The following is a 51,561-nucleotide window of genomic DNA, read 5'->3' on the forward strand; positions in this document are numbered from 1 at the left end:
GCATGAAACGGAGGTCGATGCCCCGCTGCGTCTCGTCGCACCGGAAGGCGACGTGCAGGATCGTGTAGCGCTTCGTCCCGAAGAGCCCGAGGTTCGCGCCCCCGAGCGCGTACGTCGCATCGTGTCCTCCGACTCGGCAGGCGCCCGGGTGGGGCTCGAGGAGCTTGGGAGGGTCGATCGATCCGCGGGCCGTCCGGACATTGAGCTCGATTGCCCGACGCGCCTTCGAATCGACGAGCAACGCGGACGCGCGCCCCTCTTGGGCCCAACGGACCCCTTCCCAGGGGATCGTGTAGTCGATGTCCATCGGCGCGCGACCCAGCCGCAAGTCCCAGTTCTCCGGGAGCCGGAGGACGAGGAAGTTCGACGGCCCGAGGACGAAGTGCGTCGCGGCAATCACGTGTTCGCGGGTCGTCGGCTTCATGCCGCGCCCGCCAACTCGGCGGCGAAGGGAGGCGTGTACGACATTAGGTCCTCCGAGACCCGGCGGACCATGTCGACGCCCGCGACTTCCGACGAATAGAGCGGGATGTACGCGCGCACGAGCGGTCCGAGGTCCCGGTACAGGACTTTCATGTACCCCGTCTGCTCATGGTACTTGTTCGCCAGGTATTCGCCCGCGCCCTCCTGGAGGGCGACCTCGGGACGGAGGACCTCGTTCACGATCACGCCGCCGATCGGGATGTTGAACTTCTGGACCATCCCGATGAACCGACGGACGACGGCGATGGGCAGCGCGAGCGGCAGGGTGACGAAGAAGAACGCGGTCCGCTCCGGGTCGACTAGGACCCCCTTCGCCTTCTCGAACCTCTCGTTCATCGAGATGAGGTCCGCCATAAGCGGGTCCTTCTTGACCTCCTCCATCACCTTCTCCTTGCGGAAGGACAGTTGGACCCGCATGCTCAGCGCCTCCTTGCGGGAGTCGATCATGCGGGTGAGCCAGAGGCCGTAAATCTTGCTCAAACCGATCAGCCGGACGGCGTTCGCGACTGCCGCGGTGTCGAAGATCACCCGGTCGAACGCCTCGCCCTCCTTGAGGATGTAATCGACCATGCGGTCGAACATCGCGCTCTCCTCGAACGCCGGGTTCGTCGTCGCGATCTCGATGAACGGCCTCGCGTCGAGGGGGATGTCCGCCCATTTCAGGAACTCCTTCACCCGACCGCGGATCGAGTTCCGGTATCGCTCGACGACTTCGGATGTCTCGACCTCCACGGCGTGTACGTTCTTCGCGCCCTTCACCTCGACGACCTTGCCGCCGGAGAGGCTCTGGCCGAAGAGGCTCGACAGGGAGTGCACGGGATTCAGGGACGCCAGGAGGACGCGGTCTCCCTGGGATGCAAGGTGGTAGGCGAGGCCCGCCGCGGCGGCGGTCTTCCCGACACCGCCCTTCCCTCCGGTGAAGATGTACCGCATCTTCGGCCGTTGTTCGAGGAGCTCCGGAAGAGTCGTCAGTGAACCACCCTAGAACGCGGGACCGAACAGGAGGTCCTGAGAGACCTTCTCAATCATGTCGAGGCCTCGGGGCTCGCGAGGATACATCGGCAGGACCGCGACGACCTTGCCGGCGAACTTCGATCGGATCTCCTCGAGGTACTTCTGCTGCATCCGTGTGCGATTCCGGAGGAACTCGACCGCCTCGCCTCCCTTCGCGTCGGCGAGTTCCGCGGGATACACCTGGTTCACAATCAGTCCTGCCATTTGCAGGCCCAGCGCATCGAACATCTCGAGCGCCCGCTCCGTGTCGAGGATCGCCATTCGCTCCGGGATGAGGACCATGAAGAAGGACGTCCGGCGTTGGTCGACCATGAGGTCCGTGAAGCGCGTGATCTTGGCCTGGATCTCCTGAAGCTCTTTCAGGACCTCGTCCTCGGAGATCTTCGCGCCCTTCAGCGTCGCCGCGACGGCCTCGTACTCCTGCGCCTTCTCCCGCGCCTCCGTAATCTTGCCGACCCACTTGCTCAGGATCTCCGCCATCGCGATCATCCGCACGCCGTGGCCGAAAGGCGGCATGTCGAACACGTACAGGTCGTGGCCGCTCGTCGACACGAGGTCGGCCATCGCGTCGTACGTGGCGGACTCGTACATCGCCGGCTCCGCGGATGTCGAGTCGATGTACTCCTCGATTTCTGGCGGGAGCTCCGAGAGGCCGTACATCGTGAGGATCTTCTGCTTGACCTCGGCCTGGTAGTCCGCAACGCGTCGGTCCGCATCGATCTCGACGACATCGAGATTCGGAATCACGCGGACCTGACCCTTGCCGAAGATGTCCCGATCGAAGATGTCGCTCAGGCTCGCCTGAGGGTCGGTCGAAAAGCAGAGGACCTTTCGCTTTCGCTTGGATGCCATGTAGTGGCTCAGGCCCGCGCTGCACGTCGTCTTGCCGAGCCCTCCCTTCCCCGCGAAGATCACGATCCCCGCCTCGCCTTTCTTCTCGAAGTACGACGCGAGGCCCATGGACTCCCTCAGAAGACCTGGTCCGTAAAGTCCCGTTCCCGGAACACGCGCTGCTTCCAACTCTTGATGTTCGGGACCGCGTACGGCAGGATTTTCAGGGAATAGTACGGCGGGATGACGGGCACGCCGAGCATGTCGCCCAGCGTGATGAACATGAAGAGGTGCTCGAGGTACATCCGCGTGCGCAAGGCGGCGGTGACGTGGCCGTGGGCCGCCATCCCGTAGAGGACGCCCTTCGCCGCGTCCTTTATCTTCCCGCCGCGCCTTTTCGGCTTCAACGAGTCCTTCGGTTCTGTCATCTCGCTACCTTTCGATAGTTCGTATGCGCGCGCCGCTGGCCGGTCACTTCTCTAACTCGCCGCCGTCCGCCGCAGCGGGCGCCCGAATTCGGCCTTCGGCCACGCTGGCCCGGTAACTGCGGAACAGCCGGATCGCCATCGAGACACCAACGGCGAACAGGACCACGCCTACGAGGACAAAGACCGCGTTGATCCCGACCGCGACGAGGATATAGGTCTTGTCCGTTTGGATTGGACCCCGGACGTTCCGGAGGACCCACGAAGAGTCGTTTTGAGTGTAGAGCCAGACCGAGTACAGGAACGTCCATGTCTGCCACACGAGTGCCGCGAGCGTCGTGACAATCATGAAGACTCCCGGGATGAGCGAATATCTCGTCGGCGCGCGGGTCCTCGCGAGGTGGATCGTGATCAGCATAATCGCGAGCCCCGCAAGGAGCTGGTTTGCGCCGCCGAAGTAGAGCCACAACGCCCACCAGCTTCCCGAGACCGCGAAGCCCCACGGAACGCCGAGGCCGACAACCGTCGACACGTGCTTGTTCCCGAACACACGGAACCGCCCCTCCGCCCACGTTTCCCCCGCCACCAGGCGGAAGAACCGAGTGACGAGCGCCTGGACGGTCAGGGCGTAGATGATGAGCACGAGCCCGAAGAAGGTCGTCAGGACCGCCGTCGTGAGATTCCCGAGGAACGGGGAGGTAAGGACGACCGCCCCGGCCACCCATGCGGCCACGTTCGTCCGACCTGCGAAGAACGACGGCGCGAGGACCATGTACGCGATCAGGGAGGCGAGGGCGAGAAGGCCCTCGGACAGCATCGCGCCGCCGCCAACCGGAAGGGCATCCGTCTCGATGTCGAGTTGTTTCGAGGAGGACGAGCTGCTCACGAGGCTGTGCCAACCCGAGATGGCCCCGCACGCGATGGCCACGAACAGAATGGGCCATATCGGTCCGAGGATCCCTTGAGGGTCGACCCAGAACGGTCCCGCGGGCATCTGGACGCTAATCGGAGCACCGGGTCCGATCACAAACGACCCGATCTGGATTGGCCAGAATGGAGTCATGAGCGCGCCGACCAGGATAAGGATGATCGCCGCGTATGCCGGGTAGAACGCCAAATAGTTGGTCGGTTGGACGAACATCGGCGTCGGCAGGACGGCGGCCGCATACAGGATGACGGCGCAAATGAAGGCCCACACCGGGAGATTCCATGCGCCCCACGGCAGGGAGACCGGGACGGCGACGCCGAGATAGATGCTGATGACGACGAGCGCAAGGCCGATTCCGGTGACCGCGAAGACGTTCACCTTGAAGCGATACAGGAGCTGGCCGCACAACACGCCGGCAAGGAGGATCCCGATCGTCGCGACGAACGTTCCGGGGAACGCGTTCCAGAAGGACGCGATCAAGGCGATGAATGTCGCCGAGATGATGATGAGGTAGAACAGCACGAACGCGAGGAGGTTCGTCCGTCCGCGGGCCCCCGTGAACTCATGGGTGATCGGCCCGAACGAGCGGCCTTCCTTGCGGACGGACAGCATCATCGCACCGTAGTCTTGCAGCCATCCGATGAAGAAGTTCCCGCCGATGATCCAGAGCAGGGCGGGCAACCAGCCGTAGGTGATGCCGATGAACGGGCCGAGGATCGGCCCGAGCGCCGCGACGCTCTTGAACTGGTAGCCCCAGAGGACGTACCGACTCGTCGGGAAGTACTCGACGCCGTCCATGTACATGTGCGCAGGCGTCGTCCGCTTCGCGTCGGACCGCCAGACGTTCCGGTCGATCCACTTCGCGTACCCCCAATACGCGATTCCATACAGGACGATCGTCGCAATGACCCACAAGAACGGAGTTGCCAGAAAGTCTACCACACAGCCCGCCTCCCGCACACCCTGGCCCTTGCCAGGACCCGCCATGGGTAAGCGTGTCAGGTCCTTAAAAAGTCACGCTTGCCGGCGGCCGGCGCCACGCGCGGCCGGAAGCAAGATAGGGTCGTTCGGCCATCTGATATTGAATTGTACAGGCCTCCGCGTGTGCAACTGCTCGGCCTCTTGCCCGCCATGCTCAAGCCGTGCGGACCCGCCTGCGCCCAGCCCTTCACGAACCGTACGGTCGAGGCACTGCGGTCGGAGGAACTCCGCGAGACACCGGCATTCATGATCGAGAATGCGGAGCGTGCGCACGAACTCGCGGAAGACTTGTTCCGCGACTTCGGAAACCGGATTCGCATCGAGGTCGTCGGATTCGATTCGCCGCGCGGCGTTTGGCTCGGGCTGCGGCACCGGATCGGCCGTGGATTCGCCGTCATCGTGGATGGCCACGAGGTGCTCCGTGACCCGACGGACTACGAACCGGTGAGAGGCGCGGTTTCTCGAGCGCTCGTGGCGCGGCCGTCGCCCGCCTAGTCCGGTCCCCCGGCGACGGCGTCCGGGGCGCCGAACGTCCGGAACACGAGCGGAAGCGACGCTAGCCACCCGATCTCGAAGATGAGGGACACGATCGACGGCAACGTCGCGGTCGGGCCGAACATCGCGAACGCGAGGACGACCGCGAGCCCGAGATTCTTGAACGACGCGAACGTCGTGAGCGAAAGCTGCGTCCCCCTGGGGGCGCGCGCCACCCTCGCCGCGAGGAACACCAAGCTGCCAACGCCGAACGTCCGAACGAACGCGAGGACCGACAGGACCCCGAGCAGGTCCGGTCGTTGGATCAAGGGATCGCGAGTCGAACCGGAGACCGCGATGACGAGGAAGAAGAACGTGACGCTCACGACGGTGATCCGGGCGTCCCGCACCCGGGGCCAGTGCGCAATCGCACGCGACCCAACGAGGGGCGCCCCGATCAGAAGGACTGTCTGCAGCAAGAGCTCCGACACCGGGACCGCCTGGCTCGTGAATGCGAGCGTGATGAGGGGCACGAGCGCGAGGCCGAGGAGATACAGAGTCGCCAACGAGACGAGCGCGCGGCGCGTGTCGCCCTTGAGGTAGGCGGTGATCGGCACAACGGCCACGGCGGGGGGCACGGCGGCCATGAGGACCCAACCGTCCCGGATCGCCACCTCGTAGCTCACGTAGGCGAACGCGAGGATGACGCCGCTCAACAGGACGTAACTCAGGGCGAACGAAACGAGGAAGCCTCGGACCTCGGCGCGGGGCGAAATTCCCTTCAAGGTGATCTCGGACAAGGAGAACGCCATCCCGACGGCCAGCGCCAGCTGGGAGATCTCTTTCGAGTAGGCCGGGAAGCCTCCCGTCGCGAATCCAACGACGAGGCCTGAGGCGACCATCGTCGGGAAGCTCCGCCACGGCCGGAACACGCGAGGGCGAGACGGACGCGCGTTGAAAAGCTTGACGCAGCGGACGTCACACGGCGGCGAGCACGGCGCCGAGGATCGCGAGTCCGACGGCGAACTCTTGCGGGAACGGGGCTCGGCGTGGGGATCGATCTTGGACCTCGCGGCGGCGGTGGGTGCGGCACTTTTATCCAACCCATCGAATATTCGGGCCCGAGACCGTGGGCGACGAAATCCGGGTCACGAAGGAATTGTACATCGCCCCGAGCGACTTGTGGGAGCTCATCCTGTCCCTCGGCGGCGTGAAGTTCTGGATCGTCGCCATGGCGCCTCTTTACATCGGCTGGGTGCTCGCGCAATCCGCCTCGGATCGCCATCTGTTCATCAACGATCTGCGGGTCGTCCTCGCCCTACTCGTCGTCGGCCCGTTCCTCGGGACCTTCACGCTGCTCTTCAACACGTACTACGACATGCGCACGACGGACCAAGTGAATCCCCGCAAGCGATACGTGAAAATCGTCGAGGAGCTCACGGATCCGGAGACGCTCCTCCTCGGCTCGATCGGATTCGCGGCGATCGGCGTGCTCTTGGCATTCTACATCTCCCAGAACCTGATCGTGTACGGCGGCGCGGCAAACCCCACGGGCCCGTACGTCTTCCTCTTGCTGACCGTCGTCCTGGTGGCCCTCTCCCTGGCGTACTCCCATCCCCGCCTCCATTGGAAGGGCGTCGCGGGCATGGACCTCGTCACGAACATGGTGGGCTTCGGGCTGATCTGCCCCGCGGCCGGCTGGTCCCTCCTGCGCCCGATCGAACAGGCGCCGTGGTGGTATTTCATCGCGATTACGCTGTTCCTCGGCGCCGTCTACGCTCCGACGACGGCCTCGGACTACGAGAGCGACCGCGCGTTCGGGATCCGGACGCTCGCGGTGCGGCTCGGGGTGGAGCGGACGCTCCTCACCGGATTCGTGTTGCAGTGCCTCGCCGTGCTCGCGCTGGCGGTCGGATGGACGCTCCGCGCGTTTCCGTTCTCGGCCGCCGAGACGGGCGCGGTCGATGCGATGGGCCGCCTCTGGCCGTTTCTCGGTCTTCAGATCGCCTTCTATCCGTTCTTCGTTCGACGTCCGACGGTCGGGAAGATCTGGGCGCTCCTCCTGTTGCTCTCGATCACGCAGGGCCTCGGCGTCCTCCTGATGCTGTTCGGGTTCACGGGCGGGATGAGCTGAGTCCGTCCGGGCGGCGGACCGCCTCGTGCCACCACGCAACCTCGGGGCACCGGGAAGCGGCCGTGTGACGGCGCTCGGACTAAAGGCATAAGCCCCCACAATCGCATTCACGTCCATCGCATGGCCCTGTTCGCAAAGGACATCGTCGAGAAGGACTTCCTCTCGATGGCGCCGGCTGCCTCGGTCCTCGAAGCCGCGAAGGCGATGGCGGCCCGCCACCACGGGTTCGTCATCGTCGAGGCGCCGATGGGGAACCCGATCGGAATCGTCACGGAATGGGATGTCCTTGCGAAGGTCGTCGCGGCGGGACGGAATCCGGCCGACGTGCACCTGGAGGCGGTCATGACGCCCGGCCCGCTCGTGTCCGTCGACGGGAAGGCGGGCATCGACCAGGTCGCGCAGACGATGGCGGAGAAAGGCACGCGGCGGGTCCTGGTCGTCGAGGCCGGCAAGGTCATCGGCGTGATCCACGTGCAAACGATCCTCGCACGGATGCGGGAGTACATCGACTCGATCAGCGCGCAGATCGCCCGCGGCCAGTCGCCGATGCTCTGACGCGGCGAACCGCCGGGCTCACCTGGGCCGCTCGATGATTGTCGCGACGCCCATGCCGAAGCCGATGCACAGGGTCGCGAGGCCCCGGCGGACGTCCTGACGGTCCATCTCGTGGAGCATCGTGATGATGAGGCGGGCGCCGCTCATCCCGAGCGGATGGCCCAGGCCAATCGCCCCGCCGTTCACGTTCAGCTTTGCGTCGTCGAAACCGATCGTGTCGCGCGTCGCGAGCGGGACGCTGGCGAACGCCTCGTTGACCTCCCAGAGGTCGATGTCGTCCGGCTTGAGATCCACGCGCGCGAGCGCCTTGCGGATCGCAGGGATCGTGCCGTCGAGCATGATCGTCGGGTTCGTGCCGGCGACGCCCGTGGAAATGAGCCGCGCGCGGGGCTCCAGCTTGAGCTCCTTCGCCGTCTCCGGATTCGTGATCAGGAGCGCGCACGCGCCGTCGTTGATGCCGCTCGAGTTGCCCGCCGTGATCCGTCCGTCCGGCTTGAAGGCGGGCGGGAGGGACGCGAGCTTCTCCAGGGACGTATTTCGTCGAGGGTGCTCGTCCGTGTCGAACATCCGCTTGTTGCCGTTCTCGTCCAGCACGGGGACGGGCTCGATCTCTTTCTTGAACCGGCCCTCGTCGATCGCGCGGATCGCCTTGCGGTGCGACCACAGGGAGAACTCGTCCATCTGCTCTCGCGTCACGTGGTACTTGTCCGCCACGAGGTCGGCCGAGATCCCCTGTTGCACGATCTCGTATTTCTCGAGGAGCTTCGGGCTCAAGGCGCCGCCGTCCGAGCCGAGCGGCACGCGGGACATCGACTCGACGCCGCCCGCGACGACGACGTCCGCCTGGCCCGTCATGACTTCCATCGACGCGAAGTTGAACGCCTGCAGTCCGGAGGCGCACATCCGGTTCACGCTCGTGCCCGGCACGGACTCCGGGAATCCGGCGATGAGCGGCGCGAGCCGTCCGATGTTCATCCCCTGCTCGTCGACCTGCGTGACGCAGCCCAGGACGACGTCCTCGACGAGCCTCGGCTCGATGCCCGCGCGGTCGATGAGGGCCCGCAGCGCGAATGCGGCCAAGTCGTCGGGCCGCCATTCTTTGAGGGAGCCGCCCCGCTTCCCGATCGGGGTGCGCACCGCCTCGACGATCACGGCCTCGGGCATTTCGTTCCTCGATCGACACCATGGACCGCGTCGGATAAGAAGATTCCCCAGTGCGCCCGAAGATTGATAGCGAGGCCGCCGGTTCCACGCCCGATGCCGGCCGCGCTCGAGGGGATCGTCGTGATCGATTTCACGCGCCTCCTCCCGGGCCCGTTCTGCACGCAGCTGCTCTGCAACCTCGGCGCCGACGTCATCAAGATCGAGGACCCGGGGCTTGGCGACTACATGAGGGCCGTCCCGCCGACGATCGACGACACGTCGTTTCCGTTCCTCATGGTGAACCGCGGGAAACGCTCGCTCGCGGTCGACCTGAAGACGCCGGAGGGACAGGAGATTCTTCGGCGACTGGCCCGCCGCGCGGACGTCGTCGTCGAGCAATTCCGGCCGGGCGTGATGACGCGGCTCGGCGTGGACTACGACGGGCTCGCGATGATGAATCCGAGGCTCGTGTACTGCTCCTTTTCGGGATACGGCCAGACGGGGCCGTACAAGGACCTCCCGGGCCACGACCTCAACTTCGAGGCGCTCGCCGGGATCCTGTCGGTGACGGGGAACCGGGACGACCGCCGCCCGGCGATCCCGGGCGTGCCGATCGCGGACCTCGCCGCGGGGTTCAACGCGGCCCTCGCGATCCTCGCCGCGCTCCGTACTCGGGACCGGACCGGGCGAGGCGAGTTCATCGACGTCGCGATCTACGACACCGCGGTCGTCCTCATGGTCCTCGGCCTCGCGCGGTACCTCGCGACGGGGGAGGAACCGGTGGCGGGGGAGACCCTCCTGACCGGCGTGTTCCCGTTCTACAATCTCTACGAGACGAGTGACGGACGATGGCTCGCCGTCGCAACGGTCGAGCCGAAGTTCTGGACCCGGATGTGCGAGCTGATCGGCGCGCCGGAGCTGTCCGATCGACAGTTCGCGGAAGGGGAGGCACGGGCCGCCGTCGCGGAGACGTTGGCGACGAAGTTCCGCGAGCGATCGCTCGAAGCGTGGGAGAGCCTCTTCGCCGAGGACCGACTGCCCATCACGGGCGTGAAGCGCGTCCCGGAGGTCGTGGTCGATCCTCAGGTGAAGGCACGCGGCCTGCTTCCCATGGTGAACGTCCCCGGATTGCGGGAGGTCCAAGTGATCGCGCATCCGGCGAAGCATGGCGCCACGACGACGCGGAATCCCGCGCGCGTCCCGAAGAAAGGCCAGGACACGGACTCGATCTTGCGATCCATCGGATACACCAGCCGCCAGATCGCGGATCTCACGAAGAAAGGCGTCATCGCGAAGTGATGGGCGCTATTCGACCCGTACGGATGGGAAGTCGTTCACTCGCCCTTGAACTTCGGTTCCCGCTTCTCCATGAACGCCTGCAGGCCTTCGTAGATGTCCTCCGTCGATGCGACCAGGCCGAACGCCATCGCCTCCATCTCCAGCGCCGCGTCAATCGGTACGTCGCCGCTGCGGTTCAGGAGCGCCTTCGCGAGGCGGATCGCGATGGGCGCCTGCTTCGCGAGCTTTTCCGCAAAGGCGCGGACCTCCGAGTCGAACGCTTCGTTCTCCACCGTCTTCGTGACGAGGCCGATGGAGGCCGCCTCCTCTGCAGCGAGTCGCGAGCCGAGGAACACCAGCTCCTTCGCTTTCGGTTGTCCGAGGATGCGGACGAGCCGTTGGCTCCCGCCGGCTCCGGGGACGAGGCCGAGGTTGACCTCCGTCTGTCCGAGCTTCGCGCGCTTCGCAGCGATCCGGAAGTCACATGCGATGGCGAGCTCAAGGCCGCCGCCGAAGCAATGGCCGTTGATCGCGGCGATTGTCGGCTTCGGGAAATTCGCCAGGCGGCTGAAGACTTCCTCGGCGCGGCGGGAGAACTGCCAGACCTTGAACGCCTTCGAGATGTCGCTGAACGAAGTCAGGTCGGCGCCGGCGCTGAATGCTCGGTCGCCGGCCCCGGTGATGACGACGCACCGCACGTCCCCATTGCGGTCGAGCTCGCGGAGCGACTGATCGAGCTCGTCGAAGACCTGCGGGCTCAGCGTGTTCAGGCGGTCGGGTCGATTCAACGTCACGGTCGCCACCATGCTCGCCGCGTCCGTCGTCACGAGGAGCGTTTCGTACTTCGTCATGGCATCATCGTCTCGATGCTCGTAGAATCCCTTGCCGGACTTCACGCCAAGGTCCCCGCGGGCCACCATGTCCGCGAGGATTTTCGCGGGCTTGGAGCGCGCGTGTCCTTTTAGCGCTGCTAGGACGACGTCGATTCCGAGATCGTCCGCAGTCGCGAGCGGGCCCTTCGGGAATGCCGTCCCGAGACGCATCGCCTCGTCGATCTCGGCCGGGCTCGCGACGTCCATCGACACGAGTTCCGCGGCCTCGTTGATCATCGGCGCGAGGATCCGGATCGGCTCGAACGTCGCCCCCATCTCGGGCGTGAGCTTCGGCCGGCCGTCGGCGTACGCGTAGAAGCCCGCTCCGGCCTTGCGGCCGACCTTCTTCGCGTCGACGAGCGCCTGCACGGCCTTCGGCATCGGCCGGTTCGCATTCACGATCAGATGGTGCAGGACGTCCACGCCGACCTGGTCCGCCAGCTCGAACGGCCCCATCGGGAACCCCGCGCGGAATCGCATCGCGGCGTCGATCGCCTCGATGGGAATGCCTTCCTGCTCGTGGATCCATGCGGCCTCCTCGAAGTACGGACCGAGGACCCTGGTCGTGATGAACCCGGGGACGTCCTTCCGCACGACGATCGGCGTCTTGCCCAGAGACTTCGTCAGCTCGACCGCCGCGGCGAGCGTCGCGTCGCTGGTCGGGTCGGCGCGGATGACCTCGATGAGCGGCATGAGCATCGGCGGGTTGAAGAAGTGCATGCCGACGACCTTCTGCGGCCGCTTCGTCGCGAGGGCCATGTTCGTGATCGGCAACGCGGACGTATTCGAGGCGAGGATCGTCTTCTCCGGAGCGGCGGCGTCGAGCTCCCGGAACACTTTCTTCTTTAGCTCGGCATCTTCGAACACCGCCTCGATCGCGACGTCGGCGTCGTGGCACGCCTCCCGAAGATCGAGCGTCGCGCGGATGCGCGCGAGGGCCGCGTCGGCATCGGCCTGGCGGATCTGGCTCTTCTCGACGAGCTTCCCCAGCGACCAACGGATCCGCTCCATCCCGCGGTCGAGGTATTCTTGCTTGATGTCCCGCATCCGGACGTCGTGGCCATGGAGGGCCGCGAGCTCCGCGATGCCGTGGCCCATCTCCCCCGCGCCGATCACCGCGATCTTCATCGAGACGCGTCCGATCCCGTGGATGGTCCGTGCGGAGTTAAAGGTGTGGCCCCGGAAGCGCGAAACCTTGTATCCGCGGGCTCCTTGTCCGCGATAAGATGGCGGATCTCCTCCAGACCGGCGGGATCGTGATTGCGACGGTCGCCGCGATCGTCGTCCCGTTCGTCGTGGTCCCGGAAATCCTCGAGCGAAGAGGGGGCTACAATCCCAGGAGCGGAATCGTCCGCGGCGTCGTGTGGGCGTCCTTCTTGGCAATCGTCCTCGTGCCCGCGATCGCGAGCGGCTTCCTTTTCTCCGTGACGAATCCCGTCGACTGGCTCATCTTCCTCCTCGCGATGGCGGTTGCGGTGCTGTACGACTACTACCGCTTGAACCCGGAAAAGGTCCCGTGGGCCCGCCCCAAGCCCGACCGTTGAGCCGCTTCGACGACGTCAGCCCGGACGAGACTCAGATGAAGCTCCAATCTCGAAGGACGTCCTCGAGGTTCGGGTGGCCGATCTCGTCGAGCTCGTATCGCACGTGGACGACGGGCTTCTTCGTCTTCAGGACGCGGCTCAGGTCGATCGGCGTGCCGCTCAGTACGAGGTCGCACGGCGTCGCGTCGATCGTCTCCTCGAGCTCCCGGATCTGCTTCGGGCCGTAGCCCATCGCGGGCAAGACCTTGCGGGAGTTCGGGTACTTCTTGTACGTCTCCTTGATCGAGCCGACCGCGTGGCCAACCGCGCTCACCACCTCCGCCGCGCCGAACCGCTCCGCCGCGATGAACGCCGCGCCGTACTCCATACCGCCGTGCGTCAGCGTGGGACCGTCCTCGATCGCGAGGACCTTCTTGCCGCGAATCGGCACGGTGTCGTCTGGGGTGATGGGAGACGCGGCCTCGACCATCACGACGTCCGGGTTGAGGGAACGGACGTTCCGCTTCACGGTCTCGACATTCTCCGGCGTCGCCGAGTCGACCTTGTTGATCACGACGACATCCGCCATGCGCACGTTCGTCTCGCCCGGATAGTAGGAGAGCTCGTGGCCCGGCCGGAGCGGGTCCGCGACGACGATGTGCAGGTCCGGCTTGAAGAACGGCGTGTCGTTGTTGCCGCCGTCCCAGAGGATGATCTCCGCCTCACGCTCGGCCTGCCGCAGGATCTTCTCGTAGTCCACGCCGGCGTAGACGACCGTCCCCTTGTCGATATGCGGCTCGTACTCCTCGCGCTCCTCGATCGTCGTCTTGTACGTGTCGAGGTCCTCGTACGTCGCGAAGCGCTCGACTGCCTGGGTCGCGAGGTCGCCGTAGGGCATCGGGTGCCGCACGACGACGACCTTCTTGCCGTGCGCCCGCAAGATGCTCGCGACGCGGCGCGTCGTCTGGCTCTTCCCGCTGCCCGTGCGGACGGCGCAGATCGCGACGACAGGCACGGCGGCCTTGAGCATCGTCGCCTGCGCCCCGAGGAGGAGGAAGTCCGCACCGTGCGCGTTCGCCAGGGCGATCCGGTGGCCGATGTACGCGTAGTCGACATCGGAGTACGAGAAGACGAGGGCCTGGGCGTGGAACCGCTCGATGAGCCGGGGCAGGTCCTCCTCCGGGAAGATCGGGACGCCGTCCGGGTACCTCGGCCCCGCGAGGGAGGCGGGGTACCTGCGAGTCTCGATGCCGGGGATTTGCGTCGCGGTGAACGCGACGACCTCATACGCCGCGTTGTCCCGGAAGTAGACGTTGAAATTGTGGAAGTCCCGGCCCGCAGCCCCGAGGATGATCACGCGGCGCGGCTCGGCCATGGGCACGAGGAGCAGACGAAGGGGCTTATCTTTTTTGGCGGACCGGAGCGGGATCCCTGCTTCCCGATTGTGGCGAGAACTCTTTGGAAAGACCTTTCCAAACGGGTACTTTCGCCCACCTCCCGCTCTTGGGTTAATGTCCCCAAACGCCGATCGTGATCGCATGCGAGGGATGCGGTCGTACTTGGTCCGGAAGCGTCTTCGCCGTTTTGCACAATCGCGGCGAGGTCAACCCTTAGAAGTCATCTCGTACGATGTCCCGGGATCCGCCAACGCCACCGCGGTCGCGATTGCTCACTTCGTCTTCGGAAGGACGGATCGTGTGCGGGTCAACGGGAACACTCGTGAGTATCGGTACGCGGGCTTTATTGAGCGAGATGGGGTCGTATGGCTGGGCCAGTCCGTCTTCCTCCTGACCCCAGCACGTTCCCGTGAGCTGCAATCATATCTCTCGGCCATGGGAGTCACATTCGAACGACTCCCCGTTCGAGTTGGATGACGCGGGTTTTGGAAAGACCTTTCCAACACGCCATGACGCGCCGCTGTCGTTCCGGTGGGCTTAATTTCCGACAATCCGGCCCGACGACCGCTCCGCGCCTTCCGGCCGAGCCGCCACCTCCCATTCGGAAAGACCTTTCCAAACGAGCCGACGAGACCACGGAGGCCGCTCACCGGTCGCACCCCGTGGCCCTACTGAACAAAGAGTTAGTCAGGCGGCCACGGGAGGGCGCCGTCCCGCTTTGGAAAGACCTTTCCAATCTTGGCTGTTGGATGAGATCAGGACGCTCGCAGTCCTGAAGATGCTGTCGAGCATCGCTTCCGTGAGGAGCTTCGTCTGTGTGTTCCGTTGGCTTGGATGATAAGAGGCGAGCAGGGTGACCGGCGGAATGGACCAGCGACCGGCATGGCGGAACTTCGGTCGCGGCGTGGGGACGTTGTGGCCTAGGGCCCGCCACGCGCGCAGGAAGGCGTCCATCGCCACCGCGCCAAGGGCGACGACCACACGCAAGTTCGGAAGGAGTGCGATCTCCCGCTCTATGAACGGCTGGCAGCGGGCAAACTCCACATGACTCGGCTTGTTCTGCGGCGGTGCGCACCGGACCGCCGCGACGATGTAGCAATCGTGCAGCGCGAGTCCGTCGTCCCGGGACACCGACGTGGGCTGGTTCGCGAACCCTGCGCGGTAGAGTGCGCGATACAGCCACTCGCCGCTGCGGTCGCCCGTGAACGCTCGCCCCGTGCGATTCCCGCCATGGGCCGCCGGCGCGAGGCCAACGACGAGCACCCGCGCCTGTGGATCGCCGAAGCCCGGCACCGGGCGTCCCCAATACGTCCAGTCGCGGAACGCGGCGCGCTTCGTGCGGGCCACGCCCTCGCGGTACCGCACGAGCCGTGGGCACCGGCGGCAAGCGACGATCTCGGAGGTCAGACGCCCGAGGTCGTCGGAGGCCATCGTCCTCCCGAATCGGATCGGGCGCAAAAGCTTCACGCCGCGGAAACCGCTAAGGCCCCCGAACGCCCCTCCGCACGTCGACGTTCTTCCTGCTCGCCTTGCCACTGCGCCTCGAGGGAGTGTCCGGCTCTCCCGTCCGCCTCGTCGCGCTGATGGAATGATCCGTCCGCGGGCAAAGGGCCTTTAGGCGACTCCGGCCTTCCAGGCCCGTGACGCCGTTTCGGTGGCGAACCGTCGTCGTTGTCGTCGTCGTCGCGCTCGCGGCGGCCGTCGCCCTCGACTACATCTTGGTGTGGATCACGCAGCCCGAACCCGGACCGGGTCCCAGCAACCCGGCCGTGCAACTCGAATCCGTGCAGACCGGCCTCGCGTGGCCCATCGCCCTGGCGTTCGCATCGGACGGACGCGTGTTCTACGCGGAGCGGTACACGGGGACCATCCGGATCATCGAGGCGGGCATCGTGCTCCCGACCCCATTCTATACGCTGACGAATACGGACACTTCGGGCGAGCGCGGGCTCCTCGGCCTCGCCCTCGACCCGGGATTCCCGGCGAGCCCGTGGGTGTACGCATACCAGACGTTCGACGATTCGGTGAACGGCACCGTCTACAATCGGATCGTGCGGATCCGGGCGAACGGCGACGTGGGGACCTCCGACTCCGTCATCCTGACGATGCCGGACCTGACCGGAGGCGTCGTCCACAACGGGGGTGTCATCGCCTTCGGGCCGGACGGGAAGCTGTACGCGGTGGTCGGAGAGAACACGTACGCCTCGCTCGCACAGAGCGGGATGAGCCTCCTGGGGAAAGTCCTCCGGATGAATCCGGACGGAAGCCCGCCCTCGGACAATCCGTTCTACGGGAGCGGGAGCTGGGAGAACCTCGTGTACACGTACGGGCACCGGAACATGTTCGGAGTCGCCTTCCATCCCGTCACCGGCGACGCATACGTCACGGAGAACGGGCCGGACTGCAACGACGAGGTCAACCATCTCGAGGCGGGTCGCAACTACGGCTGGGGTCCCACGGGGTCCTGCGGGAATCCGCCTTCGCCAGCCGACACGAACAGAGATGGCCCGAGCCCCGTGATGCCGATCGCCTCGTACTCGCCGACGTTCGCTCCGACCAATGTGGCGTTCTACACGGGTTCCTTGCTCCCGGAATCTCAGAACGACCTCATCTTCGGTGCGTGGGATGGGATACAGAACGACCACGGGCTCCGCGACCTGAGGCTCACGGCGGACGGAACGGCCGTCGTGAGCCAGACGATCCTGGTGACCGCAACGGAAGGAATCTTGGACGTGGAGATGGGTCCCGACGGCTACCTCTGGGTCACGACGCAGTCTACGATCCAACGGCTCGTCGCAGCGAACGCGACGTCGACCGATGCAGTCGCGTTCCCGGCTCTCCTCCTCGGGCCCACCCTCTCCGTCGTTCCTGAATCGCGACCATCCGCATTCTGGCGCAAGCTTTAGGGCCTGGTCGCGATATCCGCCCGAGGGCCCCTCGGTCAGCGGTGGGCCCGGGGCGGAGGTGCGTCGCGAATGGGTTCCAGTCCGAACGTGAGGCGGGCGTTAGTTGGTGTGAGCGTGGTGTTGGCGGCATTCGTGATCGCGGCGGGCCTCAGCGGCGTGGCATCCGCCGGGCGGCCTTCAGGAGTCAGAGCCTTCCTGGTTGGCTCGGGGTTCCTCTGCGGAGAGGAAGGCGCCTGTCCGGACGTCTCGAGGGCGGATAACGGAGACACCGTCGAGATCGCAGGCGATGGCACGTTCAACCCCGCGACGCGGAACGCGACGGGCAGCGGCACGTTCGTCCATCACCTTGCGGACGGGACCGTCTTCGCCCATGGGACGTGGGACGTCGTCGGGCTCATCTCGTTCAAGTCGTTCGGGACCGTCGACTTCGACGGCACGACGATCGAAGGGGGCCTCGCCCTCCTCCGCGTCGCGATCCACCCGAGCGAGTTCCCGGGCGTCACCTTCAGCGGCGTCCTCACGGTGGACTGCCTCGTTGGCAGTGCACCCGCAGGCGCGGACGAAGGCGTTCGCCTGAACGTCCAAGACACTCCGTTCAACTTCAACACGGAGGTCAGCGGGGAGACGCTCTTCCTCCCGCAGTAGCGCCACGGACTCGGTCCCGGAAGCCTTAGTAAGCTCGCGGACCTTTCCGCGACCCGATGCCGTCGTATCGGATCCCGAACGACGACCGCGTGCGGGCGAGTCTCGTCCGGGTGTTCAGCACGCGGCAGATCGTCGACAGCCAGCGACGGCTCAAGGCGCTCGTCGAGAAGGACATGCGAGGGGACGAGCGCTACCGGGTCGGGGAACCGCGGCTCCGGCTCCTGGCGATCGACTCGGGCCTCGTGGACCTCGAAATCAATTGCCGCGACACGGACGAGATGCGGTCCCTCGTCAAGTGTCCCGTGTGCGGGGCGCGGCTCAAGAAGGTCCGGAACATGACGGTGTACGGCGGGACCGTGACCCTGGGCTATCGCTGCGAACGGTGCAAATACTGGACGGGCCTGAAGCGGCGCGTGCCGACGCGGTACGTGTTCACGAGGCGGGCGTGATGCGGGTTCGTTATGAGGGTGGCTTCCTCGTTCAGGAGGCGCTCAAGGAGGTGATCCTCGACCCGGTCCGCAAGACGCCCGGGAGCGTCGTGAGCCACGGGCACATGGACCACCTGACGTCGGGCGGCGTGATGACGCCGGAGACGCTCGAGGTCCTCCGCGTCCGACGCGGATCGGGGAGCGGCGTCGCCTTGCCCTACGGTCGGGAGGTCGAGATGAACGGCTTCCGCGTCACCCTGAAGGACGCGGGACACGTGTTCGGATCCGCCATGGCGCGCGTCGACGACCTCCTGTACACGGGCGACTTCAATCCGGAAGGCGGGGCGACGTGCGGCCGCGCCCGGCCCGAGCACGTGCAGACGCTGGTCGTCGACGCGACGTACGGTCGGCCCGGATTCAGCTTCCCGCCGAAGCACGACGTCGAATCGGACCTCCTGACCTGGCTCGAGATGGAGCTCGCGAGCGGGCCGGTCGCCTTGGGAGGGTACGAGTTCGGCAAGAGCCAGGAACTGATCGCCCTCGCGAACCGCCTCGGCGTCGAGGTCGCCGTCTCCGACACGATCGCGGACCTGGCGGACGTCTACGTGCGGCACGGCATCCCGCTCCGATACCGGCGGATCTCCGGGATCGCGGAGGCGGAACGAAACGACCCGCGCGTCTACGTCCTGCCGCCGGGATGGCTGCGCCCCCCGCTCGACGACAGCGTCTCGTGGCTTGGGTCGATCGGCCTGCGGTCCGCATACGTGAGCGGCTGGTGCGCGTTCTTCGACTACACGCGCCGCTACGGCCTGGACGCGCAGTTCCCGCTGAGCGACCATGGCGACTTCGAGGACGTCATCGACTTCATCGCCGCGTGCGGTCCGCGGCGCGTGTACACGGCGTTCAGCAATGCGAGAGACCTCGCGAAGGCGGTCGAACGCCGCCTCAAGATCAAGGCCGAGGCGCTGCTCACGAGGTGAGCCCATGGACAGCCGAAGGGAAGGCAACACCGTCCTGCTGAAACTCTCTGACGGGGAGGATCTCTTCCCGAGCATCGAGGCGACCGCGACGACGCACGGACTGGAGAACGGCTCCGTCCTCTGGGGGATCGGGATGGTCCAAGACTTCGAGATCGGGTTCTTCGGGCCGAGCGGCTACGAGAAATCCGCGTTCCGGGACCGTCACGAGCTCCTCGCGTTGCACGGCAGCATCGCGATGCGCGGCGACCCGAAGCTCCATCTCCACATCGCGGTCGGAAGGCCGGACCACGGCGTCCTCGGTGGCCACCTGTTCCGTGCGAGGACCGCGGTCGTGAACGAGATCCAGTTGGTGCGCTTCGACACGATCCAGATGAACCGCGTGTTCAACGAAAGGACGGGGCTGCGGGAGCTCGTCCTCGAGTGAACCCGCCGTCGCGGTCGCCCCTCACTCCCATGTCGCCCTCTCGATCTCACGTTCCACTTTCGTCTTCTTCCGGAACGCGCGGTAGTGGTCCTTGCAGAGGTGGACGCGCCGGGGTTCGCCGATCAGCTTCAGCTCCGGCAGGGCTTCCTTCACCTTTCGCGTCGAGAGGGACCGTTTCGCCGCCTTCCCGCAATCCACGACGCCGCACACCTCGTCCGGGGCCACGTTGGCGGCGATGCCTGGCCCGATATTTGTACGTGTGCGGTCCGTGATTCCGCCGACCTTCTCCGATGCGGGCCCCGCAAGCTGTGACGGCACGGTGGCGCGCGGGCTAGGGCTCTCGCCGGCGGAACATCCCCGTGGCGGCCGCCGCGACGATGAGCATCGCCATGATGAGGGCGAGGGAGGAATCCGCTCCGAACGCGATGCGGGGCGGCGGCGGGACCGCACTCTCCACGTCGAGGGACGTCGGCGCGAGGCTCGGGAGGTAGACCGCCAGGACGGTCCCCGGAAGCGGCAGGACCGCATACGCTGGGGTCGTCGCGCCGGAGTCCGGCGCGTAGAAGAGGCCGAGCGTATCCGCGGTGATGTTGACCTCGACGCCGTTTGCCCGCACGTGAAGCGTTCGGGTCGGGTCCACGGGCATCGTGTCGGGGTCGAACGCGAGGAGGACCACCGCCCGGACGGGAGCGGACGAGTTCACCCGGACCGTCGCTTTGCCCGGAGCGACCCGCTGTGGCCACGCCGCTACGTCGATCCGGTAGCGGGCCGAATTCTCGACCCAGCCTCCGCCGGACGTTGCGACGAGATCGAACTCCGCGACGACTTGGCCCGCGGTGATCGCGTCGAGGACGGCCCTCCATTCCGCCTTGTACGGTGTGGCGGTGGGAATCGCCTTGAAGACGAGCAGGTCGGACGACGCCATCTGCGCGACGACCTGGGTGCCCGAGAGGACGAAGGAGCCCGCGCCGAGGACGAACCGCGCGTGCGCCCCACCGATCGTGTACGAGACCGACGACGCCGGCCACGAGCCCGGCCACGCGGTCGCCGTCGCGTGCTGCGAGATGTTCGTGGCCGAGGCCGGCAGCTCGATCATCACCGTGCGCGGGGCCGTCGTCCGGATCTCGAAGAGCCCCGTCGGATCGTCGTGGGCGCGGACCTCGACGTCGAATCCTTGCACGTAGAACGTCGGCCCGCGGAGCTGCGGGTCGCGCAACGGGAGGAAGGGCCCGATATCGATCGAGTCGACGTACCGCACGGTGGCGTTCGGTCCCGCGGTGACGTAGGAGCGGAACGGGCCCATCGGTTCCGTGTACGTGAACGAGACGTAGGTCCCCAGGACGTCGCCGCGCGTCTGGTTGTACTCGAACGAGCCGAAGAGGAGGGACGAGTACGGCGTGTCCGCGTCGATCGAGGCGCTCGGCACCGCGGACGACGAAATAGGGAGGAGGCCGGAGGGCGCGTGAGAGGGGGCAGATCCGCTGAGTGCGACGGGCAGCAGTGAAAGCACCGTGAACGCCGCCGCCGCTTTTGCGAGATTTGCGCACGCGCCCTTGCCGTCCTCCATCTACCAATTACTGTCCGTTCGACGATATGCCGCTTTTGGTCCGGCCGGGCAACTCCTTGGGACGCCCTTCGAACCCGGTCGACGACGCCGCCCTCGGACGCGTTTCGACCGCTGTACGCAAAGTATCTTTATCCCGAACCGGCATGCGTCGCCCTGACATGGGTCCGTGGGACGTCTTCCTGCGCGTATCGTTCGCCGGCTTCGCGGCGATCCTCGCGACGGTGTCCGTGAAGTCGTACGTGCGACACCGGGAGCGGCGTTTCCTCCTGTTGAGTGCCGCGTTCGGCCTGTTCCTCGCGCAAGGCGTCTGGCTCCTCGCCGAAATCGCGACGGCGCCGACGCCTTCCGTCGGCACTCCCTGGCTCGCCCTGAACCTCGCGGTGCTCGTGTCGCTCTACCTCGCGCTGTTGCGGTGATTGCATGTCAGAAGGCCTTGAACTGGAAAGCCGCCGTCGGATCTACGACTTCCTCACGGCGAACCCGGGGGTCCACCTCCGGCGAATCGGGCAGGCGCTCGGCATGTCGACGGGCATGCTCTCCTACCACCTCGGATACCTCGAGCGGAACGGCGTCCTGAAGGCGGAGGAGGACGGCCATCGCAAGCGATACTTCATCGCCCGCGCGTTCGTCGAGGCGCAGCGGCGGATCCTCGCGGTCTTGCGACAGGACGTGCCCCGCAAGATCATGCTCGAGCTCTTGACGTACGGCGACCGGACGTTCGCCGACCTGCAGATGAGCGTCGGCGTCTCGAAGTCGACGTTGTCGTATCACCTGCAGAAACTGATGCAACGGGACCTGCTCGTCCGGACGAAGCGGGAGCGGGAGAGCGTCTTCACGATCAAGGACATGGAGGAGGTGCGAAAACTCCTCCTCGCGAACCGGTCGAGCTTCCAGGACGATGCGGTCGACCGATTCGCCGACCTCTGGACGAAGATGCGTACGTGACCGTCCCGGAGGCGGGAGTTATGCCCAATTGGGCATAAGCGCGGTCACGGCGCCTTCATGAATTCGCGCAGCAAGCACGTCGCGTAGGCGCCTCGCGTGAGTTCGACGCTCACCCCGAGTCCGTTGCCGACCACCGCGGCGTCGAGGTCGCGGAACGGCGCGAGGATCTCGCGTCGCGTCCCCTTCGACGAAAGCCGAGGGAGTTCCGGGATGATGAAGTCCTCCCGTCGAAGCCCCTCTGAGGCGACGATCTGCTTCTCGATTTGCCCGGGCTCGCCTCCGGCGAAATCCGATTCGGAGCCATACAGGAGTCCGCTCACCCACGCCTTCCCCTCCCGGCACCGTTCCGTCACACGACCCAGGTTGTCGCATGTGACGTCGACGAGCCGATCGCGATCCGGAAGCCCGAGGCGGTCCGCGGGCAACACGAGATCCCCCGCGACGGGCTCGTGGATCGGGAGGCCGCGCCGGAGCCGCTCGGCGAGCATCCGGTTGTAGAGGTACGATTGGTACCCGTGCACGAACATCAGGAGCAGATTGAAGGGCAGCTGCCGCAACGCGCCCACGTATTCGCCGGGATGCGCGGCGAGATGATTCAGGAGGGCTTTCTCGAATCCGTACGACCTCGGGTACGTCCGGAGGGCCGCACGCACATCCCCCGTGTCGCGCAGGGCCGCACGGACCTCGTACGATTCCGGATCCTCGCCCTCGATCGGATTCGCGGCGTACGCCTCGACGGCCTCCCGGAATTCGCCTCGCACGATGTGGCGACCGACGACATGCGTGATGGGCCGCACGGAGCCGAACCGCTGCACCCCGAAGAAGTTCGGAAAGCCGCCGAACGCCCGGAGCTGCCGCGCGGTCTCTTCGACGGTCCTGGCGGCCGTCTCGGGTGGAACCGCAAGATCCCGAACGAGGATCCGGAAGCGGTTGCCCAGGAGGTCGCCGATCTCGAGGGGGTGGTCGGACCGGAACACGTCCACGACGTCGAGGTCTTTGAGCCGGAGGCCTTGGATCGCGTCGGGCGCCACGTCCTCGAACGAGAACAGCTGCGTCGTGACGGCCCGCTTGTCCTTCGTCCCCGCGAAGCCGATTCGCCGGCGGCTGATGTGCAACGCGCGCGCGAGTTCCCGGACGAGGCGGTTCGTCTCCCAGTTCCGCAGGCGGAGCGCCGCGATCGCGTACCGGCCGTCGGCCACGGTCGGCGGTGGCGAGGAGACCTCTTCGACGGCGAAATCGTCCGCCGTCTCCTTGAGGATGCCGCCGACCCCGGGCGTGGACGTCAGGTACCCTTCGATCCCGACGTCGCGCTCCATGAGCCTACGCGAGCTCCTTCTCCAGGGTCTGCCTCGCGCCGCCGAACTCCGAGGCGAGGCTCTCCGCGACCCGCTTCAGCGCGGCCTGCGGGCTGCCTTTCTTCACCTTGACCGTGAGGACCGGCTTGTCGAGCTGCGGGTGCCCCGTGTAGTAGAGCGCGTCCTCGACGTCCGGGTCTTTCAGGAGGGCCGTGATGAGCGGATAGATGACCGTATCGTCCGGGTTCAGGATCTCAATCCGGACGGAGTCTTTCTGCTTCTCGAGGAGACGCATCTGCATGGAAGGGTGCGGAGCGGCTGCGCCGATTTAAGGTTTTGCGGCAGAACCGACCTCGTCCGCGCGGTGGTCGTGAAGTCGAAGGGCGTTCCCGAACGGATCCCAGACGGTCCCTGCGTTGGCTCCTTCCTTCTTCACCCGAATCCCGCGGGATTGCAGAAAGCTCGCGGCCTTCTCGAAGTCGTCCACGTGAAATTCGAACGGTGTCCCCTCGCCCCCAGGACCGCCGGCCACTTTCGGCAGCTTCGAGTTCCGATAGAGGGTGAGCTGGCCTCCGGAAACCTCCACGACCGTCCAGACGGGGTTGACTTTTCCGACGACGCGAAAACCGAGAACATCCCGATAGAAGGCGATCGCTTTCTCCATGTCGTCCACGGGGATCACGACGTGCCCGATGTCTTTGACCACGGCCATGCGCCGTGAATCTGGATCCGACGTTATGAACCTGGTCGTGGCCCTTGTTCCCGCGACCGTCCGAAGGAATCTAAATAGCGCGTGGGCCCATCGCGGACTCCCGATGCCCGCGCCCGAGCCGCCGTCCGCGGAGACGTTCGCGAGCGAGGCGGAGGATCTCCTCGAGTCGATCGAGCGGGCGCGGAAGAAGGTCGAGGGGCTCCCGGGCCTCATCGACGGCACGCTCGACCGTTTCCGCGAGCGGATCGACCGCCTCATCCGGGAGAGCGAGGTGGACAACTGGCGGCAGGTGCGGATCTTCACGCGGGACGTCGACACGGTCGCCGCGGACCTCGCGAAAGCCTTGAAGGAGAAGCGGCTCTCGCCCCGCCTCGTCGCCGCCCTCGATGCCTCGCTGCGGAAGGCGCGGAAGCGGGACTTCTACGGCGCGCGGAGGGCGTGGCGCAAGCTCGACAAGGTCGCGCAGCAGGGCGCCGACGTGCGCGACCTCCAAGGCAGGTACCGCGAATCGTACAAGACCGTGGAAGCGCGAATCCGTCAGCTGCGGACCCAGATTGAGCGGCTCGAGAAGATCCCGAAACCGCCGATGTCCCCGGAGGACGCGCGGGCGTTCAACGAGGACGTCGACGCGTTCAACGAGGCCGCGACGGCCGCGTACCTGGACTTCCTCGCACGGAGCCGAGCGGACGTCGCGATCCCGCTCCTGCTCGAGGCCGCCCAAGGCCGCGGCATCGGCGTCCCCGCGCCGCCGCCAAACTCGGACCCGGAACCGCTCATGCGCCTACTGAACAACGCGAGCCCGCAGGGGGAGGCGTTCCGCAGCCGCTCGTTCTACGGCCTCCTCGAGCTGCCGGCGTACTCGGACGCGAAGCTCACCCACGTATTCGGCGATTCCCGTCTGATCCGGAGCGCGCTGGAGTCCGCGTGGTCGTGGCTCAAGGCGGTGCGCGACGACGAGCGCCGAACCCTCCAGATCCAGTGGAGCGAAGACGCGACGATGCTCCGCCGTCGGATGCCCGCGATCGTCGAATACCTCGAGCGGATCTCGAACGTGAATGATGCGGCCGTGAGGGGACACCTCCTGATTGCGTCCCTGAACAACGGCCGGTTCGAGGCGTTGCAATCGGCGGCGCGGTTGTACGCGACCCACGGGGACGCGGCGGCCCGGAAGTGGCGGGCGCTCCTCGAGAAGGATGTTGAATCGATGCGCACGGAGGCCGCCGCGCTCACGGCGGTCCTGAAGAAGTTCCCCGAGCCGGGAAAAGTCGAGGCCGGCTGAGCCAGGCACGATGCGAAGCGAACAAATGCCCGCGATGCCATCGCCCCGCGGGTGACTCGGATGGTCCAGAAGATCATCGACATCGTCGGGACCTCGCCGGAGAGCTTCGCGAAGGCCGCCTCGAACGCGGTCGCGGAAGCCGCGAAGACCGTGCGGGGAATCCGGTGGGCGCGGGTGGGGGAACTCGAGATGGACCTCGACGGTCCGAAGGTGAAAGCGTACCGGACGATGGTGCGGATCTACTTCGACATCGAACGCTGAAGCGACCGCAATCGGCTCGGCCCGCCTCGGCCATGCGCGCTGCGGGGCGGATCGGCGATGGGCATCTACGCAATCGCGGCGTATCGACTGAAGCGAGGGAAAGAACAGCAGCTTCGAGAGGTCTTGAAGGACCATCTCCCGATCCTTCGAAAGGAAGGCCTCGTCACGGACCGACCGCCGTACCTGATGCGGGCCGCCGACGGCACGTTCGTCGAGGTCTTCGAATGGGAGTCCGCGGCCGCGATCGAAACGGCCCACGAGAACTCTCAGGTGCGGGCGATGTGGGCCCGGTTCGAAGCGGCGTGCACGTACGAGTCGCTCGGGAATCTCAAGGAGTCAAAGGACCTGTTCGCGAACTTCGAGTCAATCGATCTCTAGCTTCGGTCGGACCGGCCGAGCGTCGAAGGGCGGCGACGCTCCGATGCACGGGATCGACTGGAAGACAGGAGGAGTTGGGGAAACGTTGATTGTTCACGGTAGGACTTCCGCGCGTCCGAGGCGGGGCTGGCTATGCGGCGGATGGAACTCACCGCGTCGGTCGTCCTGGTGATCGCCGGAATCTACTTCCTGCTCTTCCATCGAGACCCACTTCCGCTGAACCACGAGTCCGTGGGACTGGGCAACCTTCACTTTGTGCACGACATCATCGGGATCGGCCTGATCGGAATCGCCGGGCTGCTGTGGTGGCGCTCGAGGCCGCGCGTGAGCGCTCCGTCGATGAACTGAAGATGAACAGCCCTTGGAACAAACGCATTTAGCGACCGCGACGTTTCCCCTCAAGAGGAGGTAACGGCCTGCTCGATTTCCTCGCGAGGCCCGCGTTCGACTCGATCCTCCTCGGCAGCCTCTACACGATGATGGCCTTGGGCCTCACGCTCACGTACAAGGTCACGAAGATCCCGAACTTTGCCCACGCGGAGTACGTCACGATCGGCGGGTATGTGACGGTCGTCGCGGTAAAGGCGCTCGGGGGATGGCCTTGGGCTCTTTTCGCCGTCCCGATCGCCTTCGTTATCGCCGCCCTCGTCGCCGTAGTCGTGGACGAGCTCGTCTTCAAGCCGCTCTTCCTCCGCGGCGCGACCCCGATCCACCTCCTCGTTGCGTCGATCGGCGCGGGGCTTATCCTCCGATACATCGTGACGATCTACGCGGACCTCTCGGACCTTCTCACCGCGAAGGCGAACCTCTCCTCGAACGTCATCCTCTTCCTGGCGAATGCCTCCCTCACGACGCTCCACGTGACGATCGTCCCGACGGTCGCCGGGGTCGTGGTGGCGCTTCACCTCCTCTTCACGAGGACGAAAATCGGGAAGGGCATGCGCGCGATGGCGAGCAACTACGACCTCGCTCGCGTCTCCGGGATCAACACGGGTGCCGTGCGCCGCCTCACCTGGTTCCTCGCCGGGGGCCTCGCGGGACTCGCGGGGGCGTTCTGGGCGATTTACAACCCGATTCAGACGGATACGGGGTGGCGGGCGCTCCTTTACATTTTCGCGGCTGCAATCCTCGCAGGGATGACGAGCTTCTACGGGACGATTGCGGGAGGGTACATCGTCGCAGCCGCGGGGAACTTCGGGGTTTTCTTCCTGAACCGAGCGTACGGGGTCGACGTGGGCTATCAACCGCTCATCGCGCTCGCGATCATTATCGCAGTCTTCTTAATCCGGCCCACCGGCTTCGCAGGACTCACATGGCGGGAGGTCGTCGACCGGACGCGCTCCCTGGCGAGGCGGCTCTTGGAGGCGGCGCGCCGGATCGGCGCGGCGAGGGGATGAGACGATGGCGGACCTCGGCCTCCTCTTTGCGTCGATTGCGGCGTTCGTCGGCGTCTACATGATCCTCGCCGTGAGCCTGAACCTCGAGTTCGGCTACGGAGGCCAGCCGAACCTGGGCAAGGTCCTGTTCTTCTCGATCGGGGCGTACATTGCAGGGATCCTCGTCGCCCGCATCGTCGCGGGCCTCGCCGGGTTCCAAGGCGATGTGTTCGGCCCCTCTGCGTCCCAGGCCCGCTTCCTGTTTGCGGAGAGCCATCCCGCCGTGATCATCGGCCTCTTCCTCGCGGCCCTCGCCATCGGGGCCATCGCCGGAGGTGCCTTTGGATACCTTGCGTCCTTTCCCGCCTTGCGACTGCGCGGCGACTTCCTCGCGATCGTCCTCATCGCGGCCGGAGAGGCAACCCGGATTTTCGTGTACACATACGAGCCCTTGGCCGGCGGGGCGATCGGAATCCTGGGCGTGCCGCATCCCTTTGTGTGGCTCGGGGCGACGGCGGGTCGGGTGGCGTATGCCTTGGTCATCCTTGGCATCGCCAGCGTGTTCTATCTCTTCGCGGAACGTCTCACCGCGTCCCCCTTCGGGCGCCTGCTGAAATCGATCCGGGACGATGAGCTCGTCGCCAACGTCCTCGGCAAGCGGACGCCGAGGGTGAAGGGCACCGTCCTCGTAATCGGGAGCGGGATGGCCGCCGTGGCGGGAGTCCTCAACGCGTTCTACCAGCAGAGCGTCCTCTCTGTCGACTACATTCCGCAGGTCACCTTCCTCGCCCTCACGATGGTCTTGCTGGGAGGCCTCGCGAACCATCGGGGAGCGGTCGCGGGCGTCCTGCTCCTCACCGTTCTGGACCGATTCACCCAGCCGCCATTCCTCGCGATCTTCGGCGTCTTCTGGACCTTCCCGGTCGATTTGAACTACCTTCGGTACATCGGGATTGGCGTGCTCATCATCCTCATCCTCCGGTTCCGGCCGCAGGGCCTCGTGCCCGAACGCCCCGTCCCGACGCCGGTGCCTGAGGAAAGCTCCGAATCCGCGGCGCTTGCGGACGGCGGCGGTCCAGCGTGAGCGCGCCTCGCCGTCACGTTTTAGTGTAGTCCGCGCATTCTCTCGGCCATGGCGGAGGCGGGGGGAACAGTCAAAGGCTCGTCGAAAGTCGTACTCGCGATCTTGATCGCGCTTGTCGTGATCCTAGGCGGGACGACGACGTACTTGGCAATCCGGTCCGTGCAGCCACCGACGGCTGTCACATACGTGATCGGCGTTGAAATCGCCGTGAGCGGCTCCTACGCATCGGACGGTCCCTTGCGACGCGACGGGGCGTTCCTCGCGATCACCCAAATGAATACGGAGCTAGCGGCTGCCGGATCGCCCATCCATTTCGAAAAGATCCACGTCGACTCGATGGCGCAGGGCGCTACGGCCGTGACTGCGTTCGAGCAGCTCGTCGCGGCGGGAGTGAAAGTCGTCGTCGGACCCCTTTCTAGCGCGGAGGTCGGATCCGTCGCACCCCTCGCAGACTCGAACCACGTTGTCGCGATCAGCCCCTCGGCCACGGCGCCTCGCCTCGCGCTCGACGACTTCGTCTTCCGCGTCGCGCCGAACGACGCGTTCCAAGCGAGCGCCCTCGCGGAGCTGTTCGGTGAACTCGGCTATACGAAGGTCGCGGTCATGGCCCGCGACGACGACTATGGCCGCGGAATCGCGAACTTCACGGAGGGCATCTTCGAGGCCGCGCCGTATAACGGGGTCGTGGAGAAGACCTTCTACTCGACGCAGTCTGGGACGGACTACGCGCCTCCGGTGGCCGCCCTCAGCGCTCAAGTCGGGACCCCCGCGGCCACCACGGCGGTCCTCCTTGTCGCCTTCGAGGACGACGGGATCGGCATCCTTAACCTCGCGAGACAGGACCCGAATTTGAGCCAAGTCCGGTGGTTCGGATCCGAGAGCGTGACCCGGCCGAAGTACGTCGACCCGAGCACGCCCGCCGAAATCAAGGATTTCCTCGTGAGCCGGAACATGACGGGGTTCTTCCCGTTCCCGCAGCAATCCCCGGTCGTGGAGAAATTCGTGGCCGACTACCAGGCCGCCTACGGACGCGCCCCCTCGCCGTACGCCTACTACTCGTACGACGCGGCGATGATTGCGATGTTGTCAATCCTCCGCGCGGGCAAGTACGATGGAGACGCCATCCGCGCGATGGTGCCAATCGTCGGGGAGACGTACATCGGTGCGAGCGGCCACAAGATCTTCGACCAGTTCGGTGACTACGCGGCCGCCGACTACCGGATCTGGAACATCCGTCTCGAAGGATCGAATTACGTCTTCAAGCAAATCGGCACCTGGTTCTACCTGACCGGGACCATCGAGTGGGACTGAGGGAGCCCGTCACGTGGGGCCAGAGGAAGGACACAGGAAGCCCTTCCTTCGGCTCGAAGACGTGCGGAAGCATTTCGGCGGCGTCCACGCCGTGGACGGCGTCACCGCCGACGTCCGCGAGGGGGAGCTGCTTGGTCTCATCGGGCCGAACGGCAGCGGCAAGACGACCCTGTTCAACGTGATCTCGGGCGTACACAAGCCCGACAGCGGAACCATCCTCTTCCAGGGAGAGCGAATCGACGCCCTTGAGCCGAACGAGATCTTCGCTCGAGGTGTCGTGCGTTGCTTCCAGAACCCGCGGCTCTTCCGCGGCATGACGGTTCTGGAGAACGCCCTCGTCCCGCCGCGGGATCAGATCGGCGAGAAGGCGCGCCACGCGGCGTTCCCCTCCCGGTGGACGGACCAGGAACTCCGCCTCGCTGCTAAGGCCTTGCAGACGCTCGCCGCCCAGCAACTCGCGGGCGTGAGGTCTCACTGGTCCGGAGAAATCTCCGGCGGGCAGATGAAGCTGCTCGAGCTCTCGCGGGCGCTCATGGGGGAGCCGCGTCTCCTCCTCCTGGATGAGCCCACGGCGGGCGTTGCGCCGAAGCTTGCGGGGGAAATCTTCGAGGGGATCGTTCGCCTTCAAAAGGACCTCGGCTTGACGTTCGTCGTGATCGAGCACCGCCTGGAGGTCCTCTTCGACTACGTCGAGCGGTTGCTCGTGATGCACCAGGGGAAGATTCTCTTCTCCGGCCACCCCGACGAAGCCGTGAAAGACCCCAACGTGGTCGACGCCTATCTCGGAGAGTGACGGCCTGGGGAGTCTCGCCCTCGATGCGATCGATATCGCTTGCGGCTACGGGAAAGCGGTCGTGGTGCAAGGCATGTCCGCCCACCTCGATTCAGGGGAAATCGTCGCCCTCGTTGGCCCGAACGGGAGCGGCAAGAGCACGTTCCTGAAGGCGATCGTCGGCCTGGCGTCCCTCTTCGAAGGCCGCGTCTTGTTCGATGGACACGACGTGACGACGCTCCCTCCGGAGGAGAAAGCCCAGATGGGACTCGGCTACGTGCCCCAGGTCGACAACACGTTCGGGGACCTCACGATCCGGGAGAACCTGGAGATGGGCGCGTACGCAATCCGGGACCGCGCGCAGGTGGCGGAGGACCTGGACCGCGTGTTCGCCCTGTTCTCGATCCTCGGCGAGCGGCGTTCCCAGTCCGCGTTAACGCTGAGCGGCGGGGAGCGGCAGATGCTCGGGATCGGACGGGCCTTGATGGCCCGGCCGCGGGTCCTGCTCCTCGACGAACCGACCGCGGCCCTCGCGCCAAAGATGGTCAACGAACTCTTCCGGCGAATCGCCCAGATTCGGGACTCCGGCGTTCCGATCCTCCTCGTCGAGCAACATGCGAAGCGCGCGCTCGAGATCGCCGACCGAGGCTACGTCCTCGTGGCGGGCCGGAAGGCGATGGAGGGCACCGGCGCGGAGATCCTGGCCAGGGAGGACCTGAAGAAGATCTTCCTCGGCCGCAAGTAGACCCGAGGGGTTCTTAGCGAACGGCCGGTTGACCCCCGCGGCATCCATGGCCGCCCGCATCCACGTCGTCTGGTACACGGACCCGCACAACATCTGGTGCTGGGGCTGCGAGCCGATGGTCCGACGGCTCCAGGTCGTCTATCCGGACGCCGTTGAGGTCGAGGTCCGGATGGGCGGCCTGTTCGAGGACTTCACCCCGGTCCGGGAGCAGTGGGCGCGGATGTCCGGCGGCCGATGGACCGCGTCCGTGCTCGCGTTCTTCGAGGCCGTTGCCGAGCAGCACCGCATGCCGATGAACTCACAGCGCATGATCGAGAACGTCGACGATTTCGATTCGACGTGGCCCGCGTGCATCGCCGTCAAGGCCGCGGAGCTCCAGGGCCGCGACGCCGCCGCGCGATACCTGCGAGCCCTGCGGGAGGCGTGGTGCCTCGACGGCCGGCCGATCCACCGGCGGGGCGTGCAAATCGAGGTCGCGAGCGAGTCGGGGCTGGATCCAGACGCCTTCGAGACGGCCCTGGAAGACGGGCGCGCCGAGAACGCGTTCCGGAACGACCGCGAGGAGTGCGAGCGTCACGAGGTCACGGGATTCCCGACGTTTGAGATCACGCGGGACGAAACGACCGCGCGAATCAATGGCTGGCAGCCGTGGGAGGTACTCGAAGACGTCCTGCGGAAAGTCGACGCGGATGTCGTGCCAAAGGTGCTCGAGCCGACCGAGAAATCGGTCCTCGCCGTCCTCCGCCGATACGATCGGTGCGCGACGCGCGAGATCGCCGCAATCCTCGGGGTAACGGACGACGACGCGGAACTCCTCCTCGAGGACCTGGAGGGACGCGGCAGGGTGAGCCCTCGGACGGTCGGGAACGGGCTCGTGTGGGAAGCGGCCCAAGGGATCAGGGAGGCCGAAGCGGAGCGGGATCGCGCGGTCCTGTGACCGGCGCCGACGTCCTCACGGGAGGTCCGGGAACAGCTCGCGGCGCGACGGCGGCGACTCGGAAGGACGCACGGGAATCTCCCACTCCCGCGCGAGGTGGTCGCCGATGCCCTTGATTCGCTCCATGTCTCCGTCCCATTCCTCGAGCACCGATGCGAACCGCGTCTCGAGATCTTGCACCTGGCGGATCACCCGCTTCTCCAGCCGGTTCGATTCCCGGCCCTCGTAGACGACGTACAGCAGGAGGCGAGGTCCGCGGCCGAAGGCGACCTGGTGCCGGTCCCCGAGCTCGATGCTCCGCACGCTGCCGATGCCGAGGCTGTGGAACGAATCGTCCATGAAATTCTGGACCGCACTGAACATCGACGCGATGAGGTCCGGATCCTTGTCCGAGCCGGAGCGGCGGGAGAGGTGGACGAGCGGCGTCCCGCCGGCGTCGGTCAGGTAGACGTGCTCGACCGTGCGCCGAAACACGTGCGGGAAGCCGAACACAATCCGAGCGGTTGTCGTGCCGGCATTAATCCCTTGGGAGGCGATTATCCGGGGCGATAGCCGCAGGCCATGCCCCGACCGAACCCTGATGTACCCGCCGGCCTCTCCCGGCCCGAGGGGGGCGGCGTGTCCTATCTGGTCCTCATCGGCGGCGCGTTGATTGCCGTACAAGGAACTCGGCCGGCGTAGGCCGCGCCTCACCTCGTCGCGGTCCGAGCGCTCGCCTTGCGGCCGTTGCCGATTCCGGGGACGAGCGCCTTGACGGCCTTCGCCAAGGTCCGGAACACCCCGACGGATCCGGCCCCGCGACGCCTCCGCCACTTGCCCGCCGCGCCGGCCGCCGCCTGCGCGAACAGGAACTCCGGCCCGATCCCGGGCCCGTATTCCTGCCGGACGTACGCGGCGATTTCGGCGAACCTGTGCGGCTTCATTCGTTCCTCGATCACGGCCCTTCCGTACATTGCCATCATGGTGTGGTTCTCCTAGGCGCCCTTTTCCAGGCGCCTAGATGGCCGAAGGGGGGAGGGACCCATGTGCGTGCCTCAGTAGGTACAATGTAACTCCGCGAAATCGCGGTGCGACCGTGGGCCCGCCCATACGTTCTTACGCGCGCATCCCGCTGTGCGTGAGCCGGTGCCCGTCGTGCGCCTGACGGCCAAAGAGCGCATCCTAATCCACCTCGCGGATTACGCGAAGTACGCGGACGTCGTCGAGGTGACGCCGGAAATCGGACAGGAAGGAATCGCGCACGCGGCCGACATCTACGTGCAACACGTGCGGCAGTTCCTCGACCCGCTCCTCAAGGAAGGGCTCGTGCGGGAACGGACCGCGCACGTCAAAGGCCACCGCCGGCGCCTCAAGGTGTACGACCTCACGGACTCCGGCCGGCTCTCGGCGTCCCGCCTACGGGAGCAGGTCCGTGGCGAACGGATCCGGGTCCGCGATGCGACCGGCGTGCGCGAGACCACGGTCGGGGAGGTCGTCCGGGAGGCGTCCGGCAAAATCACCATCGCCTCCCTGATGCGCGCAGCGGGGGAAGAAGAAGTCGTCGACCTGAGCGCGCTTGGAGCGGTTGCAACTCCTGGAATGGTGGCGCGGCTCGCGGAGGCGCCCCGTGTCGCCGTCTTTGTGGGCCGCCAGGATGAGCTCGACGCCCTCACCCGAGAGGAGGCAGGCCCCCGCGTCTTCGTCATCCGAGGAGTCGCAGGAATCGGAAAGTCGAGTTTGGCCGCGAAGGCGTGCGAGAAACTCAAGGGTTCGCACAACGCGTACTGGCACCAGATCCGGCCGTGGGACACCCGTCCATCTGTGCTCGCGGGCCTTGGCGACTTCCTCGCGGCCGTCGGCCGCCCCGGTCTGCGCGCCGTCCTCGCTCGCGGTGAGGCGGCGGGCGCGGACTCCGTCATACGGGACGACCTCCGAGGGGCGCATTGTCTCCTCGTCTTCGACGACGCCCACGAGGCGATCCCGGAGGTCCTCGACTTTCTCCGGTTCCTGAAAGACGTGATCGCGGACGCGCCGGACGGCCGGGCAATCGTCTTGTCGCGGCGGACGGCGGCCTTCTACGATCGACGGGACGTCGCGATCCGACACGTCGTGCGGGAGATCGACCTGCAGGGCCTCGGCCGCGACGAGATTGCCGCACTCCTGCCGGCGGACTCCGACGGAAGGCGTCTCGCCACGATTGCGGAGCGGCTCGGGGGCCATCCACTGTTCGTCGAGCTCCTTCGGTCCGCGCCGGCGCGCGGCATCGCAGCTCCCTCCCTCACCGACGTGCGCCGGTTCATCGAGGAAGAGATCTACGCGGAGCTGTCCGAGCCGGAGCGACGGATGATGAAAGCCGCCGCCCTTTACGAGGTGCCGTTCCCCCGCGACGCCGCGTTCATCGAGCCGTCCCTGTCGCACGACGTCTTCCTCGCGCTGACGACGAAGTCCCTGATCCGCCCGGTGGGTGAGGACGCCTTCGGCGTCCACGACACGATCCGCGATTTCTTCACGTCAATCCTGACGGAGTCCGAACGGAAGGCGCTCGCCCCCGCCGCCATCGCGCGGCTCCTCCGGATGGCGGACGCGGCGAGCGCGTCGAAGGACTTCGTCGCGGCGCTGAATGCGCTGTCGAACGCCCTCGAGCTCGCGATGACTCGGGAGCAGACCGCCACGTCGTCGGAGGGCCTCGGAGACGCATACGAGCGACTCGGCGACCTCCCGGCGGCCCTGGCGGCGTACGCGGAGGCGATGCGGAACGTCGAGGAACCGGAGTCGCTCGCGCGGTTGCACCGCAAGAGCGCCGCGGCCCTCCAAGTCCGGGGCGAGAACGGTCGCGCCGCCGTCGAAATCGAGGCGGGCTTCAAGGCGCTCGTCGAGCGTGACAGCGCGGAGCGGGGATGGCTCAACCTCGTGGCGTGTCGGGTCGCATTCGGCCGAGAGGACTGGGCGGAGGCGCGGGACCATGGGGAGGCCGCATTGGCGTCGTTCCGGGCGATGGGAGACTCGCAGGGCGAAGCGGAGACCCTGCTGCAGCTCGGCGCGTCCGAGATCCGCTCCCCCGGCGCCCGACCGAACGGAGTGGAGCGGTACCTCCTCGGCGCGCTCCAGGCTCTCGGGTCCGGAGGGGACCCGGAGTTCCAGGTCCGCGTGAACGTCTCCCTGGCGAACCTGTATGCGTACCGGATTGGGGACGTCGAGAGGGCGAGACGCCATCTCGCGGCGGTGCGCTCGCTTGAACCGTCGATCGCGGATCCGCACGTCCTCCGTTCCGTCCTGATGCTGCAGGGATGGTTCGCCCTCTACCAGGAGGCGGACTTCGATGCGGCGGAGGGATTCTTCACGCGGGCCGCGGACCTGGCCCGTCGGATCCACGACCGCCTCACCGCCGTGTTCGCGGACCAAGGCATCGCCCAGGCCCTCTTCTTCCGCGGGGACATCGATACGGCACGCCGCCGGCTCGAGGCGTTCGCCGCGGAAGTCCGGGAGGTTGCGGGCCCGGGAGAGGAGGTCGAAGCCCTCTGGTCCATCGCGGAATGTGCGCTCATCCTCGGAGACGTGGACGGTTTCCGGAAGATCGCAGCGGAATTCCGCAATCCGCGGGTGGCCGGGAGCCTCGATGCACGACCGCTCCAAACCCGCGTCCTCGAAGGACTGGAGCGGCTGATCCAGGGAGATCGCGACGGATCCCGTGCGTCCTTTGAGGAGGCGGTCCGCCTCGCCGAGACGAGCTATCTCGCGGGCGAGGCCGTCCCCACGGCCTTCGCGCATTTCTACTACGGCGTCGCTCTGCGCGCGATGGGGGCCGAATCCCAGGGGACGGCTCACGTCCGCAAGGCCCGCGAACTCCTAGAACGGAGCGGCTTCCGCGCCCAGCTCGAGGCGATCGTCCGTGACGAGCCTCGCCTGGTCGCGTCGCTCCGCGACGGAGTCGCCGAGTCGGGGGCGAAGTCCCACTAGCGCCGGGGCCGCCCACCGATCTGGGCGCGCAGGTCAAAGAGCTGCCCAATCCAGTAGTCGATCACGGCCAGCTGCTGCTGGGCGGGCATCCCGCCTTTCCGATACGACGCGAGCTTTTGCTCGAGCGTTCGGAACGTCTTGATGATGTTCACGGGAGGCCACGGCCAAAAATTCTCTCCTCTTGCGACGGTTCTCTCCGGCAAATCCGAACTCCCCTCGGGGCCGCATCGAGCGATTCATCTAAAAACCTTCCGAGTCGCCGCTGCGGATCGACTCCGAAGGGAATCTTATATGTTCCCGGCCCTACCGCCATCGATGCAAGACAAGGGACCGTTCGACAGCCTCGGCCTCGATCCCACCCTGGTGCGGGCCGTCCACGCGCTCGGGTATGAGGCCCCGACGCCGATCCAGCGGGAGGCGATCCCACCGATCCTCGCCGGACGCGACGTGATCGGCACGGCCCAGACCGGGTCGGGCAAGACGGCCGCCTTCCTCCTGCCGATCCTCCAGCGGTTCCTGCAGGAGCCGTCCCGCGGCACGCGCGCCCTCGTGCTCTCGCCGACCCGCGAGCTAGCGGCGCAGATCGAGACGGCGTTCCGCGGCCTTGCGAAGGGGACGCGGCTCCACGCCCACGCGGTGTACGGCGGCGTCGGGATGGCGCCGCAGGAACACGCTCTCCGAGGCGGGGTCGACGTCGTCGTCGCGACCCCCGGACGGCTGCTCGACCACATGTCCCGCCGGAACGTGGACTTCCGGGCGCTGCGGGTTCTCGTCCTCGACGAGGCCGACCGGATGCTCGACATGGGGTTCCTGCCCGACGTCCGGAGGATCGTCGACGCCCTGCCGAGGGATCGCCAGACCCTCCTCTTCTCCGCGACGATGCCCGAGGAGATCGTGCTGCTCTCCCGGACGATCATGCGCACCCCGGTCCGGATCGCCGTGTCGCCGCCCCAGCGGCCTCCGCCGACGATCCGGCATGAGGCGTTCCCGGTCCCCTCGCACCTCAAGACCGCCCTCCTGGTCCGGCTTCTCGGCCGGGAGGACATGATGTCCGTGCTCGTGTTCGTGCGGACGAAGCGGCGCGCGGACCGCGTTGCCCGGCAAGTGGGCGTGGCGGGGTTCGACGTCGCCCGGATCCACGGCGACCGCAGCCAGAGCCAGCGCGAGACGGCGCTCGCGGGCTTCCGCTCCGGGCGGCATCAGATCCTCGTGGCGACGGACGTCGCGGCGCGGGGCATCGACGTCGAAGGCATCTCGCACGTGATCAACTACGACGTGCCGGCGGTCCCGACGGACTACGTGCACCGGGTCGGGCGCACGGCGCGGATGGAGGCGGCCGGCGAGGCAATCACCCTCGTCGCACCGGAGGAGGAGCCGGACGTCCGCGCGATCGAGAAGACGCTCGGCCGGTCGATCCCCCGCGTCACCCTCCCGGACTTCGACTACCGTGCGCCGCCGCCCCCGAGGGCCCGCGGGCGGGAAGGCGGACGGCCGCCCCGGGACGCGCGGCGTGACGGCGGGCGGGACCGATGGCGGCGCCGGCCTCCGCGTCGGTGACCACGCGGAACCTCACGTTCTGAGGTGCCAAGCATCCGCGACGAAAACCGAGACGAAAAGGAGACGGCGCGGACGGAGGCGTTCTCCGACGGCATCTTTGCGTTTGCCGTCACCTTGCTGGTGCTGGATCTCTACGATCCCACCCTGGGCAGGACGGTTTCGCTGGCCCAGGGCCTGGAGGACGAATGGCCCTCGTTCTTCGCCCTCGGTACGAGCTTCATCACGGTCCTCATCATGTGGATGAACCACCACAACATGTTCACGTACATTCGGCGGATCGATCGGCGGCTCATGCTCCTCAACGGCTTGCTGCTGCTCTTCGTCGTCCTGACGCCCTTCACGACGTTGCTCGTCGCGAACCACATCTCGGCCGCCGACCAAAGCGTGGCCGCGGCGGTGTACGCCGGCAACTTCCTACTCGTGTCAATCGTGTGGAACGGCCTCTGGCGCTACGTTTCCTCGGGGCACCGACTGCTCGGGGACGAGGTGACGGAGGAGCAGGTGCGGACGATCACGAACCAGTACTTCGTCGCCCCCGTGTCCTACGGAGCGGCGCTCGTCCTCTCTCAGATCAGCGGCTTGGCGAGCGTCGTGCTCATCCTGATCGTCGCCGCGTTCTTCGCGATCACCGCGACCCTCGGAAAGTGAGGAGGCGTGAGGCGCCCGGTGATCACGAAATACTTTCCCTTGCGCGCCTCTTCTTCGTTGCCGCGGAGACCATCTTCCGGACCGTCGTTTCGTCGATCTCTCCAATCGTCGCATCGAACCAGGCGACCGCCTCGCGATGGTTCGCGGTGAGTTCCTCGGCATCTTTGACGAACGCCAACCGCTCCAGCCGGCGGACGACGTCCTTCGGCAACTCTCGGTAGACCTACCGTATGCGGAAGTCGTAATGCAGCGGCCCGTATCGCATTCGGAGCGCCTCGACGAGGGATTGCACGACGAGTGCGCGATAGAATTCGAGGGCCTCGAGCGAGTTGCCCCGATGAATCTCCTTCGGGACGAACGGCCCGAAGAGCTCCATCCGCTCGATGAGGCGCTTGCGTCGATCGAGGATCGACCGGACGAACCCATCCGCATCCAGCGAGGGAATTCGTACGGCATCCTTCTGATTGAACAGGAACACCGCTTCGCCGTGGATCTCCCGCGCGAGGAACTTGTCCGGGGCCGACACGGTCATGATGGCCAAATCGACGAGCCGATATTCGTCCGTCTTCTCGAGGCGATAGAAGGCTTGATAGATCCCGGAGGCCGCGGGCCAGGGGACTTCCTGCTTCAGCCGGATCGGCGAGAGAGCCGTCAGGGTCTTTTCGACGACCGCGAACGTCTCGCGGACCATCGCGTCGTCGACGACGATATATAGGTCGATGTCGGACCACGCATCCGTTCGATTGAACGCGGTCGACCCCGATTCCCAGAACGCGTGGACGTACGGCAACGGTCGAAGGTCGTCCACCATTCTCCGGATGATTGCCTCTCGCGACAGGGTCCGGCGGGCCATCGGCTCGACGGCAACGTTTGCGCAAGGCATAAAGCCGGACGGGGGGACGTGAATCGACACGACCGCATCGACGGCTCATTCGTCTGAGTCGCCGACCGAGATGGCGGATGTCTCGGCCACGTCGGCCTTCAAGGCGGCTCCGACTTCCGACGGCGCGACGGCGTGCGAGGCGCTCGTGACGCGCACCGCCAGGAACGCGGACGCCAGCATGAGCACGGCGGCGACGAAGAACGGCATGCCGGGCAGAGTGACCGGGGCCGAGGGGCTGATGAAGTAGGCGAAGATGAACGTGAAGAGCAGCGGCCCCAGGATGCCCGTGAGCCCCGCGATGCTCGCGTTGGCGCCTTGGAGCTGACCCTGCTCCGACGGACGCACCCGGCGCGTCATCAGGCTCTGGATGGCCGGCTGCGCGAATCCGATCGGCGCAAAGACGATGATTGCGAGGACGAACAGCGCCGGCGTCGTCGCGAGGCCCCAGACGACGAAGGACGCGGTCCCGGCGGCCAAGCCGGTGATCAACGCCTTCCGCTCGCCGAAGCGCTTGATGAACCGCTTCACGAGGCCCCCCTGGACCGTGATGTTCAGCGCGCCGACCACGGTCAGCGAGAGCCCGACCTCGACGGGCCCCCATCCGTATCGATAGCCGGCGTAGAGGACGAAGACGCTCGGGAGGACCTGGAACCCGAGGAACTGGACGAAATTCACCGCGGCGAGGCCGAACAGGTCTCGGTAGGAGCGGAGCAGCTTGAGCGAGCCGGCGGGGTTCGCGCGCCGCCAGGCGAACGGCTGCCGGGTCTCCCGAGGAAGGGATTCTGGCAGGACGAAGAGCCCGTACGCCGCGCTCGTCAGCGAGAACGCGGCGGCGAACCAGAACGGGAGGCGGACCCCGAGTCCGCCGATCAGGCCTCCGATGCCCGGTCCGAGGATGAAGCCGAGGCCCCACGCCGCGCCGACCATCCCGAACGCGGCCGCACGCCGCTCCGGCGGGGTCACGTCGGCGACGTACGCGCCGGCGGTCGCATAGCTCGAGGCCGTGATCCCAGACAGGATGCGACCCAACAGGAGCCACGAGAGGTTCGGGGCGAGGGCCATGACCATGTAGTCGACGCCCAGGCCGAAGCCCGAGAGGATCAGCACGGGGCGTCGGCCGTAGCGGTCCGAGAGCACGCCGATCAGCGGCGCGAACAGGAACTGCATCAGGCTCCAGATCGTCACGAAGAGCCCGAAAATCTCCGCCCCGGCCGCGGTGTCTCCCGCGAAGCTCACGATCAAGCGAGGCAAGACGGGGATCGTGATGCCGAACCCGAGAGTGTCGAGGATGATCGTTACGTAGATGAAGACCATCGCGGCCTTGCGCCCGCCGCGCGCCTGTGTGCCGGTTCCGGTGCCGCTCGCCAAGGCGTGCCCGATAAAGGCCGCCGTTTATCAAGCTTGAGGGGAGAGAGGCGTGAATCGGACTAGCGCTTCGATTTCTTGGCCGCTTTCTTCGGCAGCGAGGAGGCGTACGCGACGCCCCGGCCGACCCAGGTGCGCAGGCCGGCGTCGGTGCGCGTGCCCGCCGGCGACACGAGGAGCCATCCCGCCGGAGGGCCGCGGCTGCCGCTCAGATCAAAGGGCTTCGCGCCCGGCTCCCGGAGCAAGGCGCCCGTCTCCGACGGCTCGACGCGCACGATCAGGTCCTCGCCATGCACGCCGACGGCCATGTTGCCACCGAGGAGAAACGCGATGCCGCCGAACATCTCCTTCTCGGTCACGCCCGAGCGGCCTCCGAGCTCCTTCCGGACCCGCTCGGCCTGGATCTCTGAGTACGTCATCGGACTCGCGAGGAGTTGCCGGGGCATGAAGCTTGACCCGAGGGAGCCGGGCTCCCCCTCATTTCTTGAACATCGGCTCGAAGGGACGCGGTCCGGCCGAGATCGGACTTAGCGGGGACCGATCGCAATCGGGCCCGGGCTTCACCAGGAGATCTGCTTCCCGTCGCGGTAGAATCCGCCGGTCGCATCGCCTGCGTTGGTCGCGGTCAGTACGATCGATCGCGCGCCGGACGGCACGCTGCGCGTCGCGCCCCGTCCGCCCATGTCGGTGCGGACCCAACCGGGGCAGACGGCGTTGATGCGGATGCCACGCGGCGCGAGTTCGCGCGCAAGGGTCCGAGTCAGCGCGTTCATGGAGATCTTCGACACCGAGTACGCGCTCGGCCAACCGGCCTTGCGGGGATCGCCTCTCTCCAGATCTCGAAGGTACAATGCGACAAGCGCCTCGAGCGCGGGACGCGTCAGCGCCGGATCCGAGAACTTCGAGCGGAGATCGCGCCCGAGGTACGAGAGTTCGCCCATGCCGCTCGAGACCATCACGACGCGGCCGCCGCGGGGGACGAACGGAACGAGGGCGTCCGTGACATCGCGGGATCCGAAGTAGTTCACCGCGATCGTGTGAGCCGACGCCGCCCGATCGGCCCCCCACGAGCCGATGCCTGCGTTGTTCACGAGGACGTCCAACCGGGGAGCGAGGCGGGGCAGGTCTCCCGCCAACGCGGAGATGCTCTCGCGGTCCGTGATGTCCAGCTGATGGTGCACGATGTCCCGGCCGTCGGGGTCGAGCTTCTTCGTTGCCGCCATTCCGGCGGCCTCCGTACGGCTCGTGAGGATGACGCGGAATCCTTGGTGGTTCAGTTGATTCGAAGTCTCGAGGCCGAGACCGCGGTTCGCGCCGGTTACCAAGGCGATCGGACGATCCGAGGTGTCGGGAGTCATGCCCGGTTGCACAGTCGGCGGTCGAACTTGTCTCTTTGCGGTGGACGATGCGCGCAGAAGCGACCCATCGCCCGGTCCGGTCGGCCTCATCCGCGATAACGGCCCCAAAGCCCTTAAACCACCGCGATCGAAGTCGGCGTCCCGCGGTCCTCGGACTGCGGGGTGTTCGCGTGGCCCTCTCGAGCGCTCGGGCGTGTGTCTTGGGCTGCCTGGCCGTACTCGCCGCAGCCGGTCTCATGGCCGTCTCCCCGAGCCTGCGTCCCGTCGCCGCGTCCGTGGTCTCCGGCCCGATGGATGCGGCGCCATCCAACTCGCAGGCCGCGACCCTGGTACCGGCCGCCGCGGGCACGACGCCCCCCCTCGCGAACGCGGGCCCGGACTTCACCGTCTGGGAGGACCGGACCGCCACGTTCAATGGAACCGGTTCCACGGACGACGTCGGGATTGTGAACTACACCTGGACCTTCGAGGAGGGCTCGCCGCAGAGCCTCTACGGTGCGACGCCGACATATGTGTTCGCGACGCCGGTACATACGTCGTGACGCTCACGGTGTGGGACGGCGACGGCAACGCAGCGACGGACTCGGTCACGCTGACGGTCCGCGATGTGACGCCTCCGACCTTGACGATCTTATCTCCCCCCGAAGGGCTCGTCGTCAACGGTTCGCTGGTCATCACCGCGAATGCGACGGACAACGTCGGCGTGACTCGCGTCAAGCTGTTTGTGGATAGCGTGTCGATCCAAGACGACTTCGCGCCGCCGTACGAGTTCGTCCTGCCGGCCGGGAGGTTGTCCCCGGGGAACCACACGATCCAGGTCTGCGCCAACGATGCCGCGCTGAACGGGGCGTGCCAGATCCACCATGTGACCGCCGTCGGAAGCGGGGGAGGCGGCCTCCTCCCCGATGCCGTCCTCTTCGGCGGACTGATGTTGATCTTGCTCGCCGCGATTGGGGCGGTGGCCCTGATCATCCTGCGGCGAAGGCGCCCGCGAATGCCCGTGTCCATGCCGACACCGACTCCCGTTTCGGAGGAATCGCACACCGCGACCGCGCCTACGGAAGGGCCGCCCTTGGAGCGTCCGGCGTCGGACCCCGCCTTCGACGAGCCGCTTCAGTGAGACGCCCGCACCAACCGCTCAGCTATATGGCCGCAAGGCTACTCCAGGCCATGGCGGCACGAACGCGTCGAGCCCGTGTCACGGGAATCGGAGGCATCTTCTTCACGGCGAAAGATCCGGCCGGGATGGTCGAATGGTACCGAGAACACCTCGGGATCCACATCGAAGACTCCGTCGCCCTCTTCACGTGGCGGGGCGGTAAGGACGGCAGAGCCCAGGGCCACACGGTCTGGTCGATCTTTCCCGCGGACACAAAGTACTTCGGCGAGGATGGCGCGTCCTTCATGATCAACTACCGCGTGAAGGACTTGGACGAGGTTCTCGCGTCCCTCCAGGCCGAGGGCGTCGAAGTGGCTCGGAACGTTGAGGACTCCGAGTACGGCCGCTTCAGGTGGATCACGGATTCGGAAGGGAATCGGATCGAGCTCTGGGAGCCGCCGAAGACGTATCGCGCACCAGAGAAGTCCATGGCGATGGAGTAGGCTCGACGTCATTCGTATCCGCGGAACGCTTCGACCTCGACATCCGCCTCTTGGACCCCGAGGCTCGCGAGCAACCGGAGGGTGCCCACGACCATGCTGGGCGTGCCGCTCACGTAGTAGATCGGGTCCGCAAGCCCGCGGGTCGCCTCCCGGAGGAGTTCCCGACCAATCCGTCCGGACGAGCCTCGCCACCCGTCCCCGACCGTGCGGGTGAGGGTATGCAGCACCCGGAACCGAGGGTTCTGCCGTTCGAGCGCGTCGAGTTCCGATCGATACACGATCTCCTCCTGGCTCCGATTGCTGTAGACGAGCCGGACATCGACGGGCAACGCTTTGTCGGCTGCGTATTCGGCCATGCCCTTGAGCGGCGTGACGCCGATCCCTCCCGCGAGGAGGACCGCCGGCCGCTTCTCGTGCAGGACGAAGTCGCCGATCGGGCCGAACACGCGGACCTCGTCGCCGGGCTGAAGGGCGGCGAAGGCGCGCTTGTACGGTGAGTCGGAGAGGCGGACCGCATATTCGAGGTGCGGGCGGGTGGGACTCGTCGCGAGCGACATGGGGCGCGCGTCCATGCCCCCCTCGGTCCTCAGCTGGAGGAACGTGAACTGGGTGGCGCGGAACTCGAAGGCCTCCGGTTTCTCCACTTGGATCGCGTGGGTCGTCGGCGTCAGCGGGCGCGAGTACACGACCTGGATCCTGAATCCCCTCGGGGGCCCGGCCAACGCTCGATCTCCCATTTGGCTGGAGACTCAGAACACGACCGCCGTATTTCGTGACTCGGGCCGGAAGGAGGCGTCACGCGGATGGCGGCGACCCTCCCGGGAATTCGAGAGCGACGACCTGCACGCATTGCGCCTTGTCTGAAGCCTTCGGACCGGCCCGTTCGAATGGCGCGCGAACGTCGGGATTGCAGGGGGCCGTCGCACGCACACGGCGCACGGTGTGACGGTGGTGAACGTAGCGCAGCGTGGGCGGTACGGGTCGGGTCACCCACCGTCTCGAGCCGACGAGACCGCGGCATTTTTCGTTTGTGTCCTCATGGCCCGAAAGATTGAAACGGTCGCGCGAAGGCTCGCGCCTCCGGTTGCGCGACCGCGTCGGCGAACTCAATCCGCGACCCGCGGTCCTACTGGACGGGAGCCGACGGATAGCCCGGCTCGACCTGCATCCGCGACTGCCGCCACGTGTGGAGCCACTGGAGCGCCGCCGTGCCGACGATCGTGCTCGCGATCCACGCTCCGATGCCCAGCGCCGCCGTCAGGATCGACGGGTTGGCGTACCTGTAGAGGAGCAGGTATGTCCCCGCGCCGACAAAGACGAGGGTGAGCAGGAGCGCGAACGCCCGGGACATGCCGGCCGCAATCGCGGTGATCGCGAAGCCTGCGAGGAGCAGGATCGCCGCGGACCCGAGGTCGTGGGCCGCCTGCCACTCCATCACGGCGAGGACGGACGTCACGAGGAAGCCGCCCGCCAGCAGCACGACGGAGAGCGCTTTCCCGAAGAGCCGCGCGACGAACGCCCCGACGAGCAACCCGAGCCCGACCGGGGCCGCGTTGGCCAAGATCCAGGATTGGATCGTTGCGATGTCGATCATAGGCCACCTTCGGCGCGAAGCACGCGGCTCGAGGTCAAATAGGTGTCGCGGGGCGGGCCTCCTGCCTATTCAAGCTTTTGGCACGTCCTTCGGAAGGACTCCCGAAGGCTCGCACCCGGGTTTCGACCTTGGCCGCGCGGATCGAACGATCCGCCGCCTTTGACACGGCGACGAGCGAGCGCCGCTTCTCCGGCCTCTCGGAGGCACCGGATCGGATCAATCATGTCTGCCGTCATGTCGAGAGAGCTACCCGAGGAGACGTTTCGGAGTTGGATCGCCGAACGGAGCAGGGTCCGTTCCCGGTACTCCTCTCGCAGGCCCCGGACCAATGGACGCACGGTCCTAAGGAGGCCTTGTCAGTGCTTAGGCATTCCCGGAGGATGAACGAAGCGTAGGGTCCATCCGGCCGAACCGCGCAGAGGATTGTGTCAATTCTAACGCCATTGTCGCGTGTCGGTCTGCACGCGTCGTCATCGCGTTGCGGGATTCCCGCCAGCTGACGTCGTTGCGGTCCTTGCCTTGTCTTACCCCGTCTCCGGGCGGAGAGGGTGTCGGCCCCTCCCTCCATTCGGCCGGGCACGCATGGGGACCTCTCGCAGATCGTCCGCCTTGAAACCGGACAGTTCGTTCTCCGGAAGGCCCATGCGCTTCCGCCTCGCGCCAAAGCCCCCGTTTCCGAGTGACGCAAATCGATATGATGTCGCTCGTCCTGACGCCGTCCGTCGGACGATCTCCGCCACGCCGTTTTCGACCAGGTACCTCAGCACGAGACGGCGGGTTGCTTTCGACACCTCCGGGAACCGGCCGGAGGCCAGCTTGGACAGCTCATCCGTCGAGACTTCTCGACCCGCGAGGTCCCGCGCGAATTCGAAGGCGTCGTACGCCTCATACGGGTAGAAAAGGGGTGACCGATTCGACATGGACGGCCCATCGGCCTCCATGACGAACGCATCCGCCTCGTCGATCCTCCGACGGAGTTCGGCGAATTTTCTCACTCTCGCATCCCGGCGGAGGACTTCGAGCTCCGCTGTCCACGCTTCCACCTGAGACCGGAGGACCGTTTCCAGGTTCTCCGGCAGACTGGGGTTCATCTCCCATCCCTCGGGAGCGGCCGTAGGGCGCAGTGGATATATAATACTGCCTGGTCAATATGCTATATCTTCCGAGGCACGAATTTGGAAGAGGATCGACTGCAAAAGATTCATCTACGATGGATTTATCCCCGGCCTCGCGGTGTTTCTTTGTATCGGGTCGTCACCGTGTTTGGCAAGACGGAGTTTGCAACGATACGACTCTATTGCAGGCGCAAACGGCTCAGTCTCTATTCCCTGGCGAAGGCGGCGATCCGGGAATACGTGGTGCGCCACCCCTGAGGCTCGCTTTCATGGAGAAGTATGCGATCCGATCTCCAGAAGGAGGCAGTGGAACCACGAGAAACCTCACGAACTTCTGCGGCAAGGTCGTCCTTCCAACTGTACCTAACTATACATTACTGTCTATCCAATATGTCATATCGACCAATGCATACATTCATCCGCTCCCACGGTATCTAGGGTGTGGAGGAGGATCGTTCTTGAACCGGATCGTCACGGTTTTTGGGCAGAAAGAGTTCGCGACCCTACAGGTCTTTTGCAAACGCAAGCGGCTTAGCATGTACGCCCTCGCAAAGGCGTCGATTCGCGAGTACGTTCTGCGCCACACGTGAAAATGGCCGCGCGATTCGATGGGTTCGTCCCATATGGGTATCCGCGGAACGCTTCGATCCCACGTCTGCGTCCGGGCCCCCGCCAACCCGGGAACTCCAATTGCCCGGGGCGCTTCGCCTCCGGGGTCGCGTGGTCTCGGACGATCCTCACTTCTCGAAAGTGAAGGGTTTTCGCACGACTTGGACCTAAGACGCGAGTGAGATTCCATTGCTTTCCAACACGAGAGACAATCTGCACTGAACGTGACGTTGATCGGGAGGCCATCGGATTATCGGGCCATCTTCTTTTCAAGTTCGCGCAGCGCGGCCGCAACTCCCTGTTGGCGAGCGAAGTCCCTCATCCGCCGGAGGTTGAGCCGTTTCCTCTGGCGGACATAGATGCCGAGCGCATCCTCGATATCTTGGTCGCTCCCGTAGACGAGCTTCATAACAATCGTGTCTTCCTTGTCTGCGATCGGGAGACCCATGCCTCGCCACCTGACGCGGACCGCGTGGGAGATCGCGTCCTTCGTTCTCGATCGCACGGCAGGGGCGAGATCTAAGTGCAACTCCGACCGTCCGTCATGGACGGTGACGTGGGATCCTTCGATGACCGCGTCCCGCAAATCCTGCGGATTGACGCAGAATCCTTCGCGGCGGAATGATGCCGCCATCTTCGAGACGTCTTCCTCGCTGTAGTCAACTATGATGTCCACGTCCGCCGTCGTCCTCGGGACGCCGAAGGCAGAGACCGCGACGGCGCCGACAAAGACATGGTCGATCCGTGCGGCACGCAGGGAGCGCTCCGCTGCCTTAACGACAGCGACGAACGAACGCCGTTTCGCCGGCATCGTAGAGGCTCCATGTCGAGTCGATCAAGTCCGCCGCGATGTCGAGAGTCGCCGACGCGGAAAGGCGCCTAAGCCGCTTCGCCGATTGCAAAAGGGTCCGTTCGCGGTAGTCGAACCGCGCGCGTCGAATCGAACCTCGCACGATGTTGGGCACGAGCCGTGGCTATTTAGGGATTGCCTGAGGGAGGCCGAACTGGTGCGGTATGCGCTTGGCTGGTCGACGAACTGAGGGACAATCTGCCAACAGTATGACATCCTAGCGTTCAGTGTGGGAGGATGTTCTTCCCACCTTCTGACTCCCACCATCCTTAAATACCGAAAGTGGTATGTCATCGGTGGGTATGCAGACCGTCACAGTAGACCGGAAGGGTCGGGTCCTAATCCCCAAAGAACAACGAGAGGAACTCGGTCTTACCGAGGAAGACCAGCTCTCGGTGGCCGTCGAAGGAGGCGAGATCCGCCTGAAACCAATTACCCGAAAGCAGTACAAGGCCAAATCCGGTCGAAAGTGGGGAAAGGAGGCTTTCCTGAAGGCGGGGGAGGCTTCGTTCGCGGATGAAGAGTAAGCTGATCGACCTCAACATTCTCGCCATTTTCCTGGTCGGGGACCATCCAGGCCATCGCTATGTCGACCCCGTGGTTTCTTCAGGCCTAGCGGGCGAATATCGCCTTCTCATGCCGGACCAGCTCCCGCTCCGAGCTCGCTGGGTCCTAACGAAACATTGGGGGATTGATTCGAAGGAAGCGGACCGGGCGGTCGAGGACTTTCTCGAGCATCGTCGAGTCCGCTATGTTGGGGCAGCTCGGACGACGATGCAAAAGGCCTTCGAGCTGGCGAAGACACTTCGCCACGATGTCTACGATACGTTCTACCTTGCGCTGGCAATGGATCATAGCGCCCCGACTGTGCTCACAACGGATCGCGATTTCCGCGGATTATGCAAGAAAGTCGACTTGGAGTACGAGAACCCCGTGCCCGAAGATGTTCTCCGGCGGTTCGAGGGCTTCAGAAAGACGCGATGAGGCTCGTCACCGTTCCCTCAATCAAATTCGTGGCCTGCGAGCCCCTGCAGTTTCGTCCCAGACCTCCGCGCGAGGGTTCATTAGCACAATACTCTGTTGTCGATAGCATCGGGAAAGCCCTATGCCTAGGACCGGTGAGGTGAAAAGAGACCGGAGGCCCGTCCCCCGCCTCGAGGACGAAGGCGGGTCGCTTGCGGACAAGGCGACCTTGGAGGAGGCCTTAGAGACGCTCCGCCAGTCCCGGGAAGACGAGGATTGAAGGAAGTCTTGGACTCGAGGTTCCTCATCACCTCTCCAAAGACAAGGCGACGCTCTCGCGGACCCGCGCGAAGCTGGCCACGCTCCGGCAGGGGCGCCGCGGAGTTCTCCCACGGTCGTGGTCGCGGAGGTCTGAATACGGTCTGCCAGAAGGCGGGTCACGACGAGGCGCGGAGCCGGTTCCGCTCCCTCGAACATGCTGGCTTGGAGTTCGTTCCGTTGGATCCTTCCTTGGCCCGCGAAGCCGGTCTCATCAAGTGTGCTCACCGGGACATCCCCACGTCGGACTGTATCATCGCCGCCACCGCGCTACGCCTCGGGGCCTTGGTGGTCTCGGACGATCCCCACTTCTCGAAAATCAGAGGCCTCCGTACGACATGGATCTGAGACACGTTTCGCGGCTTTACGGGCGCTGGTGCGGCCTGCAAGCAGGCAGGGTACATTAGGGAGGTGGACCATCGGCAGGTGCCCTCATGCCGAAGCCGAGTAGAAAGCCAAGGCACACCACCTCAGGAAATGAGCCCGCAGTTCGCGGAGAAGACGACGGGCGCAAGAATGTTCCGCCTGCTGCTAAGCAGACGCGGGCGCCCCGTCACCTCTCCGATTCCGTCGGAATGCTCAGTCCTGAGGCCGTCGAGGCGATACGGAGCGCAATCGAGCAGAGCCGACAAGAGCGGAAAAGGTTAGATCGCGAGCGACTCCAGAAAGTTATCGAGGCCTTCAGAAGTCCCGAAGATGCACGCGTCCTTGACGCAGCGCGAAAGAAGGCGGGATCTGCAGGACTAACGCGTAAGAAGGCCATGGACCTTTTGGACGAAGTGAAGAGGGAAGCCTGGAAGAGAACCTACGGGAAATCGAGTTCGAAGGAGTAAAAGGCGCTCAGGTCGATGTCCAAAGACGATCTGCCCGGATTGTCGGGTCACGGACGCTGCGACCAGATCGGAATGATGTGCCGCTTGGCTCGGTATCGCCGAAGAATCTCGTCGAAAGCCTCGATTTTGTCTTCGGGAACGATGACCGCTCCTCGCCCGACCCGCCAGCCACCGACGTCCCTCAGGAACCCTGGCTTCTGGACGACGTACGTCTTCTCCCCGACCCGCTTCTGAGTCCTGTATCCGTCGATCTCCCGGAGGAACCGAGCGCGCTTGCGGGGAGACAGACGGTCCGTTTGGTAGCTTACGAGGCGGAGAGGCTGGAGATCGAGCTCGACCGGTGTCACGCGAGGAAGGTCGCCAAAGAGGACTCGGCCTTGGCGGACGATCGATTCGAGGAATTGCTTGTCGAAGGCGTCGCGCTCCTCGGGCCGATAATAGATGACGCTGAACTCGACGTCGAACTGGCGGTCGAGGGCGAGCAGGGCCTCCCATGCAGGATCTTCTGCGCCTGAGTTGCACTCAATGAAGATGTCGATGTCACTCCCTTCCTTAGCGTTGCCCCGCGCCGCCGAGCCAAACAAGACTGCGGATCGCACGCCCGGGACCGCGGCGAGCTTCCGGGCTGCCGCACGAATTGCTTGCTCAAACATGGGAGGATTCATCCCAGGACCTCCCGACAGATGGACTCGATGGTCTCGAAACTCTTCCGCGCCTTCGCGAGGTCGGCCCGGGTTCCGGAGTTTCCGTAGACGAACTTGGCTCGGGCGTTATGGTCCAGGTAGCGGAACGCGTCGGCCACGGTGGAGGCGTGTGGACCCAGGATCGCCGGGTTCCGCTGAAGTTCGTCGGGCACCCGTTGGTATGTTTCTGGATGTGGACCCTCTTCTTGGCTGCACACGCCTCGATACAGTGGTAGGCGCTGAGGAACCATGCCTCGACGAGGAGGCCGGGCTCGTTGACCCTGGAGGCGCCAGCTCGGAACTCTTCCGCCTTTCTCAGGTGGGTCTCCAGCAAGGACATTCGCGTACTAATTACGCGACACGTACTTAGGCATCACGCGAGGCGGGCGCACCAAGCTAGAACTCTTTCGTAAGTACGATTTCCGCGTCATCTCTCTGAACGATCGAGATCTCGAGAAACTCGATGACCTTCTCCCAACGCAACTTTTGAAGCTCTTCCCCATGGCTTTCGTTTCCAATAAGTAACGAGACAATTTCCCTGTTCGATCGATCCGCAACTGAGAGATTCTCCATGTGACGCGTCCACACGGTGATTCACCATCTTTGGTCTATTCGCGGACTTGAATCAACCACATGTGGTTTATTTCGATCGCGGACCGTAGGCATCCTTAAGTGGGAGAGCCTCGTCGGGCCGGACGAAGGAATTTTGAATGCCAAGCGAACTATTTGGAACAAGCGTCATCTTTGTCAAAGTGGCGCCAGGATATGTAGAGAGAACGTTGACGACCCTCCGTGCCAAGCCGAACGTGACGAAGGCCGAGGCCGTCTTTGGGCGCCATGACATCGCCATCGCGGGCGGCTTCCGGAACACGGACGAGCTGCGCGCGTTTGCGTCCGAGGTCCAGCTGATGGACCACGTCTGGGCGTTCCGGAGCTATCCGGCACTCCAGGACTGGACCCAGAGCAAGATCGATGGTCACGCCAGCAACGCGTACCTCCTCATCCGGTCGACGGACACGCAGCAGACCATGAGCGCGTTGAAGAACGTCCCCGAGATCCAGGAGATCATCGGCACGACCGGAGATTCGGACATCGTGGCCCGCATCAGCGCGGACCCCCGCGAGAACCTCCTCGAGTCCGTCGTGACGAAGGTCCAGGGCATGC

62 protein-coding genes (1 of these 62 running past the window's edge) are annotated in these 51,561 nt (G+C 65.7%); 33 read left to right on the plus strand and 29 right to left on the minus strand.

Annotated features, from left to right (window positions below; translation table 11 throughout):
• The 5 genes from VF992_07520 to VF992_07540 all read right to left on the minus strand — a co-directional run.
• Positions 1-424 carry the 5' portion of a hypothetical protein gene (locus VF992_07520; protein HEX9340998.1) on the minus strand. The gene continues 65 nt to the left of window position 1, outside the view, so the window shows 424 of its 489 coding nt (coding positions 1-424); its start codon is at positions 422-424; its stop codon lies off the left edge, out of view.
• On the minus strand, positions 421-1,416 hold the full coding sequence (locus VF992_07525) for an ArsA family ATPase (protein HEX9340999.1): 996 nt from the start codon (positions 1,414-1,416) through the stop codon (positions 421-423). The genes VF992_07520 and VF992_07525 overlap by 4 nt, the downstream gene beginning before the upstream one ends.
• Before the next feature lie 48 nt (positions 1,417-1,464).
• A complete protein-coding gene (locus tag VF992_07530) occupies positions 1,465-2,457 on the minus strand; it encodes a TRC40/GET3/ArsA family transport-energizing ATPase (GenBank protein HEX9341000.1) in 993 nt (330 codons plus the stop codon).
• Positions 2,458-2,465: 8 nt separating this feature from the next.
• Positions 2,466-2,675: a hypothetical protein gene (locus tag VF992_07535; GenBank protein ID HEX9341001.1), complete on the minus strand. Its 210-nt coding sequence runs from the start codon at positions 2,673-2,675 to the stop codon at positions 2,466-2,468.
• A gap of 124 nt (positions 2,676-2,799) precedes the next feature.
• Complete coding sequence (locus VF992_07540; protein ID HEX9341002.1) at positions 2,800-4,623, minus strand: carbon starvation CstA family protein; 1,824 nt, start codon at positions 4,621-4,623, stop codon at positions 2,800-2,802.
• Positions 4,624-4,767: 144 nt separating this feature from the next.
• Between VF992_07540 and VF992_07545 the strand changes: the two genes are divergently transcribed.
• Positions 4,768-5,157 carry a hypothetical protein gene (locus tag VF992_07545; protein HEX9341003.1) on the plus strand — a complete coding sequence of 130 codons (390 nt, stop codon included), beginning with the start codon at positions 4,768-4,770 and terminating at the stop codon, positions 5,155-5,157.
• Here VF992_07545 and VF992_07550 read toward each other — a convergent pair.
• Positions 5,154-6,068 carry a hypothetical protein gene (locus VF992_07550; protein ID HEX9341004.1) on the minus strand — a complete coding sequence of 305 codons (915 nt, stop codon included), beginning with the start codon at positions 6,066-6,068 and terminating at the stop codon, positions 5,154-5,156. The two genes, VF992_07545 and VF992_07550, sit on opposite strands and share 4 nt — an antisense overlap.
• A 197-nt stretch (positions 6,069-6,265) precedes the next feature.
• On the opposite strand from VF992_07550, the gene VF992_07555 reads away from it, so the two are divergent.
• Together VF992_07555 and VF992_07560 are read left to right on the plus strand one after the other, a co-directional pair.
• Positions 6,266-7,270, plus strand: coding sequence for a UbiA family prenyltransferase (locus VF992_07555; protein HEX9341005.1), 1,005 nt, complete (start codon positions 6,266-6,268; stop codon positions 7,268-7,270).
• Between the two features lie 120 nt (positions 7,271-7,390).
• On the plus strand, positions 7,391-7,825 hold the full coding sequence (locus tag VF992_07560; protein ID HEX9341006.1) for a CBS domain-containing protein: 435 nt from the start codon (positions 7,391-7,393) through the stop codon (positions 7,823-7,825).
• A gap of 18 nt (positions 7,826-7,843) precedes the next feature.
• Here VF992_07560 and VF992_07565 read toward each other — a convergent pair whose 3' ends face one another.
• The gene (locus tag VF992_07565) at positions 7,844-8,989 is read right to left on the minus strand and encodes a thiolase family protein (GenBank protein HEX9341007.1); all 1,146 of its coding nucleotides are present in this window, start codon (positions 8,987-8,989) and stop codon (positions 7,844-7,846) included.
• A gap of 93 nt (positions 8,990-9,082) precedes the next feature.
• On the opposite strand from VF992_07565, the gene VF992_07570 reads away from it, so the two are divergent.
• The gene (locus VF992_07570) at positions 9,083-10,267 is read left to right on the plus strand and encodes a CaiB/BaiF CoA-transferase family protein (GenBank protein HEX9341008.1); all 1,185 of its coding nucleotides are present in this window, start codon (positions 9,083-9,085) and stop codon (positions 10,265-10,267) included.
• A gap of 35 nt (positions 10,268-10,302) precedes the next feature.
• Here VF992_07570 and VF992_07575 read toward each other — a convergent pair whose 3' ends face one another.
• Positions 10,303-12,246 carry an enoyl-CoA hydratase-related protein gene (locus VF992_07575; protein ID HEX9341009.1) on the minus strand — a complete coding sequence of 648 codons (1,944 nt, stop codon included), beginning with the start codon at positions 12,244-12,246 and terminating at the stop codon, positions 10,303-10,305.
• Between the two features lie 98 nt (positions 12,247-12,344).
• Here VF992_07575 and VF992_07580 point away from each other — a divergent pair, with 98 nt between their 5' ends.
• Entirely contained in the window at positions 12,345-12,662 is a 318-nt protein-coding gene (locus VF992_07580) for a hypothetical protein (GenBank protein ID HEX9341010.1), read from the plus strand.
• A 31-nt stretch (positions 12,663-12,693) separates the two neighbouring features.
• Here VF992_07580 and VF992_07585 read toward each other — a convergent pair whose 3' ends face one another.
• Complete coding sequence (locus VF992_07585; protein HEX9341011.1) at positions 12,694-14,016, minus strand: cyclic 2,3-diphosphoglycerate synthase; 1,323 nt, start codon at positions 14,014-14,016, stop codon at positions 12,694-12,696.
• Positions 14,017-14,725: 709 nt separating this feature from the next.
• Entirely contained in the window at positions 14,726-15,469 is a 744-nt protein-coding gene (locus VF992_07590; GenBank protein HEX9341012.1) for a uracil-DNA glycosylase, read from the minus strand.
• Positions 15,470-15,678: 209 nt separating this feature from the next.
• Between VF992_07590 and VF992_07595 the strand changes: the two genes are divergently transcribed.
• The 5 genes from VF992_07595 (at position 15,679) to VF992_07615 (ending at position 19,421) form a co-directional block, all read left to right on the plus strand.
• The gene (locus tag VF992_07595; protein HEX9341013.1) at positions 15,679-16,944 is read left to right on the plus strand and encodes a PQQ-dependent sugar dehydrogenase; all 1,266 of its coding nucleotides are present in this window, start codon (positions 15,679-15,681) and stop codon (positions 16,942-16,944) included.
• 69 nt (positions 16,945-17,013) lie between these two features.
• Positions 17,014-17,589, plus strand: coding sequence for a hypothetical protein (locus tag VF992_07600; protein HEX9341014.1), 576 nt, complete (start codon positions 17,014-17,016; stop codon positions 17,587-17,589).
• 56 nt (positions 17,590-17,645) lie between these two features.
• Positions 17,646-18,038 (plus strand): hypothetical protein, encoded by a 393-nt coding sequence (locus VF992_07605; GenBank protein ID HEX9341015.1) that lies wholly within the window; start codon positions 17,646-17,648, stop codon positions 18,036-18,038.
• Entirely contained in the window at positions 18,038-18,997 is a 960-nt protein-coding gene (locus VF992_07610) for a hypothetical protein (GenBank protein ID HEX9341016.1), read from the plus strand. Before VF992_07605 ends, VF992_07610 begins: the two co-directional genes overlap by 1 nt.
• A gap of 4 nt (positions 18,998-19,001) precedes the next feature.
• Complete coding sequence (locus VF992_07615) at positions 19,002-19,421, plus strand: DUF296 domain-containing protein (GenBank protein ID HEX9341017.1); 420 nt, start codon at positions 19,002-19,004, stop codon at positions 19,419-19,421.
• Between the two features lie 21 nt (positions 19,422-19,442).
• Here VF992_07615 and VF992_07620 read toward each other — a convergent pair whose 3' ends face one another.
• Both VF992_07620 and VF992_07625 read right to left on the minus strand, forming a co-directional pair.
• Positions 19,443-19,646 carry a hypothetical protein gene (locus VF992_07620; GenBank protein HEX9341018.1) on the minus strand — a complete coding sequence of 68 codons (204 nt, stop codon included), beginning with the start codon at positions 19,644-19,646 and terminating at the stop codon, positions 19,443-19,445.
• 106 nt (positions 19,647-19,752) lie between these two features.
• The gene (locus VF992_07625) at positions 19,753-20,988 is read right to left on the minus strand and encodes a hypothetical protein (GenBank protein HEX9341019.1); all 1,236 of its coding nucleotides are present in this window, start codon (positions 20,986-20,988) and stop codon (positions 19,753-19,755) included.
• Between the two features lie 158 nt (positions 20,989-21,146).
• On the opposite strand from VF992_07625, the gene VF992_07630 reads away from it, so the two are divergent.
• Positions 21,147-21,404 (plus strand): hypothetical protein, encoded by a 258-nt coding sequence (locus VF992_07630; protein ID HEX9341020.1) that lies wholly within the window; start codon positions 21,147-21,149, stop codon positions 21,402-21,404.
• 4 nt (positions 21,405-21,408) lie between these two features.
• Positions 21,409-21,933: a winged helix-turn-helix transcriptional regulator gene (locus VF992_07635; protein HEX9341021.1), complete on the plus strand. Its 525-nt coding sequence runs from the start codon at positions 21,409-21,411 to the stop codon at positions 21,931-21,933.
• A 44-nt stretch (positions 21,934-21,977) separates the two neighbouring features.
• On the opposite strand, the gene truD is transcribed toward VF992_07635, so the two are convergent.
• Genes truD through VF992_07650 form a run of 3 tightly spaced genes read right to left on the minus strand, consistent with a single transcriptional unit; the run spans position 21,978 to position 23,940 of the window.
• The gene (gene truD / locus VF992_07640) at positions 21,978-23,249 is read right to left on the minus strand and encodes a tRNA pseudouridine(13) synthase TruD (GenBank protein ID HEX9341022.1); all 1,272 of its coding nucleotides are present in this window, start codon (positions 23,247-23,249) and stop codon (positions 21,978-21,980) included.
• 4 nt (positions 23,250-23,253) lie between these two features.
• Positions 23,254-23,529, minus strand: a complete 276-nt coding sequence (locus VF992_07645) for a DNA-directed RNA polymerase subunit L (protein HEX9341023.1) — start codon at positions 23,527-23,529, stop codon at positions 23,254-23,256.
• Between the two features lie 27 nt (positions 23,530-23,556).
• Positions 23,557-23,940, minus strand: a complete 384-nt coding sequence (locus VF992_07650) for a VOC family protein (protein HEX9341024.1) — start codon at positions 23,938-23,940, stop codon at positions 23,557-23,559.
• A gap of 103 nt (positions 23,941-24,043) precedes the next feature.
• Here VF992_07650 and VF992_07655 point away from each other — a divergent pair, with 103 nt between their 5' ends.
• The 10 genes from VF992_07655 to VF992_07700 all read left to right on the plus strand — a co-directional run bounded on the left by VF992_07655 (position 24,044) and on the right by VF992_07700 (position 32,083).
• Positions 24,044-25,219 carry a hypothetical protein gene (locus VF992_07655; GenBank protein HEX9341025.1) on the plus strand — a complete coding sequence of 392 codons (1,176 nt, stop codon included), beginning with the start codon at positions 24,044-24,046 and terminating at the stop codon, positions 25,217-25,219.
• A 60-nt stretch (positions 25,220-25,279) separates the two neighbouring features.
• Complete coding sequence (locus VF992_07660; protein HEX9341026.1) at positions 25,280-25,480, plus strand: dodecin domain-containing protein; 201 nt, start codon at positions 25,280-25,282, stop codon at positions 25,478-25,480.
• A 57-nt stretch (positions 25,481-25,537) separates the two neighbouring features.
• Complete coding sequence (locus tag VF992_07665) at positions 25,538-25,858, plus strand: hypothetical protein (protein HEX9341027.1); 321 nt, start codon at positions 25,538-25,540, stop codon at positions 25,856-25,858.
• 132 nt (positions 25,859-25,990) lie between these two features.
• Positions 25,991-26,206, plus strand: coding sequence for a hypothetical protein (locus tag VF992_07670; protein HEX9341028.1), 216 nt, complete (start codon positions 25,991-25,993; stop codon positions 26,204-26,206).
• A 104-nt stretch (positions 26,207-26,310) separates the two neighbouring features.
• Positions 26,311-27,255 carry a branched-chain amino acid ABC transporter permease gene (locus VF992_07675; protein HEX9341029.1) on the plus strand — a complete coding sequence of 315 codons (945 nt, stop codon included), beginning with the start codon at positions 26,311-26,313 and terminating at the stop codon, positions 27,253-27,255.
• 4 nt (positions 27,256-27,259) lie between these two features.
• The gene (locus tag VF992_07680) at positions 27,260-28,318 is read left to right on the plus strand and encodes a branched-chain amino acid ABC transporter permease (protein ID HEX9341030.1); all 1,059 of its coding nucleotides are present in this window, start codon (positions 27,260-27,262) and stop codon (positions 28,316-28,318) included.
• Positions 28,319-28,366: 48 nt separating this feature from the next.
• Entirely contained in the window at positions 28,367-29,629 is a 1,263-nt protein-coding gene (locus VF992_07685; protein HEX9341031.1) for an ABC transporter substrate-binding protein, read from the plus strand.
• A gap of 13 nt (positions 29,630-29,642) precedes the next feature.
• Complete coding sequence (locus VF992_07690; GenBank protein HEX9341032.1) at positions 29,643-30,422, plus strand: ABC transporter ATP-binding protein; 780 nt, start codon at positions 29,643-29,645, stop codon at positions 30,420-30,422.
• A gap of 61 nt (positions 30,423-30,483) precedes the next feature.
• Complete coding sequence (locus VF992_07695) at positions 30,484-31,146, plus strand: ABC transporter ATP-binding protein (protein ID HEX9341033.1); 663 nt, start codon at positions 30,484-30,486, stop codon at positions 31,144-31,146.
• A 46-nt stretch (positions 31,147-31,192) separates the two neighbouring features.
• Positions 31,193-32,083, plus strand: a complete 891-nt coding sequence (locus tag VF992_07700) for a DsbA family protein (protein ID HEX9341034.1) — start codon at positions 31,193-31,195, stop codon at positions 32,081-32,083.
• 15 nt (positions 32,084-32,098) lie between these two features.
• Here the strand turns inward: VF992_07700 and VF992_07705 are convergent, their stop codons facing one another.
• Positions 32,099-32,575: a hypothetical protein gene (locus VF992_07705; GenBank protein ID HEX9341035.1), complete on the minus strand. Its 477-nt coding sequence runs from the start codon at positions 32,573-32,575 to the stop codon at positions 32,099-32,101.
• 197 nt (positions 32,576-32,772) lie between these two features.
• Complete coding sequence (locus VF992_07710) at positions 32,773-33,045, minus strand: hypothetical protein (GenBank protein HEX9341036.1); 273 nt, start codon at positions 33,043-33,045, stop codon at positions 32,773-32,775.
• 163 nt (positions 33,046-33,208) lie between these two features.
• On the opposite strand from VF992_07710, the gene VF992_07715 reads away from it, so the two are divergent.
• Entirely contained in the window at positions 33,209-36,019 is a 2,811-nt protein-coding gene (locus VF992_07715; protein HEX9341037.1) for a tetratricopeptide repeat protein, read from the plus strand.
• On the opposite strand, the gene VF992_07720 is transcribed toward VF992_07715, so the two are convergent.
• Positions 36,016-36,171 (minus strand): hypothetical protein, encoded by a 156-nt coding sequence (locus VF992_07720; GenBank protein HEX9341038.1) that lies wholly within the window; start codon positions 36,169-36,171, stop codon positions 36,016-36,018. The genes VF992_07715 and VF992_07720 overlap by 4 nt on opposite strands.
• A gap of 163 nt (positions 36,172-36,334) precedes the next feature.
• Between VF992_07720 and VF992_07725 the strand changes: the two genes are divergently transcribed.
• Both VF992_07725 and VF992_07730 read left to right on the plus strand, forming a co-directional pair.
• Positions 36,335-37,576 (plus strand): DEAD/DEAH box helicase, encoded by a 1,242-nt coding sequence (locus tag VF992_07725; GenBank protein HEX9341039.1) that lies wholly within the window; start codon positions 36,335-36,337, stop codon positions 37,574-37,576.
• A 24-nt stretch (positions 37,577-37,600) separates the two neighbouring features.
• Positions 37,601-38,224 carry a TMEM175 family protein gene (locus VF992_07730; GenBank protein ID HEX9341040.1) on the plus strand — a complete coding sequence of 208 codons (624 nt, stop codon included), beginning with the start codon at positions 37,601-37,603 and terminating at the stop codon, positions 38,222-38,224.
• A 22-nt stretch (positions 38,225-38,246) separates the two neighbouring features.
• Here VF992_07730 and VF992_07735 read toward each other — a convergent pair whose 3' ends face one another.
• From VF992_07735 to VF992_07755, 5 genes are all read right to left on the minus strand, one after another.
• On the minus strand, positions 38,247-38,435 hold the full coding sequence (locus tag VF992_07735) for a hypothetical protein (protein HEX9341041.1): 189 nt from the start codon (positions 38,433-38,435) through the stop codon (positions 38,247-38,249).
• A 12-nt stretch (positions 38,436-38,447) separates the two neighbouring features.
• On the minus strand, positions 38,448-39,077 hold the full coding sequence (locus tag VF992_07740) for a hypothetical protein (protein ID HEX9341042.1): 630 nt from the start codon (positions 39,075-39,077) through the stop codon (positions 38,448-38,450).
• A 75-nt stretch (positions 39,078-39,152) separates the two neighbouring features.
• Positions 39,153-40,475 (minus strand): TCR/Tet family MFS transporter, encoded by a 1,323-nt coding sequence (locus tag VF992_07745; GenBank protein HEX9341043.1) that lies wholly within the window; start codon positions 40,473-40,475, stop codon positions 39,153-39,155.
• 59 nt (positions 40,476-40,534) lie between these two features.
• Positions 40,535-40,891, minus strand: coding sequence for a TfoX/Sxy family protein (locus VF992_07750; GenBank protein ID HEX9341044.1), 357 nt, complete (start codon positions 40,889-40,891; stop codon positions 40,535-40,537).
• Positions 40,892-41,032: 141 nt separating this feature from the next.
• The gene (locus tag VF992_07755) at positions 41,033-41,830 is read right to left on the minus strand and encodes an SDR family NAD(P)-dependent oxidoreductase (GenBank protein ID HEX9341045.1); all 798 of its coding nucleotides are present in this window, start codon (positions 41,828-41,830) and stop codon (positions 41,033-41,035) included.
• A 170-nt stretch (positions 41,831-42,000) separates the two neighbouring features.
• Between VF992_07755 and VF992_07760 the strand changes: the two genes are divergently transcribed.
• Genes VF992_07760 through VF992_07770 form a run of 3 tightly spaced genes read left to right on the plus strand, consistent with a single transcriptional unit; the run spans position 42,001 to position 43,432 of the window.
• Positions 42,001-42,372 (plus strand): PKD domain-containing protein, encoded by a 372-nt coding sequence (locus VF992_07760; protein ID HEX9341046.1) that lies wholly within the window; start codon positions 42,001-42,003, stop codon positions 42,370-42,372.
• Complete coding sequence (locus VF992_07765) at positions 42,369-42,950, plus strand: Ig-like domain-containing protein (GenBank protein HEX9341047.1); 582 nt, start codon at positions 42,369-42,371, stop codon at positions 42,948-42,950. The genes VF992_07760 and VF992_07765 overlap by 4 nt, the downstream gene beginning before the upstream one ends.
• A 50-nt stretch (positions 42,951-43,000) precedes the next feature.
• Positions 43,001-43,432 carry a VOC family protein gene (locus VF992_07770; protein HEX9341048.1) on the plus strand — a complete coding sequence of 144 codons (432 nt, stop codon included), beginning with the start codon at positions 43,001-43,003 and terminating at the stop codon, positions 43,430-43,432.
• An 8-nt stretch (positions 43,433-43,440) separates the two neighbouring features.
• Here the strand turns inward: VF992_07770 and VF992_07775 are convergent, their stop codons facing one another.
• The 3 genes from VF992_07775 to VF992_07785 form a co-directional block, all read right to left on the minus strand.
• Positions 43,441-44,154 (minus strand): oxidoreductase, encoded by a 714-nt coding sequence (locus VF992_07775; GenBank protein HEX9341049.1) that lies wholly within the window; start codon positions 44,152-44,154, stop codon positions 43,441-43,443.
• A 404-nt stretch (positions 44,155-44,558) separates the two neighbouring features.
• On the minus strand, positions 44,559-45,026 hold the full coding sequence (locus tag VF992_07780) for a hypothetical protein (GenBank protein HEX9341050.1): 468 nt from the start codon (positions 45,024-45,026) through the stop codon (positions 44,559-44,561).
• Between the two features lie 524 nt (positions 45,027-45,550).
• A complete protein-coding gene (locus VF992_07785; protein ID HEX9341051.1) occupies positions 45,551-46,117 on the minus strand; it encodes a hypothetical protein in 567 nt (188 codons plus the stop codon).
• A 482-nt stretch (positions 46,118-46,599) separates the two neighbouring features.
• Here VF992_07785 and VF992_07790 point away from each other — a divergent pair, with 482 nt between their 5' ends.
• Positions 46,600-46,731 (plus strand): hypothetical protein, encoded by a 132-nt coding sequence (locus VF992_07790; GenBank protein HEX9341052.1) that lies wholly within the window; start codon positions 46,600-46,602, stop codon positions 46,729-46,731.
• A gap of 269 nt (positions 46,732-47,000) precedes the next feature.
• Here the strand turns inward: VF992_07790 and VF992_07795 are convergent, their stop codons facing one another.
• Positions 47,001-47,561, minus strand: a complete 561-nt coding sequence (locus VF992_07795; GenBank protein ID HEX9341053.1) for a hypothetical protein — start codon at positions 47,559-47,561, stop codon at positions 47,001-47,003.
• A 341-nt stretch (positions 47,562-47,902) separates the two neighbouring features.
• On the opposite strand from VF992_07795, the gene VF992_07800 reads away from it, so the two are divergent.
• The 3 genes from VF992_07800 (at position 47,903) to VF992_07810 (ending at position 49,714) form a co-directional block, all read left to right on the plus strand.
• Positions 47,903-48,127 carry an AbrB/MazE/SpoVT family DNA-binding domain-containing protein gene (locus VF992_07800; GenBank protein ID HEX9341054.1) on the plus strand — a complete coding sequence of 75 codons (225 nt, stop codon included), beginning with the start codon at positions 47,903-47,905 and terminating at the stop codon, positions 48,125-48,127.
• Positions 48,117-48,584 (plus strand): type II toxin-antitoxin system VapC family toxin, encoded by a 468-nt coding sequence (locus VF992_07805; protein ID HEX9341055.1) that lies wholly within the window; start codon positions 48,117-48,119, stop codon positions 48,582-48,584. Before VF992_07800 ends, VF992_07805 begins: the two co-directional genes overlap by 11 nt.
• 731 nt (positions 48,585-49,315) lie before the next feature.
• On the plus strand, positions 49,316-49,714 hold the full coding sequence (locus tag VF992_07810) for a hypothetical protein (protein HEX9341056.1): 399 nt from the start codon (positions 49,316-49,318) through the stop codon (positions 49,712-49,714).
• Between the two features lie 47 nt (positions 49,715-49,761).
• On the opposite strand, the gene VF992_07815 is transcribed toward VF992_07810, so the two are convergent.
• A complete protein-coding gene (locus tag VF992_07815; GenBank protein ID HEX9341057.1) occupies positions 49,762-50,379 on the minus strand; it encodes a nucleotidyltransferase domain-containing protein in 618 nt (205 codons plus the stop codon).
• A complete protein-coding gene (locus VF992_07820) occupies positions 50,376-50,648 on the minus strand; it encodes a hypothetical protein (protein ID HEX9341058.1) in 273 nt (90 codons plus the stop codon). The genes VF992_07815 and VF992_07820 overlap by 4 nt, the downstream gene beginning before the upstream one ends.
• A 528-nt stretch (positions 50,649-51,176) precedes the next feature.
• On the opposite strand from VF992_07820, the gene VF992_07825 reads away from it, so the two are divergent.
• Positions 51,177-51,561 (plus strand): hypothetical protein (locus VF992_07825; protein HEX9341059.1); only part of this gene is annotated, 385 nt, incomplete at its 3' end.

It is taken from the genome of Thermoplasmata archaeon, from assembly GCA_036395115.1.
Lineage (GTDB): Archaea > Thermoplasmatota > Thermoplasmata > RBG-16-68-12 > RBG-16-68-12 > RBG-16-68-12.

Excerpts from the sequence above, each read along its gene's own strand:
- VF992_07665 (HEX9341027.1), top strand. The coding sequence starts at position 25,538 with ATGGGCATCTACGCAATCGCGGCGTATCGACTGAAGCGAGGGAAAGAA.
- VF992_07820 (HEX9341058.1), bottom strand. The coding sequence starts at position 50,648 with ATGGTTCCTCAGCGCCTACCACTGTATCGAGGCGTGTGCAGCCAAGAA.
- VF992_07565 (HEX9341007.1), bottom strand. The coding sequence starts at position 8,989 with ATGCCCGAGGCCGTGATCGTCGAGGCGGTGCGCACCCCGATCGGGAAG.
- VF992_07795 (HEX9341053.1), bottom strand. The coding sequence starts at position 47,561 with ATGCCGGCGAAACGGCGTTCGTTCGTCGCTGTCGTTAAGGCAGCGGAG.
- VF992_07750 (HEX9341044.1), bottom strand. The coding sequence starts at position 40,891 with ATGACGTACTCAGAGATCCAGGCCGAGCGGGTCCGGAAGGAGCTCGGA.
- VF992_07805 (HEX9341055.1), top strand. The coding sequence starts at position 48,117 with ATGAAGAGTAAGCTGATCGACCTCAACATTCTCGCCATTTTCCTGGTC.
- VF992_07580 (HEX9341010.1), top strand. The coding sequence starts at position 12,345 with ATGGCGGATCTCCTCCAGACCGGCGGGATCGTGATTGCGACGGTCGCC.
- VF992_07610 (HEX9341016.1), top strand. The coding sequence starts at position 18,038 with ATGCGGGTTCGTTATGAGGGTGGCTTCCTCGTTCAGGAGGCGCTCAAG.
- VF992_07785 (HEX9341051.1), bottom strand. The coding sequence starts at position 46,117 with ATGAACCCCAGTCTGCCGGAGAACCTGGAAACGGTCCTCCGGTCTCAG.
- VF992_07630 (HEX9341020.1), top strand. The coding sequence starts at position 21,147 with ATGGGTCCGTGGGACGTCTTCCTGCGCGTATCGTTCGCCGGCTTCGCG.
- VF992_07815 (HEX9341057.1), bottom strand. The coding sequence starts at position 50,379 with ATGAATCCTCCCATGTTTGAGCAAGCAATTCGTGCGGCAGCCCGGAAG.
- VF992_07660 (HEX9341026.1), top strand. The coding sequence starts at position 25,280 with ATGGTCCAGAAGATCATCGACATCGTCGGGACCTCGCCGGAGAGCTTC.
- VF992_07575 (HEX9341009.1), bottom strand. The coding sequence starts at position 12,246 with ATGAAGATCGCGGTGATCGGCGCGGGGGAGATGGGCCACGGCATCGCG.
- truD (HEX9341022.1), bottom strand. The coding sequence starts at position 23,249 with ATGGAGCGCGACGTCGGGATCGAAGGGTACCTGACGTCCACGCCCGGG.
- VF992_07645 (HEX9341023.1), bottom strand. The coding sequence starts at position 23,529 with ATGCAGATGCGTCTCCTCGAGAAGCAGAAAGACTCCGTCCGGATTGAG.
- VF992_07585 (HEX9341011.1), bottom strand. The coding sequence starts at position 14,016 with ATGGCCGAGCCGCGCCGCGTGATCATCCTCGGGGCTGCGGGCCGGGAC.
- VF992_07770 (HEX9341048.1), top strand. The coding sequence starts at position 43,001 with ATGGCGGCACGAACGCGTCGAGCCCGTGTCACGGGAATCGGAGGCATC.
- VF992_07625 (HEX9341019.1), bottom strand. The coding sequence starts at position 20,988 with ATGGAGGACGGCAAGGGCGCGTGCGCAAATCTCGCAAAAGCGGCGGCG.
- VF992_07655 (HEX9341025.1), top strand. The coding sequence starts at position 24,044 with ATGCCCGCGCCCGAGCCGCCGTCCGCGGAGACGTTCGCGAGCGAGGCG.
- VF992_07680 (HEX9341030.1), top strand. The coding sequence starts at position 27,260 with ATGGCGGACCTCGGCCTCCTCTTTGCGTCGATTGCGGCGTTCGTCGGC.
- VF992_07670 (HEX9341028.1), top strand. The coding sequence starts at position 25,991 with ATGCGGCGGATGGAACTCACCGCGTCGGTCGTCCTGGTGATCGCCGGA.
- VF992_07560 (HEX9341006.1), top strand. The coding sequence starts at position 7,391 with ATGGCCCTGTTCGCAAAGGACATCGTCGAGAAGGACTTCCTCTCGATG.
- VF992_07700 (HEX9341034.1), top strand. The coding sequence starts at position 31,193 with ATGGCCGCCCGCATCCACGTCGTCTGGTACACGGACCCGCACAACATC.
- VF992_07590 (HEX9341012.1), bottom strand. The coding sequence starts at position 15,469 with ATGGCCTCCGACGACCTCGGGCGTCTGACCTCCGAGATCGTCGCTTGC.
- VF992_07685 (HEX9341031.1), top strand. The coding sequence starts at position 28,367 with ATGGCGGAGGCGGGGGGAACAGTCAAAGGCTCGTCGAAAGTCGTACTC.
- VF992_07740 (HEX9341042.1), bottom strand. The coding sequence starts at position 39,077 with ATGGCCCGCCGGACCCTGTCGCGAGAGGCAATCATCCGGAGAATGGTG.
- VF992_07780 (HEX9341050.1), bottom strand. The coding sequence starts at position 45,026 with ATGATCGACATCGCAACGATCCAATCCTGGATCTTGGCCAACGCGGCC.
- VF992_07635 (HEX9341021.1), top strand. The coding sequence starts at position 21,409 with ATGTCAGAAGGCCTTGAACTGGAAAGCCGCCGTCGGATCTACGACTTC.
- VF992_07650 (HEX9341024.1), bottom strand. The coding sequence starts at position 23,940 with ATGGCCGTGGTCAAAGACATCGGGCACGTCGTGATCCCCGTGGACGAC.
- VF992_07615 (HEX9341017.1), top strand. The coding sequence starts at position 19,002 with ATGGACAGCCGAAGGGAAGGCAACACCGTCCTGCTGAAACTCTCTGAC.
- VF992_07710 (HEX9341036.1), bottom strand. The coding sequence starts at position 33,045 with ATGATGGCAATGTACGGAAGGGCCGTGATCGAGGAACGAATGAAGCCG.
- VF992_07530 (HEX9341000.1), bottom strand. The coding sequence starts at position 2,457 with ATGGGCCTCGCGTCGTACTTCGAGAAGAAAGGCGAGGCGGGGATCGTG.
- VF992_07535 (HEX9341001.1), bottom strand. The coding sequence starts at position 2,675 with ATGGCGGCCCACGGCCACGTCACCGCCGCCTTGCGCACGCGGATGTAC.
- VF992_07810 (HEX9341056.1), top strand. The coding sequence starts at position 49,316 with ATGCCGAAGCCGAGTAGAAAGCCAAGGCACACCACCTCAGGAAATGAG.
- VF992_07600 (HEX9341014.1), top strand. The coding sequence starts at position 17,014 with ATGGGTTCCAGTCCGAACGTGAGGCGGGCGTTAGTTGGTGTGAGCGTG.
- VF992_07605 (HEX9341015.1), top strand. The coding sequence starts at position 17,646 with ATGCCGTCGTATCGGATCCCGAACGACGACCGCGTGCGGGCGAGTCTC.
- VF992_07570 (HEX9341008.1), top strand. The coding sequence starts at position 9,083 with ATGCCGGCCGCGCTCGAGGGGATCGTCGTGATCGATTTCACGCGCCTC.
- VF992_07800 (HEX9341054.1), top strand. The coding sequence starts at position 47,903 with ATGCAGACCGTCACAGTAGACCGGAAGGGTCGGGTCCTAATCCCCAAA.
- VF992_07755 (HEX9341045.1), bottom strand. The coding sequence starts at position 41,830 with ATGACTCCCGACACCTCGGATCGTCCGATCGCCTTGGTAACCGGCGCG.
- VF992_07525 (HEX9340999.1), bottom strand. The coding sequence starts at position 1,416 with ATGCGGTACATCTTCACCGGAGGGAAGGGCGGTGTCGGGAAGACCGCC.
- VF992_07725 (HEX9341039.1), top strand. The coding sequence starts at position 36,335 with ATGCAAGACAAGGGACCGTTCGACAGCCTCGGCCTCGATCCCACCCTG.